General features: G+C 74.2%; 53 protein-coding genes and 1 pseudogene (1 of these 54 running past the window's edge). 25 read left to right on the top strand and 29 right to left on the bottom strand.

All coding sequences use genetic code 11. The annotated features are described in order from the left end of the window. Positions 1–564: 564 nt before the first annotated feature. Positions 565–2,652 carry a SpoIIE family protein phosphatase gene (locus tag OTB16_RS28455; protein WP_267723660.1) on the top strand — a complete coding sequence of 696 codons (2,088 nt, stop codon included), beginning with the start codon at positions 565–567 and terminating at the stop codon, positions 2,650–2,652. A gap of 43 nt (positions 2,653–2,695) precedes the next feature. On the opposite strand, the gene OTB16_RS28450 is transcribed toward OTB16_RS28455, so the two are convergent. The 10 genes from OTB16_RS28450 to OTB16_RS28405 all read right to left on the bottom strand — a co-directional run bounded on the left by OTB16_RS28450 (position 2,696) and on the right by OTB16_RS28405 (position 12,870). Continuing rightward, complete coding sequence (locus tag OTB16_RS28450) at positions 2,696–3,544, bottom strand: phosphatase PAP2 family protein (RefSeq protein WP_267723659.1); 849 nt, start codon at positions 3,542–3,544, stop codon at positions 2,696–2,698. A gap of 85 nt (positions 3,545–3,629) precedes the next feature. Continuing rightward, positions 3,630–4,583, bottom strand: coding sequence for a YihY/virulence factor BrkB family protein (locus tag OTB16_RS28445; RefSeq protein WP_267723658.1), 954 nt, complete (start codon positions 4,581–4,583; stop codon positions 3,630–3,632). A gap of 81 nt (positions 4,584–4,664) precedes the next feature. Continuing rightward, positions 4,665–6,527, bottom strand: a complete 1,863-nt coding sequence (locus tag OTB16_RS28440) for a bifunctional phosphatase PAP2/diacylglycerol kinase family protein (protein WP_267723657.1) — start codon at positions 6,525–6,527, stop codon at positions 4,665–4,667. A 122-nt stretch (positions 6,528–6,649) separates the two neighbouring features. After that, a complete protein-coding gene (locus tag OTB16_RS28435) occupies positions 6,650–7,105 on the bottom strand; it encodes an ATP-binding protein (protein WP_267723656.1) in 456 nt (151 codons plus the stop codon). 102 nt (positions 7,106–7,207) lie between these two features. Next, positions 7,208–7,585, bottom strand: a complete 378-nt coding sequence (locus OTB16_RS28430; RefSeq protein WP_267723655.1) for an STAS domain-containing protein — start codon at positions 7,583–7,585, stop codon at positions 7,208–7,210. A gap of 28 nt (positions 7,586–7,613) precedes the next feature. Continuing rightward, positions 7,614–8,072, bottom strand: a complete 459-nt coding sequence (locus OTB16_RS28425; RefSeq protein WP_267723654.1) for a response regulator — start codon at positions 8,070–8,072, stop codon at positions 7,614–7,616. Next, entirely contained in the window at positions 8,069–9,718 is a 1,650-nt protein-coding gene (locus tag OTB16_RS28420) for a sensor histidine kinase (RefSeq protein WP_267723653.1), read from the bottom strand. The genes OTB16_RS28425 and OTB16_RS28420 overlap by 4 nt, the downstream gene beginning before the upstream one ends. 80 nt (positions 9,719–9,798) lie before the next feature. Beyond that, complete coding sequence (locus OTB16_RS28415) at positions 9,799–11,082, bottom strand: PP2C family protein-serine/threonine phosphatase (RefSeq protein ID WP_267723652.1); 1,284 nt, start codon at positions 11,080–11,082, stop codon at positions 9,799–9,801. Between the two features lie 288 nt (positions 11,083–11,370). Then, the gene (locus OTB16_RS28410; RefSeq protein ID WP_267723651.1) at positions 11,371–11,613 is read right to left on the bottom strand and encodes a helix-turn-helix domain-containing protein; all 243 of its coding nucleotides are present in this window, start codon (positions 11,611–11,613) and stop codon (positions 11,371–11,373) included. Between the two features lie 75 nt (positions 11,614–11,688). Beyond that, complete coding sequence (locus tag OTB16_RS28405) at positions 11,689–12,870, bottom strand: PP2C family protein-serine/threonine phosphatase (RefSeq protein WP_267723650.1); 1,182 nt, start codon at positions 12,868–12,870, stop codon at positions 11,689–11,691. Positions 12,871–12,971: 101 nt separating this feature from the next. Between OTB16_RS28405 and OTB16_RS28400 the strand changes: the two genes are divergently transcribed. After that, entirely contained in the window at positions 12,972–13,481 is a 510-nt protein-coding gene (locus OTB16_RS28400; protein WP_267723649.1) for a MarR family winged helix-turn-helix transcriptional regulator, read from the top strand. A gap of 69 nt (positions 13,482–13,550) precedes the next feature. Here OTB16_RS28400 and OTB16_RS28395 read toward each other — a convergent pair whose 3' ends face one another. Next, positions 13,551–14,987 carry a cellulose binding domain-containing protein gene (locus tag OTB16_RS28395; protein ID WP_267723648.1) on the bottom strand — a complete coding sequence of 479 codons (1,437 nt, stop codon included), beginning with the start codon at positions 14,985–14,987 and terminating at the stop codon, positions 13,551–13,553. Between the two features lie 26 nt (positions 14,988–15,013). Next, on the bottom strand, positions 15,014–16,537 hold the full coding sequence (locus OTB16_RS28390; RefSeq protein ID WP_267723647.1) for a beta-N-acetylhexosaminidase: 1,524 nt from the start codon (positions 16,535–16,537) through the stop codon (positions 15,014–15,016). Between the two features lie 342 nt (positions 16,538–16,879). Between OTB16_RS28390 and OTB16_RS28385 the strand changes: the two genes are divergently transcribed. The 3 genes from OTB16_RS28385 (at position 16,880) to OTB16_RS28375 (ending at position 19,438) form a co-directional block, all read left to right on the top strand. Next, entirely contained in the window at positions 16,880–17,731 is an 852-nt protein-coding gene (locus tag OTB16_RS28385; protein WP_420717814.1) for a GntR family transcriptional regulator, read from the top strand. Between the two features lie 198 nt (positions 17,732–17,929). Continuing rightward, the gene (locus OTB16_RS28380; protein ID WP_267723646.1) at positions 17,930–18,910 is read left to right on the top strand and encodes an alpha/beta fold hydrolase; all 981 of its coding nucleotides are present in this window, start codon (positions 17,930–17,932) and stop codon (positions 18,908–18,910) included. Positions 18,911–19,096: 186 nt separating this feature from the next. Beyond that, positions 19,097–19,438: an avidin-fold protein gene (locus OTB16_RS28375; protein WP_267723645.1), complete on the top strand. Its 342-nt coding sequence runs from the start codon at positions 19,097–19,099 to the stop codon at positions 19,436–19,438. A 269-nt stretch (positions 19,439–19,707) separates the two neighbouring features. On the opposite strand, the gene OTB16_RS28370 is transcribed toward OTB16_RS28375, so the two are convergent. After that, complete coding sequence (locus OTB16_RS28370; RefSeq protein ID WP_267723644.1) at positions 19,708–21,153, bottom strand: glyceraldehyde-3-phosphate dehydrogenase; 1,446 nt, start codon at positions 21,151–21,153, stop codon at positions 19,708–19,710. Positions 21,154–21,501: 348 nt separating this feature from the next. On the opposite strand from OTB16_RS28370, the gene OTB16_RS28365 reads away from it, so the two are divergent. Together OTB16_RS28365 and OTB16_RS28360 are read left to right on the top strand one after the other, a co-directional pair. After that, positions 21,502–21,774, top strand: a complete 273-nt coding sequence (locus tag OTB16_RS28365) for a hypothetical protein (RefSeq protein WP_267723643.1) — start codon at positions 21,502–21,504, stop codon at positions 21,772–21,774. A gap of 102 nt (positions 21,775–21,876) precedes the next feature. Next, positions 21,877–22,158, top strand: coding sequence for a hypothetical protein (locus OTB16_RS28360; protein WP_267723642.1), 282 nt, complete (start codon positions 21,877–21,879; stop codon positions 22,156–22,158). Positions 22,159–22,173: 15 nt separating this feature from the next. Here the strand turns inward: OTB16_RS28360 and OTB16_RS28355 are convergent, their stop codons facing one another. After that, positions 22,174–23,073: an aminoglycoside phosphotransferase family protein gene (locus tag OTB16_RS28355; protein ID WP_267723641.1), complete on the bottom strand. Its 900-nt coding sequence runs from the start codon at positions 23,071–23,073 to the stop codon at positions 22,174–22,176. A 190-nt stretch (positions 23,074–23,263) separates the two neighbouring features. On the opposite strand from OTB16_RS28355, the gene OTB16_RS28350 reads away from it, so the two are divergent. Beyond that, positions 23,264–23,599, top strand: coding sequence for an ArsR/SmtB family transcription factor (locus OTB16_RS28350; RefSeq protein ID WP_267723698.1), 336 nt, complete (start codon positions 23,264–23,266; stop codon positions 23,597–23,599). A gap of 65 nt (positions 23,600–23,664) precedes the next feature. Here OTB16_RS28350 and OTB16_RS28345 read toward each other — a convergent pair whose 3' ends face one another. From OTB16_RS28345 to OTB16_RS28325, 5 genes and pseudogenes are all read right to left on the bottom strand, one after another. Beyond that, positions 23,665–24,924: a PucR family transcriptional regulator gene (locus tag OTB16_RS28345; protein ID WP_267723640.1), complete on the bottom strand. Its 1,260-nt coding sequence runs from the start codon at positions 24,922–24,924 to the stop codon at positions 23,665–23,667. Positions 24,925–25,191: 267 nt separating this feature from the next. Then, positions 25,192–28,101 carry a helix-turn-helix transcriptional regulator gene (locus OTB16_RS28340; protein ID WP_267723639.1) on the bottom strand — a complete coding sequence of 970 codons (2,910 nt, stop codon included), beginning with the start codon at positions 28,099–28,101 and terminating at the stop codon, positions 25,192–25,194. A gap of 123 nt (positions 28,102–28,224) precedes the next feature. Next, entirely contained in the window at positions 28,225–29,148 is a 924-nt protein-coding gene (gene bdeA / locus OTB16_RS28335) for a bis(hydroxyethyl) terephthalate hydrolase (protein WP_438700372.1), read from the bottom strand. Between the two features lie 470 nt (positions 29,149–29,618). Beyond that, positions 29,619–30,326 (bottom strand): annotated as a pseudogene (locus OTB16_RS28330) (IclR family transcriptional regulator); the annotation flags it as partial. A 926-nt stretch (positions 30,327–31,252) separates the two neighbouring features. Beyond that, positions 31,253–31,840: an RNA polymerase sigma factor gene (locus OTB16_RS28325; RefSeq protein WP_267723638.1), complete on the bottom strand. Its 588-nt coding sequence runs from the start codon at positions 31,838–31,840 to the stop codon at positions 31,253–31,255. 649 nt (positions 31,841–32,489) lie between these two features. On the opposite strand from OTB16_RS28325, the gene OTB16_RS28320 reads away from it, so the two are divergent. After that, a complete protein-coding gene (locus OTB16_RS28320; RefSeq protein WP_267723637.1) occupies positions 32,490–32,846 on the top strand; it encodes an STAS domain-containing protein in 357 nt (118 codons plus the stop codon). A 120-nt stretch (positions 32,847–32,966) separates the two neighbouring features. On the opposite strand, the gene OTB16_RS28315 is transcribed toward OTB16_RS28320, so the two are convergent. Then, a complete protein-coding gene (locus OTB16_RS28315) occupies positions 32,967–33,242 on the bottom strand; it encodes an isoamylase early set domain-containing protein (RefSeq protein WP_267723636.1) in 276 nt (91 codons plus the stop codon). Between the two features lie 469 nt (positions 33,243–33,711). Between OTB16_RS28315 and OTB16_RS28310 the strand changes: the two genes are divergently transcribed. From OTB16_RS28310 to nadE, 4 genes are all read left to right on the top strand, one after another. Next, a complete protein-coding gene (locus OTB16_RS28310) occupies positions 33,712–34,590 on the top strand; it encodes a class I SAM-dependent methyltransferase (protein WP_267723635.1) in 879 nt (292 codons plus the stop codon). A 137-nt stretch (positions 34,591–34,727) separates the two neighbouring features. Then, positions 34,728–35,123: a hypothetical protein gene (locus tag OTB16_RS28305; protein WP_267723634.1), complete on the top strand. Its 396-nt coding sequence runs from the start codon at positions 34,728–34,730 to the stop codon at positions 35,121–35,123. Positions 35,124–35,325: 202 nt separating this feature from the next. Further along, positions 35,326–36,279: a hypothetical protein gene (locus OTB16_RS28300; RefSeq protein WP_267723633.1), complete on the top strand. Its 954-nt coding sequence runs from the start codon at positions 35,326–35,328 to the stop codon at positions 36,277–36,279. A 165-nt stretch (positions 36,280–36,444) separates the two neighbouring features. Continuing rightward, a complete protein-coding gene (nadE, locus tag OTB16_RS28295; RefSeq protein WP_267723632.1) occupies positions 36,445–37,275 on the top strand; it encodes an ammonia-dependent NAD(+) synthetase in 831 nt (276 codons plus the stop codon). A gap of 56 nt (positions 37,276–37,331) precedes the next feature. Here nadE and OTB16_RS28290 read toward each other — a convergent pair whose 3' ends face one another. After that, positions 37,332–37,577 (bottom strand): hypothetical protein, encoded by a 246-nt coding sequence (locus tag OTB16_RS28290; protein WP_267723631.1) that lies wholly within the window; start codon positions 37,575–37,577, stop codon positions 37,332–37,334. A 228-nt stretch (positions 37,578–37,805) separates the two neighbouring features. Here OTB16_RS28290 and OTB16_RS28285 point away from each other — a divergent pair, with 228 nt between their 5' ends. Beyond that, complete coding sequence (locus tag OTB16_RS28285) at positions 37,806–38,510, top strand: DsbA family protein (RefSeq protein ID WP_267723630.1); 705 nt, start codon at positions 37,806–37,808, stop codon at positions 38,508–38,510. A 25-nt stretch (positions 38,511–38,535) separates the two neighbouring features. On the opposite strand, the gene OTB16_RS28280 is transcribed toward OTB16_RS28285, so the two are convergent. The 3 genes from OTB16_RS28280 to OTB16_RS28270 all read right to left on the bottom strand — a co-directional run bounded on the left by OTB16_RS28280 (position 38,536) and on the right by OTB16_RS28270 (position 40,320). Then, entirely contained in the window at positions 38,536–39,081 is a 546-nt protein-coding gene (locus OTB16_RS28280) for a DoxX family membrane protein (RefSeq protein WP_267723629.1), read from the bottom strand. Positions 39,082–39,202: 121 nt separating this feature from the next. Beyond that, entirely contained in the window at positions 39,203–39,424 is a 222-nt protein-coding gene (locus OTB16_RS28275; RefSeq protein WP_267723628.1) for a hypothetical protein, read from the bottom strand. Between the two features lie 248 nt (positions 39,425–39,672). Further along, positions 39,673–40,320: a hypothetical protein gene (locus tag OTB16_RS28270; RefSeq protein WP_267723627.1), complete on the bottom strand. Its 648-nt coding sequence runs from the start codon at positions 40,318–40,320 to the stop codon at positions 39,673–39,675. A gap of 135 nt (positions 40,321–40,455) precedes the next feature. Between OTB16_RS28270 and OTB16_RS28265 the strand changes: the two genes are divergently transcribed. The 7 genes from OTB16_RS28265 (at position 40,456) to OTB16_RS28235 (ending at position 47,406) form a co-directional block, all read left to right on the top strand. Further along, the gene (locus OTB16_RS28265; RefSeq protein ID WP_267723626.1) at positions 40,456–41,133 is read left to right on the top strand and encodes a response regulator transcription factor; all 678 of its coding nucleotides are present in this window, start codon (positions 40,456–40,458) and stop codon (positions 41,131–41,133) included. 124 nt (positions 41,134–41,257) lie between these two features. Continuing rightward, positions 41,258–42,652 carry a sensor histidine kinase gene (locus OTB16_RS28260; RefSeq protein ID WP_267723625.1) on the top strand — a complete coding sequence of 465 codons (1,395 nt, stop codon included), beginning with the start codon at positions 41,258–41,260 and terminating at the stop codon, positions 42,650–42,652. A gap of 462 nt (positions 42,653–43,114) precedes the next feature. Then, positions 43,115–44,632: a sensor histidine kinase gene (locus OTB16_RS28255; RefSeq protein WP_267723624.1), complete on the top strand. Its 1,518-nt coding sequence runs from the start codon at positions 43,115–43,117 to the stop codon at positions 44,630–44,632. 6 nt (positions 44,633–44,638) lie between these two features. Further along, positions 44,639–45,043 carry a roadblock/LC7 domain-containing protein gene (locus tag OTB16_RS28250; protein ID WP_267723623.1) on the top strand — a complete coding sequence of 135 codons (405 nt, stop codon included), beginning with the start codon at positions 44,639–44,641 and terminating at the stop codon, positions 45,041–45,043. Next, positions 45,040–45,399, top strand: coding sequence for a DUF742 domain-containing protein (locus tag OTB16_RS28245; RefSeq protein ID WP_267723622.1), 360 nt, complete (start codon positions 45,040–45,042; stop codon positions 45,397–45,399). Before OTB16_RS28250 ends, OTB16_RS28245 begins: the two co-directional genes overlap by 4 nt. Next, on the top strand, positions 45,380–46,000 hold the full coding sequence (locus tag OTB16_RS28240) for a GTP-binding protein (RefSeq protein ID WP_267723621.1): 621 nt from the start codon (positions 45,380–45,382) through the stop codon (positions 45,998–46,000). The genes OTB16_RS28245 and OTB16_RS28240 overlap by 20 nt, the downstream gene beginning before the upstream one ends. Further along, positions 45,997–47,406, top strand: a complete 1,410-nt coding sequence (locus OTB16_RS28235) for a cytochrome P450 (protein WP_267723620.1) — start codon at positions 45,997–45,999, stop codon at positions 47,404–47,406. Before OTB16_RS28240 ends, OTB16_RS28235 begins: the two co-directional genes overlap by 4 nt. A 69-nt stretch (positions 47,407–47,475) precedes the next feature. On the opposite strand, the gene OTB16_RS28230 is transcribed toward OTB16_RS28235, so the two are convergent. The 3 genes from OTB16_RS28230 to OTB16_RS28220 form a co-directional block, all read right to left on the bottom strand. Continuing rightward, positions 47,476–48,579 (bottom strand): terpene synthase family protein, encoded by a 1,104-nt coding sequence (locus OTB16_RS28230; protein WP_267723619.1) that lies wholly within the window; start codon positions 48,577–48,579, stop codon positions 47,476–47,478. A gap of 3 nt (positions 48,580–48,582) precedes the next feature. Further along, the gene (locus OTB16_RS28225; protein WP_267723618.1) at positions 48,583–49,446 is read right to left on the bottom strand and encodes an SAM-dependent methyltransferase; all 864 of its coding nucleotides are present in this window, start codon (positions 49,444–49,446) and stop codon (positions 48,583–48,585) included. A 295-nt stretch (positions 49,447–49,741) separates the two neighbouring features. Further along, complete coding sequence (locus OTB16_RS28220; RefSeq protein WP_267723617.1) at positions 49,742–50,236, bottom strand: hypothetical protein; 495 nt, start codon at positions 50,234–50,236, stop codon at positions 49,742–49,744. Positions 50,237–50,408: 172 nt separating this feature from the next. Between OTB16_RS28220 and OTB16_RS28215 the strand changes: the two genes are divergently transcribed. Beyond that, positions 50,409–50,606 (top strand): hypothetical protein, encoded by a 198-nt coding sequence (locus OTB16_RS28215; protein WP_267723616.1) that lies wholly within the window; start codon positions 50,409–50,411, stop codon positions 50,604–50,606. Positions 50,607–50,757: 151 nt separating this feature from the next. Here OTB16_RS28215 and OTB16_RS28210 read toward each other — a convergent pair whose 3' ends face one another. After that, positions 50,758–52,185 carry a hypothetical protein gene (locus OTB16_RS28210; protein ID WP_267723615.1) on the bottom strand — a complete coding sequence of 476 codons (1,428 nt, stop codon included), beginning with the start codon at positions 52,183–52,185 and terminating at the stop codon, positions 50,758–50,760. Positions 52,186–52,591: 406 nt separating this feature from the next. Here OTB16_RS28210 and OTB16_RS28205 point away from each other — a divergent pair, with 406 nt between their 5' ends. Together OTB16_RS28205 and OTB16_RS28200 are read left to right on the top strand one after the other, a co-directional pair. After that, positions 52,592–53,059 carry a PPOX class F420-dependent oxidoreductase gene (locus OTB16_RS28205; protein WP_267723614.1) on the top strand — a complete coding sequence of 156 codons (468 nt, stop codon included), beginning with the start codon at positions 52,592–52,594 and terminating at the stop codon, positions 53,057–53,059. 193 nt (positions 53,060–53,252) lie between these two features. Beyond that, positions 53,253–53,573, top strand: coding sequence for an SH3 domain-containing protein (locus OTB16_RS28200; protein ID WP_267723613.1), 321 nt, complete (start codon positions 53,253–53,255; stop codon positions 53,571–53,573). Positions 53,574–53,710: 137 nt separating this feature from the next. On the opposite strand, the gene OTB16_RS28195 is transcribed toward OTB16_RS28200, so the two are convergent. Continuing rightward, positions 53,711–55,123 carry an MFS transporter gene (locus OTB16_RS28195; protein ID WP_267723612.1) on the bottom strand — a complete coding sequence of 471 codons (1,413 nt, stop codon included), beginning with the start codon at positions 55,121–55,123 and terminating at the stop codon, positions 53,711–53,713. A gap of 140 nt (positions 55,124–55,263) precedes the next feature. On the opposite strand from OTB16_RS28195, the gene OTB16_RS28190 reads away from it, so the two are divergent. Then, positions 55,264–55,360 carry the beginning of a helix-turn-helix transcriptional regulator gene (locus tag OTB16_RS28190; RefSeq protein ID WP_267723696.1) on the top strand. Its footprint extends 725 nt past the window's final position, so the window shows 97 of its 822 coding nt (coding positions 1–97); its start codon is at positions 55,264–55,266; its stop codon lies off the right edge, out of view.

Genomic DNA, 55,360 nt, shown 5'->3' with positions numbered 1-55,360 from the left:
CAGCCCCGTCGCCGCCGCCTGATCACCCGGTGACCGCCGCGGCACGCCCCTGATCACCGCGGCGTGCGCGCTTGCGGCTCTCGAACCATGTGGGTGCTGCCCCGTTTGAGCCCCCGGATCCGGGCCACAAGCGTGGATACAGGGAGCCCGCGGCGGTGAGCGGCGCGGGGTCCCGAGCGGGCCCGACCGCGTGGTGGCACCCCCCCCGTCATCACGCGGTCGGCGCTCCGGAGGCACGGTGAGCTGCCGCCCGGATCCGCACGGCAACCGGACGCCCTGCCCGGCACTTCCCCCCGCCTGGGCGCGGCGGAGTCCGGCACTCCCCCGGCACCGGCGCTTCAGCAGCCGGATCCGGGCACGGATCCCGGGCGGCAGCCCCGCCCCCGGCACCACGTACACGCCGGGACACCCACCACGCACACGCCTGGACACACTCGCGGCCGAGCGGGCAGGCCCCGTCCTCCGGCCGCCGCACCCGGGGTGCGGCCCTTCACGGCCGGGGCGACGATGAGGGTGTGGAGGAAGCACAGCTGCCCGCCGTGCCGGGTGAGGGGCGGGTGCGCGATGCATGATGACCTGCCGCTGGAGGATCTGATCAGCGGCGCCGCCCAGGACGCCGGAGGGTGGCTGGGCGCATTGCCCGTGGCGCTGGTGGCCACCAGCGCCGACGGGCAGATCGTGCGCTGGAACCACGGCGCGCAGGATCTTCTGGGCTACGCCCCGCCCCAGGTGCTCGGGCGGCACATCGCCGATCTGCTGCATCCGGGGGCGGACCGCAGTCTGGGCCGGTCGCTCTGGGAGACGGCCGCCACTGGCCGCGGGGTGATGGGTACGGTCACCACCTGGCACCGGGACGGCCATCCGCTGGAGCTGGAGATCTGGGCGTGCCCCGTCACCGACCGCCGGCCGGGCGCCTCGGCGGTGCTGGTGTTCGCCGCCGACGCCCACGCGGCGCGGCGCATCCGGGGCTCTTCGGCGGTGTGGGACGGGCTGTTCGCCCGCTCCCCCGTCGGCATCGCCGTCCTCGATACGCAACTGCGCTTCTTGCAAGTCAACCCGGCGCTCGAGGCGATGAACGGGCTCGCCGAGTCCGCCCACGTGGGGCGGCGCCTGGCCGAGGTGCTGCCCGAGGTGAACGCGGGCGAGATGGAGGCGGCGATGCGCCGGGTCCTGGAGAGCGGCGAACCGGTCCTGGACCGGCGGCGCACCGGCCGCACGCCGGCCGATCCGGATCACGACCGCGTGTGGTCCTGCTCGTACGTACGGGTGCAGGATCCTGGGGGGCGGCCGATCGGCGTCATCGCCTCCCTCCTCGACGTCACCGAGCAGCAGCGCGACCACACCGAGGCCGAGGCGGGACGGCGCAGGCTGGCGCTGCTCAGCGAGGCGAGCGCGCGCATCGGCTCCAGCCTCGACCTGGAGCGCACGGCGCAGGAACTGGCCGACCTCGCCGTCCCGCACCTCGCCGACGCGGTCACCGTCGACGTCCTGGAGACCCTCGCGCACGGCGGCGAGCCGGGCATGGGGCTGACCGGGGGCATCGCCCTGCGGCGCCTGGGCAAGGCCCCGCTGGCCGGCTCCGCCGTCACCCACATCCTGGCCCCCCGCGGCAGGACCCTCACCTTTCCGGCGGCCGCCCCGTACACCCAGGCCCTCTCGGACCGCCAGCCCTTCCTGATCTCCCGCCTCGACGAGCGGTCCGTCGACCCCGCGGCGCGGCACTCCCCCAAGCCCGCCCAGCTGGTGAAGGCGGGGGTGCACTCGTTCCTGATGATCCCGCTCGTCGCCCGGGACGTGGTGCTCGGCATCGCGACCTTCTACCGCACCCGGCCGGTCGGCCCGTTCGGGTCCGACGACGTCACCCTCGCCGGGGAACTCGGCGCGCGCGCCGCCATCAGCATCGACAACGCGCGCCTCTACCACCACGAACACGAGACCGCCGTCGTCCTCCAGCGCAGCATGCTGCCCCAGCACGTCACCCCGCCCGCCGGCATCGAGATCGCCCACCGCTACCTGCCCGCAAGCGACGTCAACGAGGTCGGCGGCGACTGGTACGACGTCCTGCCCCTCAGCGGCGGCAGGGCCGCCCTCCTCATCGGGGACGTGATGGGCCACGGCATCGCGGCGGCCGCGGTCATGGGGCGCCTCTCCGCCACCGTCCGCGCCCTCGCCCGCCTCGACATGCCCCCCACGGCGCTGCTGCACCACCTGGAGGCCACCCTGGCCGACCTGGCCGCGCCGATGCTCGCGACGTTCCTGTACGTGGTCTGCGACCCCGCCACCGGCCGCTGCACCGTCACCCGGGCCGGGCATCCGCCCCCGGCGGTGGCCGAGCCCGACGGCACCGTCCGCCTGATCGAGACCCCACCGGGCGTTCCGCTGGGCGTCGGCGGGGTCGCCTTCACCACCACCGAGTTCGAACTGCCGCCCGGCAGCGTCCTCGTGCTCTACACCGACGGCCTGATCGAAGCCCGCAGCCGCGACATCGACGAACGCCTGACCGAGCTCACCGGCCTGCTCACCGAACCGCACCAGCCGCTGGACCACCTGTGCGACTCGCTGATCGCCCACCTGGTACCGGCGTCCGCCGACGACGACATCGCCCTCCTCGTCGCCCGCATCGGCCCGGACAGCCTCCCCGCCGTGGGGTGACGTGACGCGGCCGTGCGGACGCTGCTCCGCGCCCGCGGAGGGGTCAGCGTACGGGTCGGCCGGCCTCGTCGCGGGGCTGCGACGGCGCCGCGTCCCGTACGTGCACGGGCGGTTCGGGGTCGGCCGTCGAGAGCTCCGGCTCCAGTCCCTCCGTCACCGTCGTGCGGAGCCGGCCGGCGTCGGCCCGCCAGGCCTCGAAGACCAGCGTCGTCGCGGTGACCACGGCGAGGCCGAGCAGTACCCCGCCGACGACGTCGCTGACCCAGTGCACGCCCAGCGCGACGCGGGTGTAGGCGACCCCGGCCACCGACACCAGCGCGAGCACCCAGGGCAGCGGGCGCCACGCACGGGGCACCAGGGGCAGCAGCACCAGCAGCAGCACGGCGCAGGTGGTCGTCGCCGTCATCGCGTGGCCGGAGGGGAAGGAGAAGCCGGGCGCGTGGGAGACCGGATCAGGCAGGTGGGGCCGGGCCCGTTCGACCACCACCTTGGTCAGGAGTCCGGTCAGGCCGCTCGCCACCGCGGTGACGGAGGCCCAGGCGGCCAGCCGCCAGGCGCGGCGGAGCAGGAGCCAGAGCACCAGCAGCGCCACGAGCAGGCGCATCGTCACCGGGTCCCAGACGATGCCGGTGAGGGCCTCGAGGACGCGCACCCATCCCGGATGGTCGAGGGCGGTGGCGTGGAGCCGTTCGGCCGTGTTCCGGTCGAGGCGGTGCAGCGGAGCCCACTGGGACTCGACCAGGACCAGGGCGAGGGCGAAGGGCACGGACACGGCGGCCGTCGCGACCGCGGCCAGCACGAGCCTCCTGCCGAAGGTCACGTCAGGTCCGGAGTGCCGTGAGACCAGGCTCCGGAGAAGACGTCGTCGGGGGTGTTCGGTGCGCTGTGCCATGGTGGCGACGCTCCCTTCGTTCGCGGTGGAGGCGCCCGGTCCGGGACCGGGCGCCGGGGGGCGCCGGGTGGGCGGTCCGGCTGGGTCAGACCCCGGGGTCGGCCTTCACCGGCTCCCGCACTCCCGCCCGTACGGCTTCCAGCTGGGCGGCGAACGCGAGACCGAGGAAGAGGGCCATCGAGGTGAGGTAGGACCAGAGCAGCAGCGACACGATCGCGCTGAGCGGTCCGTAGACGCTGGTGAACGAGCTGCTCGCCCCGACGTACACGCTCAGCCCCCAGGTCGCCAGGTTCCACAGCAGCAGGTAGACGACGGCCCCGAACGCCAGCCAGGTGTAGCCGGGTTGGCGGCGGCGCGGCGAGAGTCGGAAGATCGCGCTCGTGGCGAGCACGGCGAGCAGGACCCCGACGGGCCAGCGAAGGATCTCCCACGCCTGGACGGTGGTCGGGCTGAGCTGGTACACCTCCGCCAGCGCGTGGGTCAGGTGGGAGCCCAGGACCGTGAGGATGAAGCTGAGCCCGAGCGGGAAGCCCGCCAGGGCGGCCATCGTGAGGCCGCGGGCGTACTTGGAGAGGAAGGGCCGGTCGCGTTCGTTCCCGTAGATGCGGTTGGCACCCCGTTCGACCTGGCAGAGGCCCGTGGTGACGTTGGAGAGGGAGAAGAGCAGCCCCAGCCAGAGCGCCGCCTGGCCCCCGTTGCCGGCGTGGCGGCGGCTCTCGCTCAGCGCCTCGTCCACCACGGCCTGGCCCGGGCCGCTGGTGAGCCGGCGGATCGTGAGCTCGGCTATGCGGCCGATGTCCTCGGTGTGCAGGACGCCGGACAGGCCGACGGCCGCGATGGCGAGCGGCACGATGGACAGGACCGTCTGGAGGGCGAGCGCGCGGGCGTGGCTGAACCCGTCGGCGTAGCGGAAGCGGACGAACGAGTCGCGGGCCAGGCTCCAGCTGCCGTAGCGGCGCAGCGCCGTCCACGCCTCGTCGCCGGAGAGTTCCTCGCCCTCCACGTCGTGTCGTTGCGGTACCCGTCGTGCGGTGCCCATCGTTCCCCTGTCCCTCTGTTCCTCGTACGGTTTCCTGCGGCGCGGCGGTACGGCGGTGCGCCGGCCCGCTCGTGGCCGGTGTCAGCGCGGCTGGTGCGCGGGGGCCGCCGGGCGGCGCCCGGTGCGGCCCTCGGCCGCCCGGGGGCCGGCGACCCCGCCAGGGGCCGAGGGCGCCCGGGGCAGGTACATCCGCAGGGCCCCGGGCTCGACCGCCACGGTCAGCCGGGTGCCGTCGGCCACGACATCGCCGTCGATCTCGCGGGGCTGGGGAACCGCGCAGCGGATGTCGACCCGGGTGGCGCTGAAGTACTCCAGCGCGCCGCCGGCTTCGCGGCGCCCGTCCGCCTGAGCCGACGCCGCTTGGCGCAGCGGGGCGCGGCCGCGCAGGATTCGGGCCGCGAGGTGTCCGGCCGCGGTGAACCAGCCGAGGGCGCCGCGGGGGTCGAACAGCACCACCTCCAGCCGTCCGCTGTCCGGTCGCGCGCCCGGCAGGAGCGGCAGGCCGCCCTGCAGGGTGCCGACGTTCCCGATGACGACCATGCGGGCCCGGCGCCGGTGGCGGCGGCCGCCGTCGATCCGGATCGACAGCCGCATGCCGGGGTCGCCGAGGTGCCGCAGGGCGGAGAGTACGTACGCGGCCCAGCCCAGCCGGGACTTGAGCCACGGCGAGGCGTCCCGGACCATCGCGGCGTCGAACCCGGCACCCGTCATGACCGTGAACCGGGTCGGCGCGAGGCCGTCGCCCTCGACCCGGCCGACGTCGATCCCGAAGCTTTCGCCGGCCAGGGCCTCGTCCAGGGCGCCGGCCGGGTCCAGGGGCAGGCCCAGGTTCCGCGCGAGGAGGTTGCCGGTGCCGCAGGGCGCGACGGCCAGCGGGATGCCCGTACCGGCCACGACGTCGGCGCAGGCGCGCAGGGTGCCGTCGCCTCCGCAGACCACCACGAGGGCGGGGGCAGAAGCGGCGATCTCCTCGGCCAGGGCCCCGCAGGGGCGCTCGGCCGAGGTCGGGATCCAGCGCTGGTCGCGGTATCCGCGCGCGGTGAGCACGGCGCGTACCCGGTCGGCCGGTTCGTCCGGGCAGCCGAGCGAATGGCGGACCACGACGACCGTGCGGCCGGCGGGGGCACCGCCGCCGGGGCGGGCGGAACCCGCGGAACCTGCGGGGCCCGGGGAGCCCGCGGTGGCCACGCCGCCCCCGGAGGGGGACTCCTCCGACTCCGATGAACCTGCGGACGCCGCCGACTTCGCCGTCCTCGCCGACTTGGCCGACTTGGCCGACTTCGCCGACTCACGGCCGTACAGGAGCGCGAACCCCATGACGAGGAGCGTCGCCGCGCCGTTGAGCAGGCCGCCCACCACATCGGTGGGGAAGTGCATGCCCCGGTACATCCGGGACATTCCAACGGCGGGCGGGACGAGCAGGAGGGCGCCCGACACGGCGTACCGCCAGGGCCCCCGCATCCGCAGCAGCGCGATGACGGCCAGGCCGCCGTAGAGCGCGACGGAGGCGCCGACGTGCCCGGAGGGGAAACTCGACGTCGGCGGGGCCCCGTCCAGCCGTGGGACGGCGGGGCGCGGCCGCTGCACGAACATCGTCACCACCACGAACACCGCCGACTGCGCGGCGACCGACGCGCCGAGGAACAGTGCCTCGGTGCGCCACGCGACGCGGGGCAGTACCAGCAGCGCCACGATGCACAGCAGGGTCACGCCGATGATCGTCTCCGTGGCGGCCATCGCGGACAGCCATTCGGATACGCCGGTGACCGGCGCGGCGCGCCGCTCGGCCAGGTCCTGGTTGGCGCGGCTCTCCGCCGCGAACGGCCAGTGGCCGGCGGCCGGCCCCGTAACCAGTACCCCGAGACCCACCATCAGGGCGGCCTGGACCGGAAGGAGCAGCACCGGCCAGGTCCCCCGCGCGGGCGCGTCGCATCTTCGCTTCATGGGGCACGTGTTGCCCGTCCCGGCCGAATGATGCGCGGCGACCCGGGGTTGGCGCGGCGGCGGGTACACCGGGATCGGCGGGCCGCTTCGACCGTCCGTGCCGCCCGGGCCGGGCGCACGGGTCAGCGCTGGTCCGGGACCCGTACCGGGGGGCTGTCGGCGCCGTCCAGCGGCACGAGGACCTCGATGCGCTTGCCTACGGGCTGCGCCGGCAGGATCCGTACGCTCCGCGCGAGCCGGCAGATGAGGGGCCAGCCGAATCCGCCCACGGGGAAGGTTCCGGGCGGCCGGACCAGGGTCACCGGGTGGTCGCCGCTGGCGTCGGCGACCGCGAGCAGCAGTCCGTCCGACGACACGGAGGCACTGAACCCGACGATCCCGCCGCCGTGGCGGATCGCGTTCGTCGCCAGTTCCGAGGTCACGAGCAGCGCGTCGCTCAGCACGTCCTCCCCGGGGGGACCGGATGTCTCCGGCAGGATCCCGGACGATTCGATGAGCGACTGCACACGGTCCCTCGCCTGCATGGCGGTCCGTGGGACCGGGTAGGCCGGTCCGGTGTCCACGGGTCGCACGTTCACCTCCTCAGCCGTCTCCTCACGTCCAGACCGTGACCGTTTGCCCCGTACGCGCCCCCGCAATCGCAGAGGCAAACATCACGGTCGCCTCATGACGCTCCGTGTTCAGCGGCGCCTCGGCGGGACGATCAGCACCACGGCCTCGGCCACGGTCGGCGCGACGGCGAAGGCCCGGTCGGCGCCCGTGACTTCGAGCAGCCGCCCCAGTCGGCTCGGGATCTCTCCCGCCAGTACGACCGGCCGGTTCAGTGCGGGCTGCAGCATGATGCTGAGCGCGGTCGAGTCCGCGAAGGTCACTCCGGAGACGTCCAGGACGAACCGGGCGACGCCGTCGGCCTCGGGGTCCAGGGCCGTCCGCAGCTCGTCCGCCCCGTCCATGTCGAACTCGCCCGCCATCACGACGACGCGCACGTCGCCCTCGGTCCGCGTCTCGACGCTGTTGCGCGCGTCGGCGCCGTACGTGCCGGCGTGGTGCGTGTCCATGGTTCCCCACCTCTTTCTTTGCGTGATGTCAGACGGACCGCGGCAGCTTCACCACGGTGACGAAGAAGTCGTCGATCTGCTGGATCGCCCGGATGAACTGGTCCAGGTCCACGGGCTTCGTCACGTACGCGTTGGCGTGCAGCTTGTAGCTCCGCAGGATGTCCTCCTCGGCCGCCGACGTGGTGAGCACGACCACGGGGATGTGGCTCAGCTCGGGGTCGGTCTTGATCTGTTCGAGCACCTGCCTGCCGTCGTACTTGGGCAGGTTCAGGTCGAGGAGGATCAGGTCGGGGCGGGGGGCTCCGGTGTGCTCGCCACGGCGGTAGAGGAAGTCGAGGGCCTCCAGACCGTCCCGCACGACGTGCAGGTTGTTGCCGATCTTGTTGTCCTCGAACGCCTCGCGCGTCATGAGCTCGTCGCCCGCGTCGTCCTCGACGAGGAGCACTTCCGCGGGCTGTGCCTGGAATCCGGGGCTGGGCGTGGTCATGGGGTGTTTCCTTCCGCGGCCGCGGGTTCGGCGGACTGGGACGAGGACGGGGTCCGGGCCGGGACCGGCGCGGAGGGGGATGCGGGTTCGTCGGCCCCGGGGGCCGATGCGGAGGCGGGCTCGTCCGTGCCGCGTACGGGCAGGGTGAAGAGCATCCGCGTGCCCTCCGTGCGGTCGGTCTCGATCCAGATGCGGCCGCCCGCGTGCTCGACGATCTTCTTGCAGAGCGAAAGGCCGATGCCGGTGCCGCCGTAGGCCTCCCGGCCGTGCAGCCGCTGGAAGATCACGAAGACCTTCTCGGCGAACTCGGGGGCGATGCCGATCCCGTTGTCGGTGACGGCGAAGGTGTGGAAGCCGGGGTCGGCCTCGGTTTCGCTCCGGACCTCGATCTCGACGCGCGGGGCCCGTCCCGGCGCCCGGAACTTGACGGCGTTGGCGACGAGGTTCTGCCAGAGCATCGTGAGGAGGGTGGGGTCGCCCTCCACCTCGGGAAGCCCGTCGGGCCGCACGACCTCGGCGCCGCTCTCCTCGACGGCGGCCGTGAGGTTGCGCAGCGCCCGGTCGAGCGTGTCGTCGAGGGCGACGGTCATCCGTGCGTCCTGGACGCGGCCCACCCGGGAGAACGTCAGCAGGTCGTTGATCAGCACCTGCATCCGCTTGGCGCCGTCGACCGCGAATCCGATGTACTGGGCCCCCCGCTCGTCGAGCAGGTCGCCGTAGCGCTTCTCCAGCAGCTGGCAGAACGAGGCGACCTTGCGCAGCGGCTCCTGGAGGTCGTGCGAGGCCACGTACGCGAACTGCTCCAGTTCGGCGTTCGAGCGGCGCAGTTCCACCGCCTGCGCGTCGAGCTCCGCGGCCGAGCGCTTGAGTTCCTCCGCGTTCAGCCGGGAGGCCTCCAGTTCCTCGACGGTACGGCGGCGCATGGCCTCCACCGCCTGGGCGAGCGCGCGCAGGTCGGCCGGGCCGCGCTCGGGGATCTCCTCGTCGAACTTGCCCTCGGCGACCCGGCGGGACGCGGCGCGCACCGCGACGAGCGGCCGTACGACGCCCACGTGGAGCAGGATCGCGAGGCAGACCGCCGTCAGCAGGAAGGTCGCGGCGATGACCAGGAAGATGCGGTCGCGCTCGGAGCGCGCCTCCCCGAAGGTCTCGCGCGCGTCGGCCTGGATCTGGCCCAGCCGGGTCTGCTGTGCTTCGACGCGCCGGCGCACCTCGTCGAAGCGCGCCGTGCCGTCCTGGACGGAGGGCCCGGTGCCCCCGGCCTGGACCGAGGCGGCGGCGGGGGTCGCGAACTCGTCGCGCCAGGTGCGCGCGGCGTCCTCTACGGCCTTCAGGTCGGCCTGCGCCCCGTCCTCGTCGTCGAGCAGCATCGCGAGCCGCTTCGACGCGCCGGACTCGGCCGCCCGGCCGCGCTCGTACGGCTCCAGCAGCGCGGCGTCGCGGGCGAGGAGGTAGCCGCGGACCCCGGTCTCCTGGTCGAGCAGGGCCGCTTCCAACCGGAGGGCGTCCCGCTGGGCCGGAGCGATCCCGTCGATGATCCGGTCTCCCGCCGCGGTGGTGTTCGACAGCAGCGCCGCGCCCACCCCGGCCGTCGTGAGGACCATGGCGGAGAGCAGGGCGAGCGCGGTCATGAACCAGGCCTGCACGCTCAGTCCGCGCCGACCGGACCGGTTCGGGGCGCTGGGGGCGGGCGGGGGGCCTGCTTGTTCCGGTTGTTCCGGGGAGGTCACGGGGAGGAGTTCCATTCGAGGTGGAGTACGGCGACGTCGTCGGCCAGCCCGCCCCAGTCCGCGGCCAGGCTCTGCGCGGTGTGGATCAGGGTGTCGACGAACGCGTCGGCGGGGAGGTCGGTGTGCCGGCGGGCGATGTCGAGCAGGCCGTGCTCGTCGAGGCGCTGGGAACCGGGACCGGTCCGGCCTTCGATCAGCCCGTCGGTGAAGAGCATCACGGCGCCGGACGGCTCGACCGGGATCTCCGTCACGGGCCAGTCCGAGTCCCAGTCCGGCATGATGCCGAGCGCCGGGCCCCCCGCGACCGCTTCCAGTCGTACGCCCGCCGAGGAGCGGACGAGGAAGCCGGGGTGGCCGGCGCGCCGGACGGAGATGTGGGGGTCGCCCGGCCGGCGGGTCACGGCGATGAGGGTGGCGAAGATCTCGGGTCCGGACCGCTCCGCCACCAGGATCTTCTCCAGGAGGTCGAGCAGCTCCTGACCGCGGGCGCCGGCCATGACGAACGCGCGCCACGCCACGCGGAGGCAGACGCCGAGGGCCGCCTCGTCCGGTCCGTGACCGGAGACGTCGCCGACGACGGCGTGCGTGGCCCCGTCGGAGGTCTGCACCACGTCGTAGAAGTCGCCGCCCAGGAGGGCCTGTGCGCGGCCGGGCCGGTAGCGGGCGCACACCGTGACGGAGTCGTCCAGCAGCAGGGGCGTCGGCAGGAGGCCGCGTTCCAGGCGGGCGTTCTCCTCCGCGCGCAGCCGACCGGTCTGGAGGGCGGCCGCGGCGAGCTCGGTCTGCTTTCGCTGCACGGCGTAGCGGATGGCCCGCATGAAGACGTCGGCTTCGAGGCGGCCCTTCACCAGGTAGTCCTGGGCGCCGGCCGCGACGGCCGCGAGGCCGGCCTGTTCCTCGGAGAGGCCGGTGAGGACGACGACGGCGGCCTCGGCGGACTTGGCCAGCACCTTGTTGAGCGCGTCGAGCCCCTGGGCGTCGGGCAGGTGCAGGTCGAGCAGGACGCACTGGGGGCGCTCGGTCTCCAGCTGGTACAGGCCGTGGGCGAGGGAGCGGGCCCGTCCGAGGCGGACGTCGACCCCGCTGTCCTCCACCAGTTCCTCGACCAGGAGCGCGTCGCCCTCGTCGTCCTCGATGAGCAGGACGTGGGGCGGCAGACCGCTCAAGAGCGTCTCGAAGTGGTCGCGCTCTACGGAGGAGGTCTGCCGCGGCGGGTGGGCCGCGGGCGGTCTCGCGTGGTCGGCGGGATACTGCGAGCCCAGACCGAGAGCGCTCCCCATGGCGTTCGTTTCCCTTCTCACAAGAGAGCGCGGACGCCCTGCGGGCGCCTGTTACGTCCGGGGCGAGCTTAGAGTGATCATTTGCCGTTAGGCAATATTTTAACTGGTCAATTATCCTCGCCCTCCCCCAACGGGCGACCCCGTCCCCGACCCCCTCCGCGCGGACACCTCCCCAGGCGCCGTCGGAATCCCCCGCGGGAGCCGCTGTCCGGCCGGATTCCGGGGGCCCGCCCTGCTCCCGGCCCACTCCCTCCGGGGCCGCGGGACCCTGCCCGGCCGTGTCCGGAGTCACCTCCGCGGGGCGGCGAAGACCTCGCCCTCGGCCTCCCGAAAGCCGGTCAGGCCCACGATCAGGGCCTCGACGGCCGCCGCCGGCATCCGGTCCAGCACCGCCGACATCTCGCGCGAGCGGATCGCCCGCTGTTCCTCCAGCAGCGCCCTGCCCCGCGGGGTGAGGCGCAGCCCGACCTCCCGGCGGCTGGTGCGGCTGGGCGCGCGCTCCGCACGGTCCTGTCCGCGGGCCCGGAGCACTTCGAGCAGTTCCGCGGCGGCGCTGACGGCCGCGGAGGGTTGCCGTTCCGCGCCGTGTCGACCACTGCGAAGCGCCTACGGCTCCACGAGCGCCGTGTCCGGGCGGCCGTGCCAGTCGAGGCAGACGACCATGGCGTCGTCCTCCGCGTCGATCTGGCCGCGGTGCCCGGCGAGCTCCTCCAGGATCGCCCGGGGCACCTGGGAAGGCGGGAGCAGCCGGGTGTTCGTGACGGCCCGGGCCAGGGCGTGCAGGCTGTACAGCTCGCCGCCGGGCGAGGCGACGTCGTAGACCCCGTCGCTCAGGAAGAAGAGCCGGTCCCCGGGCAGGACCCGGAAGCGCTGGACGGTGTAGACGGTGTCCTCGAACATGCCCAGCGGGAGCTGGGCCTCCAGCTCGACCGCCTCCACCACGCCCTGCCGGAGCCGCCAGATCCGGGGGGAGCCGGCGTCGATGATCTCGACCTCGCCGGTCGGCAGGCAGAAGCGCATCAGGAGCATGGCGAGGTGCTGCCGGCCCTGGTGCTGGCCGTAGATGGCCTGGTCGGCGAGGCTGGCCTGGTCCACGAGGCCGAGGCCGCCCCGGCGGGCGTTGCGCAGGGCGCTCACGGCGAGGTTGGTCAACAGGGCGGCGTCGATCCCCTCCCCCATGCCGTTGTTCACCGTCAGCGTCAGGTGGCCGGCGGAGGTCGACCAGTCGAAGCAGTCGCCGAAGATGGCGTACGCGGGCTCCAGCTGTCCGCCGAGGTCGTACTCGGGGCGGGAGCAGGACCGGCCGGGGAGCAGTTGCCACTGCATCTCCGCGGCCAGGGTGAGCCGGGTGGCCCGCCTCGCCCGGAGGAAGACGTCGGTGTCGCGCTCGGCGACGAGGATCTCGTGGGCGAGGGCGTCGGCGACGTCCTGCAGCTCGCCCAGGCGGTCCGGGGCGTAGGCGTCCACGGGCAGGCCGATGCTCAGGACGGCGAGGCGGTCGCCCCGGACGCTGACCGGCAGGTGCACGGTCACACCGGCGCGGTCGGTGACGACGTACGCCTCCTGCGCGCCGAAGGCGCGGCCCTGGGCACTCGCGTGCACGGACAGCGGCTCGGCGGTGTCCGGGAGGTCGGTCACCGGCTGGAGCCTGGTCATGGCGTAGTCCGCCATCAGGAGTTCGACGGCGTGGGCTCCGTACCTCTGGGCGAGGACGTCGCGGACCTTGTCGAACAGCGCGTGCGGCGCGGCATTCCGCAGAATGCGCTCCACTCCCTCGGGTCTGGACACCGGCCTGGGTCCTGCCTCTCTCGAAACTGTCACTATGGGGAGCAACGAGGCCGCCGACCGCGACGGCTCGGGCGGCTCGTACGTCCGGTAGGGAGTGTCACATGCGCCAGAGCCCGATCCGCCCCTCCGGGCCGGTCGCGTCCGCGGTCGCGGACGTCGGCGAGCTGATCGAGCTGCTGGAGATCGTCTGGGAGCGGGGCCGGGACACGGTGAGCGCGCCTCCGGTCTCCTCCGCGCAGGCGCGGGTCCTCTTCGTCATCGAGAAGAACGAGGAGATCAACCCGAGCGCGCTGGGCAGGCTGCTCGGCGCGGCTCCCCCCTCCGTCACCCGGTTGTGCGACCGGCTGCAGGCGATCGGCTTCCTGGAACGGAACCCGAACCCCGCCGACCGCCGCGAGCTACAGCTCCGGCTGACCGCGCGGGGCCGGGCCTACCTCGGGGACCTGCGGTCCCGCAGACAGGAGGCCCTGACGGAGGCGATGGCCGCGATGCCCGCCGCCTCCCGGGAAGCGCTCGCCGTGGGCCTGTCGGACTTCCTCGACGCCGTCGCCGGGCCGCTGCGGCTGCCGGTCGCGGGGAGCGCGGAGTCCGCGCGGTCCCGGACCGCCTGAGCCTGCGCCGGGACGCGCGCCGGCGCCCCGGGGCGTCGTACGCCGCGGAGCGCCGGCCGGCCGGGGGCTTCAGCCGTTCGGGACGGTGTCCTGGAAGACGGTGCCCGCGGTGCGGTAGGCGCCGACCCTGGCCGCTACCTGGGCGGGGGTGAGGACCTGGTCCTTGACGTGCAGGACGTAGTCGACCTTCTGGTCGTAGGAGCGGGGAGCGGTGCCGGGCTGCCCGTTGAGGTCGATGAGCCACTGGTTGAAGTTGATCGACATGGGGCGCTCGGGGAGGTAGCGGGCGTCGTGGGTGCCGAAGAGCCGGCCGTCGACGTAGTAGGTGAGGGCGTTGCCGTCGATGGTCAGGACGAGGTCGTGCCAGCCGGCGTGGCTGGTGCGGACCTCGGAGTGCTGGTTGACGGCCTCCCACGGGTCGGGGCGGTAGGTCTCCCACGAGGTGGTGTAGAGGATGTTCGCGGGCTCGCCCCAGCCGCCGTTGGGGAGGTACTCGAAGTCGTACTCGGCGTAGTCGTCGGCCATCGGGGCCTTGAGGTCGTTGATGGTGAAGAAGGTCTGGACGAGGTGGTCACCGTCCGGGCCGTGGGTGGGGGCGTCGGAGAACTTCACCCGGGCCGCGTAGGTGCCGTTCTTGAACTTGGTCGCCTGGGTGAGGACTTCGGTGTGCCGGGTGCTCTCGCCGGTGCCCGCCGTGGAGGTCTTCAGGTTCATGACGGAGTTGCCGGCCTCCACGGCGAAGGTGACGTTCTCGGGCGCCCAGGTGGCGCCGGGGACGCCGGGTCCGCCCGCGTTGGAGCGGACGCTCCAGCCGTGCGCGGCGATGGCCGGGTCGGTGTGGGAGGTGTAGGTGAAGTCGTCGAAGAGGGTGGCTCCGGCCGGTCCCGGATCGGTCGGGGTGGGGGTCGGTCCGGTGGGGGTGGGTTCCGGGTCGGGGGTGTTGCCGCCGGGCGCGGTGCCCCAGACGGTGGCGGTGCCCAGCTTCGCGGTGACCTTGCCGAAGTCCCCGTACGTCGTGCGGGAGGCGTCGAAGGAGTAGTCGTCGGCCTGGTTGAGGGTCTGCCAGTCGGCGCGGTGGAAGCGCAGCTGCATGTCCCCCGTGTCGGCGCCGGGCGCGAGGGAGCCGGCGCCCGCGGTGAAGGAGATCTCCAGGTAGCGGTCGGCGCCGGCGGTGGGCGTGGTGAGGGTTCCGAAGGTGCCGGTGATGTTCGCGCAGCCCTTGACCGCCCAGGAACAGGCATAACGGTACTGGGTGTTCGGGCCGTCGGCCTTGAAGTAGTAGCGCAGCGTCACCTGGTTGAGGGCGACGGCGGAGGTGCCGTTGTTGACCACCTTGAACCAGGGCTCGGCCTGGTCGGCGGTGGCCCCGCCGGCGCTGGTGCGGTACTGGACCTTGACCGAGTCGGCGGCCGCGCCGGCGGGCAGGGCGGTCAGGGCCACCGCGCCGAGGCCTGCGGCCAGGGCCAGGGCCAGGGCGGCGGAGGTGCGTCGGTTCGGGGTTCGCATGGTGCGTTCCTCTCGGGGTGGGGGGATCACGGGGCGGGAGCGGAGTGCGGGGATCGGCCGCGCACGCCGAGGGCGGCGAGCCGGGTACGGTGCCGGTCGAGCCGGTACAGGAAGCCCGGCCAGTCGCGGTGCGCCGACCAGGCGGTCTCGGCGAGGGCGCAGAGGCGGGGGAAGGCCAGGTACTCGAGCTGCGCGGGGGTGCGCGCGTACTCCGTCCACAGCTGCGCCTGCGTGCCGAGGACGCGCCCGACCGCCTCCGGTTCCCAGTGGGCGGGCGCGGGGTCGTTGTCGTAGACGCCGCGCAGGTCGAGGACGCCGTCCTGGCCGCGGGGCTCGCCGGGGTCGGCGGACTGCGGGTAGTCCAGGTAGGTGGAGCGGAACGGAGCCATGATCACGTCGTGGCCGCGCAGGGCGGCCCTGCGGCCGTGCTCGGCGTCGCGCCAGGGCAGCACGGTGAAGGCGGCGGGGAGTTCGGCGCCGGTCTCGGTCCATCCGAGCGGGCGGCGGCCGAGCGACGTGAGGTGGGCGGACACGGTCCGCATGAACCAGCCGTGCAGGACGGCGGGTCCGGCCAGCCCCTCCGCGGCGGCCCGGGCCCTGGCCGTCGCTGACGCCTCCCATTCGGCGCGGGGGCACTCGTCGCCGCCGAGGTGCACGTACGGGGCGGGGAAGACGTCGGTCACCTCGTCCAGCACGGTGCGGCAGAAGGCGAGCACCTCGTCGTGGACACCGAGGACGTTCTCGCAGACGCCCCACCGCGTCCAGGTGTCCAGGCGGGAGCCGGGGCGGTTGCCGAGGTGCGGGTAGGCGGCGAGGGCGGCCCGGGCGTGGCCGGGCATCTCGATCTCGGGGACCACCGCGACTCCGCGCCGGGCGGCGTACGCGACGAGGTCCGCGAGCTCCGCGCGGGAGTACGCCCCCTCGTGGGGGAGGCCGTCCCCCTCGCTCTCGGTACGCCGGCCGCCGACCTCGGTGAGGCGGGGGTAGGCGGACACCGGCATCCGCCAGCCCTGGTCGTCGGTGAGGTGGAGGTGCAGCACGTTCAGCTTGTGCAGGGCGAGCAGGTCCACGAAGCGGCGTACGTACGCGGCGGGCTGGAAGTGGCGCGCGACGTCGAGCATGGCTCCGCGCCACGCGAACCGCGGCCGGTCGGTGATCCGCAGGCAGGGCAGGGTCCATGCCGGGCCGCGGCGCGCGCTCGCGGCGAGGGCCTCGGCGGGCAGCAGCTGGCGCAGGGTCTGCACGCCGCGGAGCAGGCCTTCGGGGCGGGCCGCGCGCAGGACGACGGCCTCGGTGGAGACGGTGAGCCCGTAGCCCTCCGCGCCGAGGCCGCCGAGCGCGGGGTCGAGCAGGAAGACGACGCGGCCGTCGGACCGCGGCGGCAGGGGGAGCCCGGTGGCGGGGCCGAGCGCCTCGCGCAGCAGGTCGGCGGCGGCCTCGGCGCCCGGACCGGCCCGCACGCCGGTGAGGTCGTCGAGGGTGAAGCGGCCGGGCAGGGCGGTGACGGAGTCGGGGCGGGGGACGAGCGCGATGGCGGTGTGGCGGGACATGCGGCGCGGGGCTCCTCACCTGGTCGGGCGCCCGGCGGAACGGGGCGCAGGGGGCGGCGAGTTGACCAATTGGCAAGGTGGTCAGCTGGGTGGCTAGAAGGTGGCATGCCCCAGTCATCACGTCAACCCTCCTTGCCGACAGGATCTTTGACCCAAACCTCGCGAGGTGGAGGACCCGAATGGTTAGATGCATATGACCAGTTGGACAGATGACCAGATAGCGAGGGGTGAACCGTGCGAGAGAACTCCCCCGGAGGGGTCCCAGGACCCGGGACGACAGGATCCGGACCGGAACCGGGCCGGGGACCCTCGTCGGGAACGGGCCCGTCGTCGGGAACGGTCTTGGCGTCGGGAACGGCACCCGCACCGGGGTCGGGTGCGGTGCTCAAGCGGGAGCGGGTGCGAGAACACCTGCTGGGCCTGATCGACATCCGGCGCCCCGGGGACGCGATCCCGTCCGAGCGCACCCTGTGCGCGACCCTGGAGGTTTCCCGCCCGACCCTGCGCGCGGCCGTGGACGAGCTCGTCGCCACCGGCGCCCTCGTACGGGAGCACGGGCGCGGCATGTTCGTGGCACCGGCCAAGATCACGCAGGAACTCTCCTCCGGCGAGACGCCGTTCGCCGTACGGCAGGCCTCGGGCCACTGGTCCAGCAGGGTCCTCGAGCACTCGACCATCCAGGCGGGTGCCCGGATCGGGCGCCGGCTGCGGATCTCCCCGGGGGCCGAGCTGCTCTACATCGCCCGGCTCCGCCTCGTGGACGGTGCGCCGATGGCGATCGAGCACCTGCACATCCCGGCCGACCTGATACCGGCGCTGACACCGGCCGAGCTGGAGGCGGGCGACCTCTACGAGCACCTGCGCGACCACCACGGCGTCTACGTGCACGAGGCGCAGCAGTCGATCGAGCCGACCGTGGTCAACGAGGCGGAGGCGGATCTGCTGGACGTGCCGGTGCTCTCCCCCGCCCTCCTGATCGAGCGGCTCACCAGCGACTCCACCGGAAGGCCCGTGGAGTACGTGCACTCGGTCTACCGCGGCGACCGCTACCGGATCGTCTCGCGCCTGGCCCTCGGGGCGACCGTCCCCGGCACCCCCCGTCCCGGCCACCATCCGGGCATCCCCCCGGGCGATCTGGGCCGCCGCGGCATCATCACGTCCACCACCACCGGCGACATCCACACGAGCGCCTGACCGCACGGCGGCGCAACGGCACGGCGGCGCAACGGCACGGAAGGGCGGCGGCGCGCCCGGGGGCGGCGCGGCGGCGGCGCAGGGCAGCCCGCAGCCCCTTTTGCCGAAGCGGCAAACGGACGCGACGTGTTCCGCCGTTCCGCGGATGATCGACATCAGCCTCGCCGGCGAGGCGGACCCCGAACTCCCGGAGGAATCATGTCGCAGCAGTCCACGGCCGCCGTCCACCGCCTGGTCACCGCGCCCGCGGGCCGGATCCACCTCGTGGAGCAGGGCAGCGGGCCGCTGGTGCTGCTCGTGCACGGCTTCCCGGAGTCCTGGTACTCCTGGCGCCACCAGTTGCCGGCGCTGGCCGAGGCGGGCTACCGCGCGGTAGCCGTGGACGTGCGCGGCTACGGCCGTTCCTCCCGGCCGGGCGGCACCGACGCGTACCGGATGCTCGAACTGGTCGAGGACGCCGTCGCGGTGGTGGAGGCGCTGGGCGAGCGCGGCGCTGCGATCGTCGGCCATGACTGGGGTTCGGCCATCGCCTCGAACTCCGCCCTGGTCCGCCCGGACGTCTTCCACGCGGTGGGCCTGCTCTCCGTGCCCTACGTCCCGCGCGGCGGACCGCGGCCGAGCGAGGTCTTCGAGGCGATGGGCGGGGAGGAGGAGTTCTACGTCTCCTACTTCCAGGAGCCCGGCCGCGCCGAGTCCGAGATCGAGCCCGACGTCCGCGGCTGGCTCGCCGGCTTCTACGCCGCCCTGTCCGCGGACACCATGCCCGCGCCGGGCGCGCCGAGCCCGTACTTCGTCGGCCGCGGCGGGACACTGCGCGACCGGTTCCCCGCCGGGCCTCGGCCCGCCTGGCTCGGTGAGGGCGATCTCGACGTCTACGCCGGGGAGTTCGAGCGGACGGGCCTGAGCGGGGCCCTGTCCCGCTACCGGAACATGGACCGGGACTGGGAGGACCTCGCCCGCTTCGACGGCGCCCCGGTCACCCAGCCGTCGCTGTTCGTCGCCGGCGGCTCGGACCTCGCCGTCACGTGGCTGGCCCACGCCGTCGAGGCGTTCGGCACGACCCTCCCGGACCTGCGCGCCTCCCACGTCCTCGAAGGGTGCGGCCACTGGATCCAGCAGGAGCGCCCCGCCGAGACCAACCGGATCCTGACGGACTGGCTCGGTTCCCTGTCCCTCTGAGACCGGCGGTGGCCGGGGCGCCCGCCGACGCGGCGGCGCTCTGCCGATCCTTGGCCGTCTCTCTCGGATCGTGCCGGGCCCGCGACGCCCGGCACGATCCGAGAGAGACGGCCTAGAGTGGCCCGGACCGTACGCGTCGCCGGGCGGGTGTTCCCGTCCCGGCGGGCTTTCCTCCAGGAGTCGCCCATGGCCAGCTCGCTCGACGGCCTCGTCTTCGCCCCCGTGGCCGACCAGGCGCCCGGCCAGGTCGGCCGGCGGACCCGGTTCGAGTACCACGAGCGGGACGGCCGCGTCCGGGCCGAGTACTCCGGCGGGGACGTGGTCACGGGCTACCTGGTCGGCACCCGGACCGCGGACACCCTCGACTTCCGCTACGTGCAGCTCCGCGCGGACGGCACGACCGCGTCCGGGCACTGCGTCTCCTTCGTGACGGAACTCCCCGACGGCCGACTGCGCCTGGAGGAGACGTGGACGTGGGAGTCCCAGGAAGGCAGCGGCACCAGCGCGGTCGAACAGCTCCGCGCCTGAAGCCTCCGCAGCGGCGTCTTCATGGGCATCGCGGTCGGCCCGGGGTCCCACACGTTCAGCATCAACGTGGTCGCCGCCCCCGCTGCCCGGGTCCTGCCGCCCGTCTGACGTCGGCGGAAGGGATCACGACGCGGAAGGCGGCACCACGCGAAAGGGCGGTGACCGGTGCCCCTCGGGCACCGGTCACCGCCCCACTACCGCCTCACCACAGCCTCACGGCCGTCGTCCCCCTGCCGGGACGAACGCCGCCGGGCCGGGGAGTTCCGCGGTCAGACCGCCGGGACCGGGTAGGTCGGGTACTCCACCCCGGACACGTGCTGGACCACGCGGATGACCTGGCAGGAGTAGCCGAACTCGTTGTCGTACCAGAGGTAGAGGATCGCGTCGTCACCCTCGACCTTGAGGGCGCCCGCGTCGATGATCGACGAGTGGCGCGAGCCGATGAAGTCGCTGGAGACCGCGTCGGGGGCGCTGATGAAGTCGATCTGGCGCTTGAGCGGCGAGGCCAGGGAGACGTTGCGCAGGTAGTCGAGGACTTCCTCGCGCGTGGCCTCGCGGGCGAGCCGCAGGTTGAGGATCGCGATCGAGACGTTCGGGACCGGAACGCGGATCGAGCTGCCGGTGATCCTCGCCTTGAGGTCGGGGAGCGCCTTGGCTACGGCGGAGGCGGCACCGGTCTCGGTGATCACCATGTTGAGCGGCGCCGAGCGGCCGCGCCGGTCGGAGCTGTGGTAATTGTCCAGCAGGTTCTGGTCGTTGGTGAACGAGTGGACGGTCTCCACGTGGCCGCGCAGGACGCCGTACTCGTCCGCCATCGCCTTCAGCGGCGGGACGATCGCGTTGGTGGTGCAGGAGGCGCAGGACAGGATCTGCTCGTCCGGCTTGATCGTGTCGTGGTTGACGCCGTGGACGATGTTGGGCACGTCGCCCTTGCCCGGAGCGGTCAGGACGACCTTGTCGATGCCGGGGCGCAGGTGCTTCGAGAGGCCCTCGCGGTCGCGCCACTTGCCCGTGTTGTCGATGAGGATGGCGTTCTTGACACCGTGCGCCGTGTAGTCGACCTCGGACGGGTCGTTGGCGTAGATCACCTTGATCTCGTTGCCGTTGGCGATGATCGTGCTGTTCGCCTCGTCGACGGTGATCGTGCCCTGGAACTGCCCGTGGATGGAGTCGCGGCGCAGCAGCGAGGCGCGCTTGACGATGTCCTGGTCGCCGCCCTGGCGGACGACGATGGCGCGCAGGCGCAGGCCGTTGCCGGAGCCGGCCTTCTCGATGAGCAGGCGGGCGACGAGGCGGCCGATGCGGCCGAAGCCGTAGAGGACGACGTCGCGCGACTCGCGGCGTTCGATCTTGTTGGCGCCCGTGGCGCCGACGACGGCCTCGGCGGTGAACTCCGCCACCGAGAGGTCGCGGTCGTCGGTGCGGTACATCGCGGCCAGCATGCCGATGTCGATCTGCGAGGGACCGAGGTCGAGCGTGGCGAGAGCCTGCAGGAACGGCAGCGTCTCGGTGACCGAGAGCTCCTCACCGGCGATCTGCCGGGCGAACCGGTGGGTCTTGAGAATGCTGACGACCGACTTGTTCACCAGGGAGCGGCTGTGAAGCAGGACCGTGACGTCCCTCTCCCGGTGCAGCTTCCCGATGACAGGGATCATCGACTCCGCGATCTCCTCGCGGTTCTTCCAGTTGGTGAACGAGTCGTCATTGACAGTCACAGGTTTTATCTTTCGAGCTAGGCGGCGCTCATATGCTAACCCGACCCTGCTTTGGTCATTGAAACGGGCCACCCGGTGCGGGCTCCACTACCGGCGGTACGGGACCGGCTACCGGCCGGGGTCGGGCCCCAGCGGGTACGGCCCCCCGCGGGTGCGCCCCAGCGGGTGCGTCCGGCACGGGGCTGTTCTAGCGTCGGAGGAAGGAGGGGAACCTGTCGAGCAGGTCCGGTACGGGGACCCGGGCCCGGCGGCCGCACGACGGCCGCCACGCGCTCGGCGCCGTTCCCCGCGGATCCGGCACGACCAGGTCCCGGGCCGCGCGACGATCCCGGAGAGCAGGTGCGTCCCATGCGCACGTCGACCCGTATCGCAGGTGTCCTCACCGGCCTGACCCTCGCCCTCGGCGGCGCGGCCCTCACGGCCCCCGCCGCCCACGCGGACGTCACGGCCTGCATCAACCAGGTCGAGCGGGAACTACAGGGCGGCGAGGCCCCGGACTCCGTCCGGATGGCGTGTTACGTCGGACTGACCGGTGACCACGCGCAGTGCGTGTCCGGCCTGGCCAAGAACGGTGTGACGGACGGAACCGCGGCGACCGCCTGCCGGGTGTCCGTCAACTAGGCGCTCCGAGCGGCCCCGGGGCATCCGGCGCCGTTCCCGACGCGGGTCTCGGAGCGACCGTGTTCCGGGCCCGCCTCCGATCCGGAGAGCAGGTGCGTCCCGATGCGCACGTGGACTCGCGCGGCCGGTGTCCTCACCGGCCTGACCCTGACCCTCACGCTGGGCGGCGCCGCCCTCGCCGCCCCCACCGCCCGGGCCGACATCCCGGCCTGCACGCACATGGTCGAGCAGGCGGGCGTCACGGTCACCGACGCGGTGCGAACGGCGTGCTACCAGGGTGTCGTCAGCGACCTCCAGGGCTGCAAGAGCGGGCTCGCCGCGGCCGGTGTGCCGGGCGGCGCCGCGACCGGCGCCTGTCTGGCGGCCCCCCACGAACCCCGCTAGGGGTGTCGTCGAGGACTAGTGAGTGTCGTCGAGGACCGCCCGGATCACGTGCCGCGCGTTGCGCGCCATGGCCGGGTTCGTGTTCCGGTAGTGCGGCAGCGCGATCAGCGCCTGTGACAGCGTCCGCGCGCGGCCGCGCCGCCACGCTCCGTCGTCCACGCCCAGTGCCTCGCGGAACACCTCCCGCGCACCGGCCGGCAGCAGGTTCCACGCCGGGAACAGGTCGCAGGACGGATCACCGGCGCCCGCGCATCCGAAGTCGATCACCGCGGTCAGCCTGCCCCCGTCCACCAGCAGGTTGCCCGGCATCAGATCGGCGTGCAGCCACACCGGCGGCCCGTCCCGGCCCGGGGCACGCAGCGCGTCCTCCCACACGGCGGTCACGGCGTCGCAGTCGACGCCCTCCTCCGGGATGCCGCGCAGGGCGCCGATGGCCGCCCGGGTCTCCGCGCCGAGCGAGGCCACCGGCCCTCCGCGGTGGGCCGGTGGCGCCCCCGGCAGGCTGACGCCCCGCATCGCCGCCACGAACGCGGCCAGGTCCCGGGCCAGTGGTACGGGGTCTTCCAGCGCCCCCGCCTCGGGGTTCTCCCCCGCCAGCCACCGGTACACCGACCACGGCCACGGGTAGCCCTCGGCGGGCTCCCCCGCCCCGAGCACCTCCGGTACGGCCACGGGCAGCCGGGGGGCGAGCCGGGGCAGCCACTCCCGCTCGCGCGCGACGTCCCCGGCGCCGCCCCGCGTCAGGGGCAGCCGTACGGCCATGCCGTCGCCCAGCCGGAACATGGCGTTGACCGTGCCGCCGGACGGGAACCGCTCCACCGCCAGCCCCGCCCACCGGGGGAACCGCCCGGCGACCAGCCGCCGTACGAGGTCTTCGTCGACGGGGTACGGGCCGGGACGCGCGGATGTGATCATGGGACGCCATCCGATCGCCGGACCCCGGCGGGCGTCAAGCGCATTTCGCTCACGCCCGGGCGCGAGCTGCGGCGACGCGACCGGGAGCGTTCCCGAACCGAAACTGGCTCGATACCGCCCACCTCACTGGTTCGACACATGTCAACATAAAGGGATGTCGCGTACCGAGGTCCCGCCGAAGCCGAAACCGATGACGGAGTCCGGCCCCGAGGGGTCGTACTGCCCCCCGCTCGGCGAGCGTCCGCTGACCGCCGGGGAGGCCGAGCGAACGGCGAGGATGTTCAAGGCCCTCGGCGACCCGGTGCGGCTGCGGCTGTTCTCCGCCATCGCCTCGCACGAGGACGGCGAGGCGTGCGTCTGCGACATCTCCGACGTCGGCGTCTCCCAGCCGACCGTCTCCCACCACCTGAAGAAGCTCAAGGACGCGGGCCTGCTCACCTCCCAGCGGCGCGGCACCTGGGTGTACTACCGCGTCGAGCCGTCCGTACTGGCGGCCATGGGCCGACTGCTCGCGCCGGCCGGCTGAACCGGCTCCGAAGGACACCGAAGACGCCGAAGGACGCGGAAGGGCGCCCGCCCCGGTCCGTGGCGTCAGGTGATGCGGAGCTGGCGGCGGGCCGTCAGGGCGAGGGAGATCTCCACGACGTCCGCGGGTCGCGACAGGAACCGCCCCGTGAGCTGTTCGCAGCGCCGGAGCCGGTTCAGGACCGTGTTGCGGTGGCAGTACAGGCGGGTACCGGCCCGCCGCGCCGATCCGTCGCAGTCCAGCCAGGCGGCCAGGGTGTCCAGCAGGAGGTCCCGGTCGCCCGGGTCGAGCCGCAGCAGTGGGCCGAGTACGCGTTCGGCGAGCGCCGCGCCGAGCCCCGGCGCGGAGACGAGGAGCGCGGCGGGCAGGTGGTCGTCGAGCAGGACGGTGCCGCCGCTCTCCGGGCACGCCCGCAGGGCGGTTTCCGCGAGCCTGCGGGCGTCCCCTACCGCGGCCAGTCCCTCGACGGCCGAGCTGATACCGATACGGGCGCCGGGCGGGCCGCTCATGTGACGGGCCAGCTCGTCGAGGCCGCTGTCGCCGATCAGGACGATGCCGTGGTCGGCGTCCGCGGCGCTGTGCCACACCACGCGGGTGCCCGCGGGCCCCTGGGGCGGCAGGGCTCCCGCGTACGCCGCCCGGTGGCCGCCGGAGACCAGGACGACGGCGTACCGGCCCTGCTCGGGAAGGTCGACCGCGGAGGCCACTTCGGGCAGGTCTGCGATACGGGTCGTGCCGTCGAGCAGCGCCGCCGTCATCAGCCGCAGCCGGTTCTCGCGGCGCCAGGTCAGCTGCCGTTCCATCTGCCGGTAGCCGTCGGCGACGAGCCCGCAGTGCTCGTCCACGAAGTTCCACACGTCGGCCGCGACATGGACGAGCAGGCGCACGTCATCGGGGTCGTGCCGGGCCGTCTCGTCGATCAGGCCCTGCCAGACCATGCCCCCGCCGAGCCGGAAGGCGTGCAGCAACGCGTCCAGGGGCAGGCCCTGTTCGGCGCGTACGGCCCCGATCTGCCAGGAGCAGCGGCGGGCGGCGTCGCGGGACTCCCTGGGGTGGATCAGGGAGCCGACGTTGTGCCGCAGCGACCGGTGGGCCTCCTGCCAGACCTCGGCGGCGTCCGTCTCGATGGCGGCCCGGTACGCCGGTTCGTGGCGCTTCAGGGCGGCGACCAGCCGGTCGGTGAGGTCCGGCAGGTCGTCCATCAGCGCCCGGGCGGCCCGGTGCAGGACGGTCAGCGCCTCCGCGGTGGCGAGGGAACGGGCGGGCGGCGTGGCGGGCGGCGGTCCGGGCAGGGCCCGGACCCCCGATCGTGCGGCGTGCGGCATCGCGGTCCTCCACCGGAGTCGGCTCGCTCCGGCGCGGGGGCGTCCCGCCCTCCGCGCCGGGACTGCGTGGCCCCCGAAGAATGGCATACCGCCCGGTCGGTCCCCAGTGCTGTGACCGGAAAGGTTTACCGGATCGTGGTGTCCGGCGTGGTGCGGTGCGTCGCGAGGCGGAGGGCCACACCTCGTACTGGACGTACCGGTGTGGTCCGACAACGCGCGAGGTGCGGTGCCGGCTCCGCGGCACGGTGAACCCCTCAGGCCGCAGCTCTATCCCTTCTCGGCGCGGTCGACCAGCCGGGCCAGCTCGGTCCGCGAACGCACGCCCAGGAGGGCGAAGACGTTGCGCAGGTGGTGGTCGACGGTGCGGGGGCTGACGCAGAGGCGCGCCGCCACCTCACGGTTGGTGGCGCCCTCCGCGACGCAGCGCGCGATCCGCAGCTGTTGCGGCGTCAGGCGGGCCACGGGCGAGGCACCCGCCGGTACCGGAGCGGGCGCCTCGCCCGCCGCCCGCAGTTCGGCCCTGGCCTGTTCGGCCCAGGCGGGGGCGCCGCACCGCTCGAAGGCGACGCGGGCGTCCCGCAGCCGGCTCCTGGCCTCGCCCGGCCGGCGCCGGCGGCGCAGCCACATCCCGTACAGCAGCTGGGTGCGGGCCCGTTCGAAGTCGCCGCCCGCCCACTCGTGCCGGACCAGGGCCAGGGCGTAGAGGGCATCGGCCTCCTCCGGTACGGCGATCAGGGCGCGGCACCGCGCCAGCTGTGCCGGCGCCTGCGGGTCGCAGCCCTGGGCCGCCCAGACGGCGAACTCCTCGACGGCGGCGCGCGCGTGGGCCGGCTCGCCCGACAGCGCGGCCGCTTCGACGAAGCACGGCAGGGCGAGCATGCGGACGGCGAAGTGCCCGCGGTGGGGCCCCGGCCGGGTGAGCGGGCCCAGCCGGGCGGCGGCCTCGCCCGCCCGGCCGCGGCACAGGTCGGCGCGTGCCGACGCCCATTCGGCCAGGGTGGCGGCCTGGACGAGGCCGTGCGGGCGGGCGACCGCCAGAGCGGCGCCGGCCTGTGCCGCGACGGCTGCCGCGTCCTCCTCGACCGAGGCGACCATGGCGAGGATCGCGTGCTGGTGCGCGGCGACGTTGCGCTGGCCCGCCCGGTGGGCGGCGCGCAGGCCTTCCTGCGCGTGGGCCCGGGCCCTGGCGTGCTGTCCGGCGCGCAGCTCTGCGTAGGCCAGGTGCTCGAGGACCTGGGGGGTCAGGGCCGCGAGCCCGCGCGAACGGGCGACGGCCAGGGCCCGGGCGTTGGCGTGGCAGGCGGCCCCGGCGTCGCCGAGGACGAGCGCCGCGACCCCGGCCCGCAGCAGGCGCGCCGGATCGTCGTCGTCGCGCGCCCGCTCCAGTACGCGGCGCAGCGGCTCACGGGCGGCGGGCAGGTCGCCGCGGAGGGCGGTGCGCAGTCCCGCCCGGTAGTCGGACAACGGGTCGGGCGGGAACGCGGGTCCGCGTACGGGGAGCGGGTATCCGCGTACGGACCCGGACTCGGGTACGCCCGCTGCCCCGGACTCGGGTACGCGTACGCGTGCGGGGAACGCCGGCCCGGACTCGGGTGCGAGCGCGGCGAGGCAGGCCGCGACGTCGCCCGCCGCCCAGGCCGCCCCCATCGCCTCCGTCCGCGCCGCCAGGGCCCGCTCGCGGTCGTACGGGTCCAGCCGCGCCGCGGCCATCAGCAGTGCCTCGTACGCGTCGCCGACCGGCCCGTCCCGAAGCGCGAGGGCGCCCCGGACGAGTTCCGCCCGGCCGCGCACGGCGTCGTGGGCGGCCGCGTCGCGGGTGCCGGCCAGCAGCTCGCGCGCCCGGCGGGGGCGCCCCGCCTGCCGGGCGTACTCGGCCGCGTCGGTCAGGCGCGTCGTACGGGCGTTGCCGGGGGCGGTGAGTCCGGCGGCCCGGGCGAGGGCCGCGGTGCGTTCGGTGCCGGAGGTGGGGGTGCCGGGGGCCGCCGCCGCCGCGAGTTCGGCGGCGAGCCGGGCGTCGGGGCCGTCGGCCGCCGCGGCGCGGTGGAGCAGGTGGAGCAGGCGGTGCCGTTCGGCGTCGACGGAGGAGGCCAGCAGCGCGTGGGCGGCCCGGCGCCGCGACGACGGCTCGGAGTCGTACGCGGCGCGGCGCAGCAGTGTTCCGCCGAAGGTGATGCGGCCGCCGTCGCTGCGGGCGACGCCCTCCGTCTCGGCCGGATCCAGCGCGGCGGGGTCCAGGCCGGCCCGCCGGGCGGCACCGAGGACCTGCGCGGCGTCGGCGCCCACGGCGTCGGGGTCGGGGTCGGCCGCGTGCGCGGCGGCGGCCAGCAGCAACAGCAGGCGCGTGTCGGCCGGCAGCGCGGCGAGCCGGTCGCCGACGGTGCCCAGCAGGACGGCGGCGTCCGCGAGCGGCCGGGGCAGCGGGCGGTGACCGCGCAGTTGGTCCGGTGACAGGCGTGCGACGAGCGCGGTCAGGAGCGCCGGGTTCCCCTCGGCCTCGTACAGCAGCTCGTCCCGTACGGACGGATCGGCGTCCTCACCGGTCAGCGCGTCGAGCAGGGCCGTCGCCGGGCCGTCCTCCAGCGGGCCGAGGCGGACCACGGGCACCCCCCGTAATCCGGGGTCGTCCGCGCGGTGTTCCGCGGCCGACAGCAGGAACCCGACCGCCCGCGGATGGCCGGGGGCCCGCCGGGCGGCCACGCCGAGGGCGGCACGCGACGCGGCGTCCCACCGGTGTACGTCGTCGGCGCAGAGCAGCAGCGGCCCTCCGGCGAAGCCGAAGCCGCCCAGCAGCGCCGACGGATCCACGGGGCCCGCACCCGGCCCCGAACCCCCGCCCGGCCCCGCTCCGCCCGGCCTCGCTCCCACCGGTGCGCAGAGGCGGTGGAGGGGGACCGCGTCGATCCGCCCGGCCACCGCGCGGAGCAGCGCGGGCCCCCCGGCGAGCGGGGGGCGGCATTCGGCCGGAGCCGCGGATCCGGGGTGCGGGCCGGGTCCGGCCGCGAAGTCCCGGGCGGCCCGGGCCAGCAGGGCGGTGCGGCCCAGTCCGGGCTCCGCGACGAGCAGCAGCGCTCCCCCGTGCCCGGCCCGGAGCCGGTCGGACAGCGCTGCCACAGCGTCCAGTTCAGCGCTCCGGCCGTATATCCGGAGCGGGAGGTTCACGGTCGTCTTCCCGGTCACGGCCGTCACGCTAGGCCCGTGTCCGCGGCGGCGGAACGCCCGGATCCGCCGGCTGGGCACGCTCCCCGGCGCAACGCCCCAGGTCTGTGCGGGTCCACACCGCCCCGCCGACGACCGGCCGGTTCAGGAGACGTGCGGGCAGTTGCCCCGGTACTCCTCGATGGTCAGGCCCGGGCGCGGCAGCGGGCAGAGGAACTGTTCGTAGCGGGTGTCGTTGTCGATGAACCGCTTCAGCCACGCGACGCTGTACTTCGCGATGGTGGTGTTCGACGTGTTCGGCGTGAAGTGCGTCGCGCCGTTCAGCTCCAGGTACGCCTTGTCGAGCGAGCCGGGCAGGCTCTCGTAGAACGGCTCCGAGTGGGAGGCGACCGGTGCGACCGAGTCGCCGTCGGCGCCGATGACCAGGGTCGGCGTCTTGATCTCGGGCCAGGACTTGTCGAGGTTCCAGCCGGTGAGCGGAATCGCCGCCTGGAGCGACGGCCGGCTCTTGGCGGCCTCCAGGGTGCCGCCGCCGCCCATGGAGTGGCCCATCACGCCGAGGCGGCTGCTGTCGATCCGAGCGCGGACGGCGCTGCGCCCGGTCAGGTAGTCGAGTCCGGCCAGCAGTTGGCGGCCCCTGCTGTCGGGCTGGTCGAGGGTGGTGAGGGTGTCGATGGTGAGGACGACGAAGCCCTGGGAGGCGAGCCGCGGTCCGAGCCAGGCGATCGACGACTGGCTCGCGGTGTAGCCGGGTGAGATCACGACGGCCCCGAAGGTGCCGTCGGCGGTGGACGTCGGGTAGTAGACGGTGCCTCCGCCGAAGCCCGTGACGCTCAGCGAGGAGACGGTGGTCTGCGACACCGCGTACGAGCCGCGGGCGGCCTCGATGCTCGACACGGTCGGTGCGGGGCCCCGCTCGTACGGATTGACCGCGGCCTCGGCACCCGGAGTCATCGCGGTGGTGAACCCGCCGACGGCCAGGAACGCGGCCAGCCCGGCCAGGAGCGGCCGGAACCCGGCCTTCCCGCGGGTGGCGGGACCCGAGGACCGGGCGGCCCCCGCGCTCACCTCGGCGGCGGTGCGGGCGCGGTGGGCCCGGCGGGCGCGGCGGGAGTTCTCGCTGTTCTGCTGCTGCACGACGGAGTCGTCCTCTCGGTCGTGGCGGAGCCGCTCCGGTCGCGGGCGGTCGCCGGCTCCCGAGCCGAGGGCCGTGCCGAACACCGGTGGGGACCGCCGTATTCGCTGGCCGGACCACTGTCACGGCGGATCCCCACGGCGCGCATCGGCGTAATCACCGGCCTCGTCACCACCGGCCCTTCACCATCGGCCCCGTCCCCGTCGGCCGCTGCCGGAGCGGGGCCGCTGCCGCAGCGGGGCCGCGGTCACGGCCCCGAGGGCACGCGCGAACGGTGCCGACCCTCCGCCACCTGTCCGGTGGTGGACAGGAGGCCGCGTCCCTGACCCGCCTCGCCCACCGCGGCCGCCCCTCCCGTCCCGGCCTCCGTGGCCAGCGCGGGCGAGGTGCCGCCGGCGACGATCAGGGCGAGCAGCACGGCCGCCGCCTCGCTCCGGAGGATGCGGGCGGCCTGCTCCAGACGCCCCGGGTCGGGGACCGGGATGGACAGCGCCACGCACTCGGCGTTCGGGCCCGCCGTGATCGGCACCGCCGCGCAGACCGTGCCCAGTGCGTACTCCTCCAGGTCCAGCAGCGGCGCGTCCGGCCGCCGGGTGTCGAGCTGGTGGAAGAGGGCCTCCCGGCTGCCGAGGGTGTGGGGGGTGAAACGGGCCGGCCGGTGGCGGTACAGGTGGTCCGTACGACCGTCGTGGCCGAGCTGGGCCAGCAGTGCCTTGCCGACGGCCGACGCGTGCGCGGCCGCGCGGAAGTCCACCCATTCGTCCACCGCCGGGGTGGCCGGGCCGTCGGCGTACTGGGTGATGGACACCTCGCCGTCGGTGTAGCGGGCCACGTACACGGCGGCGCCGACCGCGTCCCGGAGCCAGGCCAGGGTCTCCCGTACGGATCCGCGCCCGTCGTCCGGTCCGCCGGCCGGCCGCGGGGGGCCGCCGGATACGTAGGCGCCGGGGCCGGCCGGGGTGGCGAGGTTCGCCCGGACCAGCGTCCCGGCCGCCCGGGCGAGGGCCAGTTGGGGGAGCCGGGTCTCACGGGCGATCTGGGCCAGGCTGACGCCCCCCGAGCGGCGGTCGACGGCTTCCAGTACGCGCAGGGCCTGGTGTACGGACTCCAGGGCGGCCGGTACGGGCGCGCTCCCGGACGACGGGCGGACGGCGTGCGGTGAACGGGGGTGTGCGACCGGCTCCGATGCCCGGGCGTCCGCCCCGTCCGACGGGCGGGCGCGCGGGAGCCGTGCTTGATGGGCGATGGCGATGGCGACCTGGAGTGCGGGGAGGAAGACCTCCCCCAGGTCCGGGTCCCCCGTCCAGGTGCGCGCCGTGGCGGCCAGAAGCAGGCGCGGGGGCAGCCGGTAGCCGGTCCGCCGGGACCGGCCCGGCCCGGCGGTGAGGGCGGTCAGGTCCTGCGTCGTGATGGGCGGGGAGGCCCAGATGACCGAGGCGGAGAGCGCTTCCTCGAGGTCGTGCGGTACGGGTGGCAGTTCGGGCAGGCCGACCTCCTCGGGCAGCTGCCGGGACTGGTCGTGCCAGTGGCGTGCCGTGGCGACCTCGGCGCGCGAGAGGTGGTGGAGGTACAGGCAGCGGGCCGCCGTCCGGGAGCCGGCCCCGGCCGCGTACTGGAACCAGAACTGCGCCCCCTCGCTCTTTCCGGCCAGGTGCAGGAGGCCGGCGAACAGCAGCGTCGATTCGGCGCTGTGCGGCCAGGAGTCGGCGCCCAGCGCGAGTTCGGCGTAGTCCCTGCTCTCCACCAGCGCCCGGGCCGTCTCGTCCAGGGCCCGGGCGGCCCGTACGTGGCAGGCGGCGTCCAGCACCAGGTGCCCGCCCACGGCGGACCGCGCCGTTCCCGGTACACCGGTGCCCGGTCCGCACCCCGGACCGGTGCCGGCCGCCGGGCGCGCGCGGTGGGCCACGACACGGCGGGCGATGCGGCGCCGGGCCGCGTACTCGTCGTATCCGGCGTACTCCTCGACCAGGACCGCGGCGTCCTCGAGGACGGCGTCCAGGGCGCACAGCGGCAGGTCGCGGTCGCGTGGCAGATCGCTCACCGGTCCTTGTCCTCTCCGGGGATCCAGTCCACCCCGAGCTCGCGGGACAGGGTCCGGCGGGCGCCGCGGATGTGCGAGCGGACCGTCGCGGGCGAGATGCCCATCATCCGGCCGACCGTGTCGGAGTCGTTGCCCAGGACGAAGGACAGCAGCACCACGTCGTACTGCTTCTCGGAGGGCAGCTCCGCGATGGCCGCGTACAGCCCGAGCTTCGACTCCAGCAGCTCCAGCCGGTCCCGGGAGGACCGGCGCAGGGAGGCGAACCACGCCGTCTCCACCATCGCGACCCGGCGGCCCGGAACGGCCAGGCGCCGTTCGACGTGCTCTCGCAGCGCGGCCCAGGCGAAGGCGTGGAGGCTCGCCTCGCGGAGCGCGTGCGGCCATACCTCCAGCAGGAAGGTGAAGACGTCGTCGACGATCTCCTCGGCGTCCTGCGCGTTGCCCAGTTGCAGGTGCGCGTAGCGCAGGTAGGCGCGGTGCTGCTGGGAGTGGAAGGCGGTGAAGTCCACGGGCAGCACGCCCGCCGACGTGACGGAGACCGCCCGGTTTCCCGCTCCCGACGGTTCGGGCTCACCCTCGCCCATGCACTCCCCCACTCCGGTTCGTCCCGCCTCCGGGGGCGAGGGGTGCGTCGGGCGCGCGGGGTGGGGTGGCGGTTATCGGCGCGAGGGCGGCGAGCTCGGCGAGATCCATGTCGGCGGAACCCCTTCCAGTGGCGTGACACCAGCCAATCGGAGAAAGGGGCCGATCGTGCAAGCCCGTCCCGGGATCAACCCGGGAGAAGGGCGCACCGGCCTTCTCGCGCGCCCCCGTCGTACCCGGACGCGCCCCGGCCGCCCCGCGCTCGGAACCGGCGGGGCGCCCGCGGGGGGACGAGCTGCGCGGCGCCGATCGGGCCGGCCGCTCCGGCCCGTGGCGCCCCGCCCGGCCGCCGGGGAGGGGGACGGCGCCGGCACCCGGCCGGACCTTGCGGCCGCACGAGAACCATTACCGGGCCGACGTGCAATGTCTGCCATGGCTGAGGTAGATTTCCGAGTGTTCCACGATGAGGTAATCGACACCGGGTCAGCGCGTCGATCCAAGTCCGCCGGACCGCACCGCCACCCCACCGCCCTGGTCGCGCCGGTACCGGCGCGACCAGCGGCACCCGCCGCGCCCCCGCCGCGCCCCGGAGCAACGACCGCGACAGCGGGCTGCCGCGGTGCACGCCCGTCGACCAAGGAGTGATCCCGCATGACCGAACGCCCCGCCCCGCAGGCCGGTGGGGAGGACATCGCCGTGGATGTCCTGGACCACGCCGTGATGGTCCGGCCCACGGGAGAGATGGACATCGACTCGGCCCCCTCCCTGGGCCGCGCCCTCACCGCGGCCCTGGCCCACGCGTCACCGGCGAAGGTGGTCGTGGTCGACTGTTCCCGGCTGGTCTTCTGTGACTCCTCGGCGCTCAACACCCTCCTCGGCGCCCGGCGCACCGCGGTGGAGGCGGGCTCCGCCATCCGCCTGGAGTCCCCCAACGACCAGCTCCGCAGCCTGCTGCGGATGACCGGCACCCTGTCCCTGTTCCCCCTCGGGCAGGAATCGTCGGGCTGACCCTCCGGCGGGCCCGTTCCCGGCCGCCGGCGCGCGCGTGGCCCGGATACCCACCGGATCCGGGCCACCCCAGGGGCGTGCTCCCGGGGCCGGCCCGGGACGCCCGCGGTCAGTGCGGGCTCAGGTGTGGAGGCGGCTGTTGGAGCCCTCCCGGTCCCCGGCGCTCTCGTCGTTGAACCAGTAGTCGCCCGCCGCCAGGTACCGGAAGGCATGGGCGGTCTTGCTGGGCAGGGCGACCGTGACGGCACGCTTCCCGTCCTTGCGGGGCACCAGCGTGTGCGCACCGGGCTGCCACCCGTTGAAGTCGCCCACCACGCTCACCGGTCCGGGCGGGGAGTCGGCGGGAAGGACGAAGGTGACCTCGGTGTGGTCCTTGCGCAGCTTGCGTTCCAGCACGTGTCGGCTCCCGCCGGTAGGTATCGGGGTCCACGGCCCGCAGCGCCGCCTCCCGGGCCCTCGGGCCGTATGACGGCGTCATGGAGGGCGGGGAGCCGCCCGCTGTGTCCGCCGTCGGGACGGTCGGGGCCCTGGGTCAGCCCGCCCACTCCACACCAGCCCGCGTTCCGCGCGGCCGCCGAAACGCGGAGCGGGCGTCCGCCGCAACCCGTCCGGCGGACCGCGGGGCCCGCGTCCCGCCGGCCCGGCCCGGCCAAGGACGGCCCGGCCGTGACCCGCCCGGCCACGGACGGCCCGGCCACGGGGCCCCTCCCGCCCCCGTACGGGCAGCGGTCGTCGCCCGGCCGCCTCCCGGCCATACTGAAAGCGCGGGCACCGCGGGCGGTGACCCTGCTCCCCACGACGGCGTAACACCGCGCTTCCACCGCTCGCACCGGTCCGCACAGCCCTGGGAAGCGGTGACCGATCCATGTGCGCACACGCCCCGAACGGCGGCGGAACCCGCCCAGAGACCTCGGCCCCCGGCCACTACGGCACGGCGGTGTTCCCGCCCGGCCAGGCGGGGGAGGACGAGCGGATCGACCTCGGCGCGCTCGCCTACGACGACGTGACGCTCGCCCGGCTGCGCGGCCTGGGCGCCGGCCCCGGCTGGACCTGCCTCGATCTGGGAGCGGGAACCGGGAGCGTCGCCCGGCGGCTGCTGCGCGAGGCGGGCGTCGCGAGCGTGCTGGCCGTCGACCGCGACGTCCGCTTCCTCGCCTCGCGCCCCGAGCCGGGACTCGACGCCCTGGAGGCGGACGTCTGCGACCCGGGGTTCGATCCCGGCCGGTTCCACCTGGTCCACGCCCGCTTCGTCCTGATGCACCTGCCCGCACGGCAGCACCTGATCAACGCCTTCAGCGAGCTCCTCCTGCCCGGCGGAGTGCTCGTCCTCAGTGACGCCATCGACCTGACCAGCGCCATCGCGCCCGCGACCCCGTACACCCGGGCCATGGGGGCGATGTGGCGGGGCCTGCGCGAGACCATCGGCACCGACGTCTCCTGGACACCCCGGTACCCGCAACTGCTGCGCACCGCGGGGCTCGACTCGGTGGCCGCGGAGATCCACGTCCCGCCCCTCACCCCCGGCAGCCCCATCAGCCGGTTCTGGGCCGGGACCTGGAACCGTGCGGCCAAGGCGATGACCTCGACGGGTCTGGTGGACGGCGCGGCGATCGACGAGGCGGTCCGGTACCTCGACTCGCCGGACTGCGCCGACCTGTCACCCGGAATGATCACCGCCTGGGGCCGCCGCCCCGGTACGAGCGGCCCCGCGCCCTCCCGACGCCCGACGCCGGGGTCCGGCTGAATCAATGCCCCTGGGCTCAGGGACAGTTGCGGGTCCGGTGCAGGCGTGATCCACTTCTTCGCGGTCAGATCCCGGCCGTCGGCGGCCGGACGTTCCGCCCATCGACATCGTGACAGTTCGACCGAAAGGCATGACTGATGAAGCTCCGCAGCTCCCTGCGCACCGTCGCGGCCGCCGGCCTGCTCCTCGCCACCCTCGGCGCCGGCGCCGGCTCCGCCTCGGCCGCCGACAAGGACGGCTGGCTCACCAGTGGGGAGTTCGGCTTGTTCTGCTACCAGAACCAGCAGAACTCGGTCCTGGACCTCAACGTCTCGGACAGCAACTTCGCGGACGACTTCTTCAAGGGTTCGCAGAGCTGCGCGTACCAGTTGACGAACGACTGGACGGAGTCCTACTCGAACCGGGACATCTACTCGTGGAACATACACACGGACTGGAAGGGCGGCGGCTACGGCGCCACCATCGCCGCCGGCGCCCGGGGCAACACGAACGCGACCTTCACCAACTCGATATCGTCCGCCTACTTCAACTAGGGGTGTCGTCACACTCGCTCCTGCCGTGCGGCGCCTGGCACGCACGGCCCGCCCCCCAGGCGCACGGAACGACTGCGACGACACCCCCCAGGCCCGTCCACGCGCGTTCACCGAGTCCCCCCACGCGCGTCGGCCGCTCCGTCCGCAAGCGCCGGCCAGAGCGGCCGCGCCCGTGTTCCGGCCGTCCCCGCATCGGAGCCCCATGTTCCCGCCGCGTCCCACACCTCTCGTACTGACCGCTTCCGCGGTCGCGCTGACGCTCCTGCTGACCGGATGCTCCGCGTCAGACGCCGACGACCCCCCGCCCGAACCCGCGATCGGCGCCGTGCCCGCGCTGCTCGAAAGCCGGTCCCTCGCCTTCCCGTTGGCCCCGTACGTACCGGACGCCCGCCAGCTCGGCATGCTCGACGAGGCGCAGGACGTACTCGTCGACCAGTGCATGCGGCGCTACGGCTTCCGCTACCAGCTGCGGCGCAAGGCCGCGTCGGCGGAGAAGCACGGCGAGAGCCGCCGGTACGGCCTCTCCGACGCGGCCGCGGCGGCCCGGCTCGGGTACGAGAACCCCGATACGGCCGGCGCGCCGAAACCGCCGGGGCAGGCCCTCGGCCCCAACGAGCAACTGGTGCTGCACGGACTGGAGGTGGACCCGTCGAAGCCGGTGCCGATGAGCCAGGACGAGGCGGAGAAGTCGGACGCGGCGACCACGGTCGTCGGCGGCCGGAAGGTGCCGGCGGGCGGCTGTCTGCGGGAGAGCGCCCTGAAGCTGTACGCGCCGACCGCGGACACCCTGGACAGCATGGTCCCGCACTCCTTCGGCTTCGACGGGTTCGCCCGCTCCCGCAAGGACAGCCGGGTCGTCAAGGCGATCGGGGCATGGAGCGCGTGCATGGCCGAGCACGGCTACACCGCCGACAACCCGATGGACCCGCCGCCCGGCATCAACGACACCAACCTGAGCGGTGCCCAGGCCATCGCCACCGCCAAGCAGGACGTGGCCTGCAAGCAGCGGACCAACCTGGTGGGCACCTGGTACACGGTCGAGACCGCCTACCAGAAGCAGCTGATCGAGCGGAACGCCGAGACGCTGGACCGGGCGAGGAAGCAGCTCGACGAACGGATGCGGCTGGCCGCCTCGCTGATCGCGGCCGGAGCCTGAGGAGGCACGCGTACCGGGGAGGCCGGCACGGCGTACGCGAAGTGGAGGGACGGAGGGGCGGGCGGGCAGCGACAGCGGACCCGCCCGTCCCGGGCCGGCGGCTTCGACTAGGGTCGACGGGACAGCGCACCACGCACCATCGACGAACGACCACGAGGAGCAGCCGTGAGCCGGCCGGCATCCACCGCCCTGCAGCAGGAGATCGCCCGGGAACTCCAGGTGGCGCAGACCTTCGACGCCGAGCGCGAGATCGAGCGCCGGACGGCCTTCCTGGCCGAGCGGCTGACCTCCACCGGCCTGCGCTCCCTGGTGCTCGGGATCAGCGGCGGTGTGGACTCCACCACCGCCGGACGGCTCTGCCAGCTCGCCGTGGAGCGGGCCCGCGCGGCCGGCCACGACGCGACCTTCTACGCCATGCGGCTGCCCTACGGCGTGCAGGCCGACGAGAAGGACGCCCAGCTCGCCCTCGGCTTCATCGAGGCGGACCGGGTGCTGACGGTCGACGTGAAGCCCGCGAGCGACGCCGCCCTGGACGCCTCCCTGGCCGGCGGCACCGCCTTCCGTGACGCCGCGCACCAGGACTTCGTCCAGGGCAACATCAAGGCCCGCCAGCGCATGATCGCCCAGTACGCGGTGGCCGGCGCGCACGACGGCCTGGTCGTCGGCACCGATCACGCGGCCGAGGCCGTCTCCGGCTTCTTCACGAAGTTCGGCGACGGCGCGGCCGACCTGGTCCCGCTGACCGGACTGACCAAGCGCCGGGTGCGTGCCGTCGCCGACGCGCTGGGCGCGCCCGCGGAGCTGGTGTGGAAGGTCCCCACGGCGGACCTGGAGACCCTCGACCCGGGCAAGGCCGACGAGGACGCGCTCGGTGTCACGTACGACGACATCGACGACTTCCTGGAGGGCAAGCCGATCGCCGAGCAGGCCTTCGACAAGATCGTCCGCCGCTACCGCCTCACCGAGCACAAGCGGCAGCTCCCGATCGCCCCGTAGCGGATCACTGCCCGGCGGCGGGCCCTGCGACGGGCCCGGAGCGGTGGCGTCACCCCCTAGCTCCGTTCCCAGTAGGCGCACACGAGCAGGGCGGGGCCGCTGTTCGTGCCCGGCGTGCTGTTCGTGCCCGGGGTCGCGCTCGGGCAGGATGCGGGGTCGGTCTCCGGCGCGGGAGCGCGCTCCCGCGCCGGGCCGGCGGGCGTCGCGACGCCCGCCCATTCGTGCAGGTAAAGCGTGAACGCGCCGCCCGCCAGCGTGAGCGCCGCCCAGCCCGCCACCACCCGTCGCCACCGTCGCGACATCGTCCTCCCCCGCCGGACCGGGCGCCCGGTCCGGCACGGGCGCAGCCGGATGATCCCACGTATCGCTGCGGGCGCGGGCGGTCCGGCTGCCCGGCGGCCGGATTCCGACGCCGGCCGCCTGAGCCGGCCACCGGGGCCGACCCCCGGGGAGGCGCCGAAAACCCGGTGCGTGGGGCGTCGGCCGACCGCGTAACCTCTTCCCCTGTTGATCCAGGGGAGGGTACATCCATGCAGGTCAGATCCAGACGCGGCTTCCTGGCCGCCGCCGCGGCCATCACGGTGGCGTCGGCCGTCGGCGCGTGTGGCGAACCGGGGGCCGACACCGGTCCGCTGGGCGTGTCGTCCGGCGGCGGCCGACTGCCTTCGGCCGCGGAGTCACTGTCCTCCGACGGCACCACCATCGTGCTCGGCGACCCCAACGCCGCCCTCAGAGTGCGGCTGTACGAGGACCCGAGCTGCCCGGCCTGCGCCGAGTTCGAGACGGAGGGCACCGGGCCCTACCTCAAGCGCGCGGTCCGCAACGGTGGACTGCAGCTCCAGTTCACGCTGGGGTCCTTCCTCGGCCCCGGGTCGAAGCTCGCCGTCAACGCGCTGCGCGCCGCCCTGGACCAGGGCAGGTTCGACGAGTACCACCACCGGCTCTACCGCTACCACGACAAGGTGCGCGGGCCCCGTGGCATCACGCAGGAGGGGCTGCTCACCCTGGCCGGCATGGTCGACGGCCTGCGCGGCCCGGCTTTCGACGCGGCGGTACGGGACACCGCGCACCGGGGGTTCGTCGAGTCCTCCGCCACCGCGCTCGACGGTTCTCCCGTCCGGGGCACGCCGGCCATGGAGATCAACGGGGTGCTGGTCCCGACCGGGTCCGACCTCTACACCGACCGCGACCGCCTCGCACGGCGCCTGAAGCGGGAAGCGGGCGCCGCGGCCTGAGCGCGCGGCCCCCGGCTCCGGACGGTCAGTGCCCCACCTCGGGCTCCGTCCCTTCGGACTCGGACTCGGACTCGGACCGCGCGCGCTTGGTGACCACCGCGGCGGCCGCCAGCGCGCTGCCGGTGAAGGCCAGCGCGAGCATCCAGGACCGGTCGAAGGTGTGCCCGGTGGCATGGTCGACGGAGTACCTGCCCGCGCCGGCGAGGCCGATGGCGGCCGCGGTGAACCCGAGGAACGCGGGGTACTCGAACCCGCCGTCCTGGGCGAAGAACCCGGCGGGGGCGTGCACCGCCACCGCCCCCGCCATGGCCCCGGCCGCCGCGGCTCCGGCGGCCGGGGTGGCCAGGCCGAGCACCAGCAGCGCCCCGCCACCGGCCTCCCCGAGGCCCGCGGCGACGGCGCTGTGCCGCCCGGGGGTGAAGCCCATGTGCTCCATCGCGGCCGCGGTCTTCTCCAGGCCGCCGCCGCCGAACCACCCGAACAGCTTCTGCGTACCGTGCGCCATCAGCACGGCCCCGGTCCCGGCACGCAGCGCCAGCAGCGCGAGGTCACGTCGGTTGATGCGGCTCATCGGATTCTCCCTCGAGGTGGCCGAACGCGGAGCGACACACCATCCGTATCCACTCAGGGCGCCGCGGACCCCGAACCGCCCCCGGATCCGCCGAACGGAGCCTACGGAGCCCCGGGCCGCCTCAGCCGGCGCCGAGGACCCCCGTGAGCACCAGGACGCCCATCAGGGTCATCACGGTGCCCGCGATCAAGGGCATCACCCGGGCGAACACGGGATGCGCGGCGCTGGCCCGGCCGAAGACGTGGTCGGGTTCCGCTGCCTCGCGTGCGAGGAAACCGCTGCCCCCGAGCACCACCAGCCCCATGACGAGCGCCCCTGCCCCTACCGGCACCTGCTTGTCCACGTGCCCTCCCCCATCGCACCGTGCACCGGACGGTCCGGACCGGGGCCGTGACGCTCCGGGGCCCGCTGGATCCGTATGCCTCCGGAGCCGCGGTCGCATCCCGGCCGGGCGGGCGCCGCGGTGATGGTCACCGGGCGGACGGCCCTCCGCGGGCGGACCGGCCGCACGGGCGGACCGGCCGCACGGGTGACCGGCCGCACGGGTGACCGGCCGCACGGGTCACCGTCCCCGCGAGGGCCCGTCCGCCGCTACCGGCCGGGTACGACCGTGTTGCCGGTGACCGTGCCGTCCGTACCCGACACCGTGACGGCGTGCCGGACGCCGTCGGGCCCGAGGACCACCGCCGACCACGCGCTGCCGCCGCCCTTCTGGCCGACCACCCGGAGGCTCTCCACCTTGCCCCCGCTGACCGCTCCCGCCGCCTTCTGCGCCGCCTCCCCGATGCCCAGCGACGGCAGCGGGGCCGGCGCCCCCTTCGGCGACACCGGTCGCGGACCGGCGTCGGCGGACCCCTCGCGCGGCCCCGGCGCCCCCGGCTCCGTCCGTACGAGCCGCTCGCCCGCGCGGAACTCCCGCGCGCGGAACTCCCCCGCACCCGCTCCCCCGCGCCGGCCGCCTTCGCCGCCTTCGCCGCGGGCCCGGAACTCGAACGCGCCGGAGCGGTGCCGGTCGGGATGCCGGTCGGCAGCGGCCACCGCCACCACCGCGATGCCACCGCCGACGATCACCACGGCGGCCGCGGCCGCCGCCCAGCGGGCACCCCGGTGCCGGGGCACCAGGCCGCCCAGCCGCTTACGGCTCCGGGAACCGGTTTCGGGAGCGCTGCCGGGGACGGGCCCGGGAGTGGGCTCGGGAACGCGTTCGGGCTGCTCCGACGACGGCACGGACTCAGACATACCTGTGACTCCTCTGGACACCCGGGCACCGCGCCCGGTTCGTGCAGAGCGTGCGGAGCCTTTCCTGAAGCCCGCCTGAAGCCACCTGAAGACCCCTTCAGCCGGGCCGCGGCCGGGCCTGAGACCCTGTTCGGCATGCGCGTACTGGTGGTGGAGGACGAACGGCGGCTGGCCGTGGCACTGCAACGGGGCCTGCAGTCGGAGGGGTTCTCCGTCGACGTGGCGTTCGACGGCCCGCAGGGGCTGTGGATGGCCACCGAGCACGCCTACGACCTGATCGTGCTCGACATCATGCTGCCGGGCCTGAACGGCTACCGGGTCTGTGCCCGCCTGCGCGCGGCGGGCAACGAGTCGGGGATCCTGATGCTCACGGCGAAGGACGGGGAGTACGACGAGGCGGAGGCCCTGGACACGGGCGCCGACGACTTCCTCTCCAAACCGTTCTCCTACCTGGTCCTCGTCGCCCGGCTCCGTGCGCTCGGCCGCCGTACGGGACGGCGGAGCCCCCAGGTCCTGGAGTTCGGCGACCTCGCGCTCGATCCGGCCCGGCACCTCTGCTCCCGCGCCGGTACGGAGATCAGGCTGACGGCACGGGAGTTCGCCGTCCTGGAGTACCTCGCCCGGCGGCCGGGCGAGGTGGTCCCCAAGCGGGAGATCCTGGAGCAGGTGTGGGACAGCGCCTTCGACGGGGACCCCAACGTCGTGGAGGTCCACGTCAGCGCGGTACGCCGCAAGATAGACGCTCCGTTCGGCCGGTGTGCCCTGGAGACCGTGCGCGGCGCCGGATACCGGCTGGCGGCCGACGGTGGCTGACCCCGCCGGCCCAGTCGGCCCCACCGGCCCTGTCAGCCCTGTCAGCCCTGTCAGCTCCACCGGACCCAACCACCCCACGGCCCGCCGTACGCTCCTCGCCCCGCTCCCGGGGCGGCTCCGCGCGGTGCGCCGCACACTCCCCCGGCCGGCCGGGCGACGCTGGTGGCCCACCACGGTCCGGGCCCGCGCGACCATCGGCGCCACCGCCGTGGTGGCCGCGGCGCTGGCTCTGGCCTCGTTCGTCCTCGTCGGGCTGCTCGAACGGAACCTGCTGCGCAACGCGGAGGACGACGCGCGGCGGCAGGCCGAGTCGGTCGCCGGGTTCGCGGCCGTCGGCAACCTCGGGCGGGTCCGGCCCCCCGCCCCCGGCGTCGACTTCTTCCAGGTGGTGTCCGCGGACGGCCGCGTCCTGCTGTCCAGCGCCAACATGCGCGGGGCTCCTGCGCTCGCCACCGCCGGAGCGGTCCGCCCGGGCACCCGCCTGCGCACGAGGAACGTCTCCCCGCTCGCGGACGGGCACCGTCAACGCGTGGCCCAGGTCGTGGTCGACACCCCCGACGGGCTCGTCATGGTCTACGCGGGAGCCTCGCTGCGCGACGTCGACGCCGCCGACGACACGACCACGGCCGCGCTGGCGTTCGGCCTGCCCCTGCTCGTCGCCACCGTCGCCCTCGTCACCTGGCGCGTCACCGGCCGGGCGCTGCGTCCGGTCGAGGAGATCCGCGCGGAGGTCGCCGCGATCTCGGACCGGGACCTGCACCGCCGGGTTCCGGTGCCGGACACGCGCGACGAGGTCGCCCGCCTGGCCGAGACGATGAACGCCACCCTGGACCGGCTGGAGGCCTCCGGGGTCCGGCAGCGGCGGTTCATCGCCGACGCCTCCCACGAACTGCGCAGCCCCATCACCGTCCTGCGGACGCAGCTGGAGGTGGCTCTCGCCGTCCGGGACCCGGAGCTGTGGCCCGAGCTGATCGGCGGCGCGCTCCAGGACGTCGAACGGCTCCAGCGGCTGGCGGCCGACCTGCTGCTCCTGGCCCGGATCGACGCCGCCCAGCCCGTCCCGGCCGTCCCCCTGGACCTGACCGTCCTGGTCCGGGACACGGTGGCGGCCCGGGCCGGCGACCGGGTGCGCGTCCGCGCGGATCTCGCTCCGGGCGTCCGGGTCACCGGCCACGAACTGTGGCTGGCCCGGATCGTCACCAACCTGCTCGACAACGCGCAGCGGTTCGCCGACGGGCGGGTGGACGTCGTGCTGCGCGCGGCCGGCGGCCCGCGGGGGCGGACCGCCGTTCTGGCCGTCGTCGACGACGGGCCGGGCATCCCCGCCGGCGAACGGGAGCGGGTCTTCGAACGGTTCACCCGTCTCGACGACGCGCGGAGCCGCGACGAGGGCGGGGCCGGGCTGGGACTGGCGATCGCCCGCGACCTGGCCGCCCACCACGGCGGTTCCGTCACCGCCGAGCCGGCGGTCCGGGGCGCCCGCCTCGTCGTACGGCTCCCGTCGGCCGGTACCCCTTAGGACCCGGCGGCGCGCGGCCTGCGGCCGCCCGCCGGGCCGGGCCCGTCGAGGAGCACGGCCGTACCGCCCCCTCCGGGGAGGGCTTCCACGCGTGGGTGAAGACCTGCTCGAAAGGCATGCTGCCGGCCCTCCGGAACCGCCCGCCCGGCCCGGCATGCACACCCGCGGTGCGGGTGCGCACCATCCCGTGCCGGACGGCGGGGCCGCCTTGCGGCCGGAATTGATCGAAGATTACGTTCGAATTAGCTTCTTGCGTTCGAATGGAACGCGGCGGGCCTTTGCTTTCTCCGACCTCACCCACGTGCGTACAGCGGCCGCAATTCGTGCGTGTGTCGACAATGGCCCGTATTCGTTCCTTCGGTCCGATGAACTCCAACGAAAGTCCGGAAAACCCGAGTTGGACGCCGTTATGCTCGCCCACCGGTCATAGGAATCCCCTCTTTCGACGGTTCGAGGAACTTGATGGCGCGAGAAAACTTCCGACGCAAAGCCACCCGCTCGGAGACAGGGATAAGCCGGCTGCTGCCCACGATCGCGGCCGTGGCCGTCGCTTCCCTCGCCGGTGCCCTCGTCACCTCGTCGGGCGCGTCCCGGACCGCCTGGGTCGCCATCGGGGCCGCCTGCACCGTCGTGGCCCTCTGCGAGGCGCTGCGGCGCGGGCGCGCGATGGAGGCGCAGCGCGACCAGGTCGCCGCCCTCCACCACGCCCTGTCCCGGCAGGAAGCCGAGACCGTGCACCTCTCCGAGGTGGTGCTGCCCGAGGCCATCGAGCGGCTGCGCACGGGCGAGTTCCCCGAGGAGGTGCTGAACTCGCTGGGCGGGCGCGGCGGGTACGGCAACCGGTGGGGCAACGACCCGGCCCTGACACCGCAGTTCAGAGCGGCCCTGCAGAGCGTGCTCGCGCGGGTCGTCGACGCGGTCGACGCCGAGGAGAACCTGCGCGACTCGGCGCAGCGGGCCTTCGTGAACATCGCGCGCCGGGTGCAGGCGATCGTCCACCAGCAGGCGCAGGAGATGCGGGAGATGGAGGACCGGCACGGCCAGAATCCGGACGTGTTCGGCGACCTGCTGCGCCTGGACCACGGCACCGCGCTCGTCGGGCGGCTCGCCGACTCCATCTCCGTGCTGGGCGGGGCCCGCCCGGGCCGTCAGTGGAGCAGGGCGGTGACCCTGTACAGCGTGCTGCGCGGGGCGATGTCGAGGATCATCGACTATCAGCGGGTGGAGCTCCACTCGGTCTCCGAAGTCGCCGTCGTGGGACCCGTGGTGGAGCCGCTGATCCACGCGCTGGCCGAGCTGCTGGACAACGCCACCCGCTACTCCCCGCCGCACACCCGGGTGCACCTGACGGCCGTCGAGGTCCAGTCCGGCATCGCCGTGGAGATCGAGGACGGCGGGGTGAACATGAGCGAGGAGGCCCGCAAGCGGGCCGAGCAGATGCTCGCCCAGGCCCAGAGCGGCATCGACCTCAACGACCTGGGCGAGACGCCCCGGCTCGGCCTCGCGGTGGTCGGCCGGCTGGCGCAGGCGTACGGCTTCCAGGTCGCCCTGCGCTCCTCCGCGTACGGCGGCGTCCGGGCGGTGCTCATCGTGCCGCAGGACCTGATCACCAGCACCTCGGCCGCGACCGGTCTCGCCCACGGCATCGGTGCCTCCTCGGGTCCGAGGGCGGCGGCCCCCGCACCCCGGGAGCACCCCGCCGACCACCCGGCGGTACGCGCACCGGCCGCGGGGGCGGCCAGGTCCCGGCCGGCCGTCGAGGAAGAGACCGTGCACGTCAGCGAGCGGACGCCGGGCGGCCTGCCGCAGCGACGCCGGAAGGACCGTGCCAGCACCCCCGACATCCCGTACGCCGCGGCGCCGCGGACCGCGCCGGACGAGGCCCCCGGCCTGTGGCTGGAGGCCTTCCACAGCGGTTTGTCCGGGATGCCCGGCCAGGGCGGCGAGGACCCGTCGGGCACAGCGACCAAAGGGACGTAAGCAGTGATGACACAGCGAAGCAGCATGGACTGGATGCTCAAGGACCTGGCCGCCGGAGTGCCGCAGACGCGGCACGTGATCGTGCTCTCCGCCGACGGCCTGTGCGTGGCGCAGTTCGGAGCGGAGACGGACACGGCCGACCGCCTGGCGGCGGCCTGCGCGGGCCTGCAGAGCCTGGCCGGGGCGGTGGCCGCGGAACTGCCCCATTCCAGGGGCCGGATGCGCCTGGTCGTCATCGAGATGGACGGCGGGTTCTTCTACCTCATGGCCGCGGGCGACGGCTCCTACCTGGCCGTCCTCGCCGACGAGGGCGTCGACGCCGGTCTGATGGGGGCGCAGATGCGGGCCCTCGTGAGCCGGATTGGAGAGCACCTGAGCAGCCCGCCCCGACATGACGGGCAACTCGCGTGAGGCAACCGCGGCCCAGCTGGGAGGACGCCAGCCCCGAACGGCTCTACGTCATCACGGGCGGCCGCAGCGGACCGACCACCGCCGCCCGCATCGATCTGGTGACCCTGGTCGTGGCCAAGGCGGCGGCCCGGCCCGAGATGCAGCCGGAGCACGCCGCGATCCTGCGGATGTGCCAGGCACCGCTGTCGGTGGCCGAGATCTCCGCGTACGCGGGCCTCCCCGTGAGCGCGGTCACCGTGCTGGTGAGCGACCTGCTGACCGAGAAGCGGGTGTTCGTGCGCCCGCCCGTGCCCGCCGCCCAACTTCCCGACCTTGCTCTGATCGAGGCAGTGATCGATGGACTACAGAAGCTCTGACGCGCCCGCCGGGCCCCGGAGCGAGGACATACTCCCCCAGTCGGCGGCGGCAGCCGTCAAGGTCGTCGTCGTGGGCGGCTTCGGCGTCGGCAAGACGACCATGGTCGGTGCGGTCAGCGAGATCAAACCGCTGACGACCGAGGAGACCATGACGAAGGCGGGCGTCGGTGTGGACGACACGCGCGGCGTGGCACGCAAGACCACGACGACCGTGGCCATGGACTTCGGCCGCATCAGCATCAACGACGAACTGGTGCTCTACCTCTTCGGCACGCCCGGCCAGGAGCGCTTCTGGTTCCTGTGGCGCGGCCTGTTCGAGGGCGCCCTCGGCGCGGTCGTGCTCCTCGACACCCGCAGGCTCGAGATCAGCTTCGACGTCATCGGGCGGCTCGAGGAGCGGGGCGTGCCCTTCGTCGTGGCCGTCAACTCCTTCCCCGACACCCCCGACCACCCGATCGAGGAGCTGCGCCAGGCCCTCGACCTCCCCGCCGCGGTCCCGATCCTCGTCTGCGACGCCAGGCGACGGGACTCGTCCCGCGACGTCCTGCTGACCCTCATGCGCTACCTGCACTCCCAGGCAGCAACCCCGGAGGCAATGTGAGCACCAACCCCGTCCCCCCGCCCCAGTGCCCGGCCCACGCCCCGGCGGCAGCGGGCGGTCTGCACCGGCTGCACGGGCCGGAGGCGGAGGCCGATCCGATGGGCCTGTACGAGAGGCTGCGGGCCGAGCACGGCCCGGTGGCCCCCGTCCTGGTCAGCGGGGACCTCCCGGCCTGGCTGGTCCTCGGCCACCGCGAGAACCTGGACGTGGCCCGCACCCCCTCGAGGTTCGCCCGCGACCCGCGGGTCTGGCGCGACCTGAAGGAGGGCCGGGTACCCGCCCACACGCCGCTGGGTCCCATGGTCACCTGGGTGCCGGTGTGCAACTTCACCGACGGTCCGGTCCACGAGCGGCTGCGCGGGGCCGTCGTGGAGTCCCTCCAGCGCTTCGACAAGCGCGGCATCCGCCGCTACGTGACCCGGTTCGCCAACCAGCTCGTCGACCGGATCGCCGCCGACGGGCACGCCGACCTGGTGTCCGCCTTCTCCGACCAGCTCCCCATGCTGGTGATGACCCAGCTCGTCGGAGCGCCCGACGAGCACGGGCCCCGGCTGGTCAACGCGGCGCGCGACATGCTCCAGGGAACCGAGACGGCCCTGGAGAGCGACCGCTACGTGACCGCCACCCTGGAGCAGCTGGTCGCCGAGCGGAAGACCCAGCCCGCCCGCGACCTCGCTTCCTGGCTGCTGGATCACCCCGCGAACCTGAGCGACACCGAAGTCCTCATGCACCTGCGGGTGGTGCTGATCGCGGCGTACGAGACCACCGCCAACCTGATCGCCAACACCCTGCGGACCGTGCTGACCGACCGGCGGTTCCGCGCCAGCCTCTCCGGCGGCCATCTGACGCTGCCGGACGCGCTCGAGCAGGTCCTGTGGGACGACCCGCCGATCAACACGATCATCGGGCGCTGGGCCACCGGGGACACCCTGCTCGGCGGACAGCAGGTCAAAGCCGGGGACATGGTCCTGCTGGGCCTGGCCGCGGGCAACGCCGACCCGCAGATCCGCCCCGACCCCGCCGCCTCCGTCCACGGCAACCGCTCGCACCTCGCCTTCAGCAGCGGGCCGCACGAGTGCCCCGGCCAGGACATCGGCCGTGCCATCGCGGACACCGGGATCGAGGTGCTGCTCGACCGCCTGCCCGACCTCCAGCTCGCCGTCGCCGCGGGTGATCTGCGCTGGCGCGGCACTCTGATGTCACGTCACCTGCTGGCCCTGCCGGTGCGGTTCGCCCCCCGGACCGTCCAGGAGGGGGGCGACCATCCGTACCCGTACCCGGAGCGGCCCGCCGGTCATCCCGCGCACGCGCCGGTCCCGCCGCGGCCCCCGGCGGACCCGGTCCACGTGCCGGCCCAGCACCGGCGCCGGGCCGGCTGGTGGCGCCGCCTGCTCGGCCTGGGCTGACCGGCCCTCCGCGGAGGTGACCGGCCCGCGGGCCCCGGGCCGGTGCCGGCCCGGGGCCCGCGGTGTCCCTCAGGCGTGCTCCTGCCGCCACCACCGGGCGAGGGCCGGCAGCGCCGGCGGCTCCGTACCGGCGTGGCTGGGCTCGTCGGCGTACCGGATCGTGAACCGCGCCCCGGGGTCGGGGAGTTCGTGGCGGTTGCGGGGGCTGGCGTACCGGGGTGCCCGGCTCTGCCAGGCGATGCAGCCCGCCACGTAGTGGCCCATCGCCTCCAGGTGCCGGGCGAGGGGGTCGTCGGCCCCGTCCGAGAGCCGGGCCCGCAGTCTGAGGAACAGCGCCATCACCCGGTCGCGCAGGGCCACGGCGAGCGGGACCGCCTCGGCGGGCGGGCAGCGCTCCTGATGGGCGATGACGTTGACGAGGTTCACCTCCCGGGGTTCGAGGTGGTCGTCCTTGTCGTACGAGAACAGGTCGTTGTCGGCGCTGACGACGAAGCCGGCCGCGTCGGTCAGGGCCCGCAGGGCCGGTGCGTAGAGCGTGTCCGCCGGCAGCCGGACCCGGCCGGCGACGTCGGACCAGGTCAGGGAGAAGCGGGTGCCGTTCGCCAGCCCTCCCATGGCGACGAAGTCGTTCAGCCCGGGCATCGTCCCGCGCTCGGCCTGCGCCGCCTGCCAGGCGGCCCCGAGCAGCCAGTCCCGTGTCCCCTCGACGAATCCGCGGAGCTCGAACGGGGTCAGCATCGCGTGCGTCCGCCGCACCAGGTCCGCCAGCGCGCGGGTCACGGGACCGTCCGGCAGCAGGCTCGCTCCGGGGTCCTCCAGGGTCCGCAGAAGCCGCACCCCGTGGTCGGTGACGGCGGCCGTCCGCACGTCCGCGGCCCCGGAGTCCTGCCAGTCGTCGACCGCGTTGGCCCAGTAGTTCCACTCGGTGAACAGCAGTACGGCCTCGACGTCGCCCCGGGGAATGATCCGGCAGGAGAAGTCGGCGCTGTGCGTGGCCAGCCCCCAGGCACGCTCGACCGGGTCGGGGTAGAGGCCGAACGCGTCCAGCCACCCGACCGCCCGGGCCTCCACCTCCTTGGCCGCGGGGTGGATGAGTTCGCGCTCCAAGGGGCAGTAGAACGGGGGCAGTTCCGACCCTATGCGGGACGGGCGGGGGCGTTGCGTGACGTTCATGCCTCAGCCTCCCATCCGGAAGCGCAGCAGCCGCGTCTCCATGGCGTGCTCGCGCCAGATCCGGAACAGCTTGCTGTGGACGATCGTCGACTCCCCCAGCCGCTCCGCCGTCCAGGTCGACGGCGGGGCACCGGCGCGCAGGCGGTCGAGTTCGGCGGTGTTCCACGCCATGGACTGCACCCAGAACTCCGCCACCCGGTCGGTGACGTCCTCGTCCTGCTCCAGCTCGAAGCCGGCAGCCCCGGCGGCGGCCAGGTACTCCTCGCGCGTCCCGAGCCGCGTCCGGTAGTAGCCGTCGATGAACCCGCGGGGCTCGGGACGCACCACGAAGTGCTCCTGGATGCCGAACCACCCGCCGGGCCGGAGCGCCCGGGCGACGACTTCGAAGAGCCGGGTGCGGTCGGTGTAGCCGCTGCTCTCGTTCGCGTAGGCGGCGTCGTACGCGTGCGTATCGTCCAGGTCGTGCACGTCTCTCAGCACGGGGGTGACGCGGTCGCCGACCCCCGCCTGCGCGGCGAAGCGGGTGACGATCGGCACGTGTTCCGCGGCGACGGTGAGGCCGGTGACGGAAGTGCCGTGTTCCTGCGCCCAGTAGAGGGAGGTGCCGCCGAGGCCGCAGCCGATGTCCAGGAGCCGGCGGGGCGGCTTCTCGTACGCGCCCCAGGAGCGGGCGGCGTGCTCGACTATCGCCTCCTGCGACTCGACTATGCGCTGCTTGAGGGCGCCTTGGGCCACGGTGGTGTACGGATGGGCGCCGTCCGCGAACAGCCCTACGTGGAAGTGCACGCGCGGACCCGGACCGTACTTGTACAGGATGTCCTGGGTCTTGCGGCTGTAGTACAGCCGCACCTTGTCGTCATCGCTCACGAACTGACCGCCGCCTAAGGACGATACGAATGGTGAAACGCTCATGTGGTGTCCGCCCCTTCGTGGCGTAGGGCTGCCAGGGCGCGCTGCGCCGCATTCCTCGCGCACCGACCCGGCACTCTGTTGAAGCATGGATCATCGTGGCACTTCTCCTGCCCCGCGTCAGCCCACCCGGACAGCACAAGTCTCAGGTGATGCCGAAGAAGGCATTCTGTTGGCGCCCCGTTGACACTCCGGCGTACGCGGGAGCGCGCTGTACCCGGCCGACGGCCCGCCGTCACCCGGTCGCGGCCGGTCAGCCGCCCTGCGTCCGGCGCTTCAGCGGTGTGCCGCAGCGGCTGCAGAAGCGCGCGTCGGCTTCGATCGCGTGGCGGTGGCACCGTCCGCAGACCAGGTGCAGCGCGCAGGGCGCCGCGGCGTCGGGCCGGGGACGGTGTCCGATGGCCATTCCGGGGCGCCGCCGGTGGGCGGTGAGGTAGACCAGCCCGTCCGGGCCCGCCGAGAAGGCGCGGGAAGCGCCGCGCGGCAGGACGGTGAGGGACCCGGGGCTCACCTCGCGGCCGGTGCCGGCCAGGGTGAGGTGACCGGCGCCCGCGACGACGACGAGCAGGACGTCGAGGTCGGCCTCGGTGTGGGGGGCGACTTCGGCGCCGGGTGGCAGCCGGACCACGTTGGCGTCGAGCTGGCGGCCGGGGTCGCGCAGCCGCCACAGCGCGCCGCGCTGGTCGGCCGGGGCGTTCGCGACGAGCGCGCCGAGGACGGTCCCCCCGGCGTCCGGTGTGGTCGGCATCGGTGTCCTTCCCGTTCCCGCGAGCGTCCCGGCGCCTGAATGATCCCCCATCGGGCGGGCACCCGGGGCGGCCGGCGCGGATCGCCGGTGTGGCGGTCGGTGCGGCGCGGCCGGGTGATGACGAAACGGTCACGTGCCGCCACGTCCCGGGGCGCGGAATCGTTGGGCCGACATGCAGGAGACGATGTTCGCAGCGCGGGAGACGGCCGGGGTACCGCGACCGCTCTGGGTGTCTTGGACCGAGTCCGACTCTCCGATCTACGACCGGCTGGAGCGGGAGTGGGTGCGCGCGGGGAGGACCGTGCCCCGCCCGCCGGGCCCGGTCGGCTGGGACCGGGTCGAGCGCGGGGAACGCTTCGACCGGGCCTGACCTCTGCACCGGGCCGTGTCGCTTCCACCCGGTGGCGACGGCTGTCGAGGGGCCGCGGCGGCGGCTGACGGGTTGCGGCGGCTGCTGAGGGGCCGCGGCGGCTGACGGCGGGCTGAGACGGTTGCCGGCCCTCGCCCTCCGTCGCGCGTACTCAGCCGCTGCTCGACGGCGTACGCCGGTCCGCCCCGGCCGCCCGGGCCGCCGCGTAGGCGTGGACGACGCTCACCAGGGCGCACCCCGCCGCGATTACCCAGACGAACCACCCCGCGTCCGCGACGGCGGCGCGGTAGGCGGTGGCGGCCAGCAGCAGTGACGAGGCGCCGGAGCAGGCGACGGACACGGCCGGGGGCACCGCGCCCAGGGCCTCGGTCTTCGACGCGCGGTCGAACGACGTGCAGACCCACGCGAGGACGACGACGGACGTGACGTACGCCGCGACCTCGGGCGCCACCGGGGACGCGGACGTACTCGCCCCGAACGCCACCACGGCCGCGACCTGGACCTGCGTCACGCCCAGGACCGTGTACACGATCCGGCCCGCGACCGGCGGGTTCGGCAGGGTCGTGCCGAACCACGAGGCGAGCGTCCAGAACGCGGCGGAGAACGCCACGACGTTCAGCAGGCCCGGCCAGGTCACCGCGGAGAAGGACGTCAGCTCGCCCACCGCGGCGGCGAGCGGGAGCGGGGCGGCCGCCGCGTACCCCCAGCGGACCGGGCCGGGGGCGGGGCCGCGGCGGGGGAAGCGCACCCCGTGGACGGTGAAGAGGAGGCCCCCGACGCCCACCCCGAGGGCCGGGAGCCAGCCGGGCGGGCCCGCGGAGTGCGTCCGGAGTGCGGCCCCGAGCAGGCAGGACGCCGCGAACACCACGGTTCCCAGGGCCTGTACGCCGCGTACGACGAACAGTGGATAGTGCGCCGGGAGCGGTTCCGCGATCCGGCGGGCGGCCCAGGGGTCGTCAGTCTCGCCCCGGTCGAAGGCCGCGGACGCCGTTCTCCTCAGGGCCTCGACCCCGTCCCCGGCCGCGCGGAGCGTGCCCCGCCGGGGGGCGCCCCAGACGGTCGCCAGGTAGGCGGACGTCGCGAAGACGACCAGGGCCGCCGTGACGGCCGCCGCGGGGACGCCCAGCAGGCCGACCGGCACGGGTGACGCCGCCTCCACCCGGGCCTGGAGCGGCCACAGGGCCGCGGCGACGGCCAGCATCGGTACCGTGCCGGCGCCGAGGACGAGCCCGGTGCGCAGCGGCTCCCGCAGCCGGCCGGCGGTACCTGCGGTGGCCGCGCCGGCGTACACCAGGCCCGCGCCGACGAACCCGGCCGTCTCCACGGTGTTCCAGGCGTTCGCCTTCGCGTTCGCGGTCCCGCGCCGGACGATCTCCTCGTACGTGCCGCTGTTCGAGCCGGTGCTCACGCACGCGCCGCCCGGGCGCATCGGTTTCCCGTCGCACACCGGCCGTCCCGTGTACGTGGCGGAGGCCGCCTCGTGGGCCGCCGTCAGCGCCCAGGCGATGACGAGCCAGCCGGCCACGAGCAGCATGGCGCCGAGGATCCGGGATCGGGTATCCGTTACGGAGTCGGTCACCGCCGCGCCCCCCTGTTCCGCGCGGCGGGGCTCCTCCCCGGTTCACTGGCGGATCCCGTACCGCTCGCACGTGTGCTTCGGGCCACATCCTGGCACCGGGCTTCCTCCTCGCCGGGGCGGGAGGAGGGGCGTCACCTGAACGAGCGAGCCGCGGTACCGCTCTGACGAGGGGCGATACGGGGGGCGATACAGGGGTCGGGTGCGGCGGGTCCTCGAAGTCCGGGGTGCCGGTGCGCGGGTGGGCGCGGAACCCGGCCGGGTGTGGCGCGGAACCCGCTCCGGGGAACGGAGACCCGGAGCGGGCGGGTGCACCCACCACCTCAACGACCCGGAGCAGAATCGGTTCCGCACAATCGGTTCCCGGTGGACCGGAATACACCGCGCCAGGTCCCGGGTTGAGGCCCACATGGCAGACACGACGAACACGGCGAGCACGGCGCACCCCACCGGCAGCCCCTTCGACCCGCACGAGTTGCTCGCGAACAGCAGGCTCGGCGTGCTCGCGACGATCAAGTCCGACGGCCGCCCCCAGCTGTCCCCCGTCCTCCCGTCGTACGACCGGACCGCCGGCGTCATCCGGGTGTCGACGACCGAGGGGACCGCCAAGACCGCCAATCTGCGCCGCGACCCGCGGGCCGCGCTGGAGGTGACCGGTCCGGACGGCTGGACGTGGGCCACCGCCGAGGGCACGGTGACGCTCGTCGGGCCGGGCACCGACCCGCACGGCCCCGAGGTCCAGGCACTGGTGGACTACTACCGCCTCGCCGCCGGCGAGCACCCGGACTGGGACGAGTACCGGGCCGTCATGGTGTCCGACCGCAGGGTGCTGGTGACGATCGCCGTGGACAACGTGTACGGCGCCTCGCTCCGCTGACGGCCGCCCACCGCACGAGAGGGCGGGAGTGCGCGTCCGGCCCGGGGAGACCCCCGGGCCACCGGCCGGGACGTTCCGCCGTTCGAGGGACCGTGCGGTGTGCCGGACTGCCGTACGGCGAACGGCGGCGCAGGGTCGTTCCACGGCCGCGTTCGGTGCGCGCCGGGTCAGTCGTGAGGTTGGAGAGACGCAGATGCGCATGTTCAGAAGGATCGCTGTGGCGGGTACGGCGGCCGCCGCCTCGGCCGTTCTCTTCGCCGGGGGCGCGCTGGCGGCGGTCCCGTACGCCGACGGACTGGTCGTCAGCTCGGCCGGCGTCAAGGTCCGCGCCAACGCCACCACCAATGCCCGCGTGGTCGGCTCCCTGCGCCCCTGGGAGAAGGTCAGGCTGTCCTGCCAGGTCCAGGCCAAGTGGGTCGAGGGCAACAATGTCTGGTACCGGCTGCACGGTCAGCCGAGCGGTTGGGTGTCGGCCCGGTACGTGCACAACTACACGGTCGTGCCGTGGTGCTGACGTTCCGTCCGGAAGGTCGCGGCACGGCGGCGGAGTCCCTTCGCTGATCGTGCCGCCGCGGAAACGCCCTACGCCGTCGGCGGCGTAGGGCGTTTCCCGTCGGTTCCGGCGGCCGGTCTTCCCCGACCGCCCCGGCCTCAGGCCGTGCGTCGGCGCAGCCCGATCGCCACCAGGAGCGCGGCGGCGAGCACGACGGCCGCGTCGATCGCGAGCACGGTCCGCACGCCGTCGAGGAGCGACGCCCGCGTGGTGGCCAGGACGCCGAGCAGCGGAATGCCGATGGTGATGCCGACCTGCTGGGTGGTGGTGACCAGGCCGGTGGCCAGGCCCTGTTCCGCGTCGGGCACGCCGCTCGTGACGGTGACGCCGTAGGAGATGATCGCTCCGAGGTGGAACATGCTGGCCAGCGATACGGCCACGGTCGCCAGCAGGGCACCGGACTCCGCGCCCACGCCGAGCAGCGCGGCGATGAACACGCCCTGGCCGAGCAGCGAGCCGACGAGGGTGCGGCGGGCGCCGAAGCGGCCGATGAGCGTGGGGGCGTACATACCGGCGACCGCCGACGCGACGCCCTGGATGCCGAAGACCAGGCCGGTCCGGAAGGCTGACAGGTGCAGGGTCTCCTGGAGGTAGAGGGTCAGGACGAAGACGACCGTCGACATCATCGAGAAGGTCACGAGGCCTGCGATGTTGCCCCAGGCGATCGTGCGCCGCTTCAGCATCGGCAGGGAGACCAGCGGGGCCGGGGCCTTCGACTCCACCACCGCGAAGGCGGCGAGGAGTACGAGCCCGGCGGCCAGCGCGCCCCACACGTCCGCCCCGCCGAAGCCTCGCTGGGCGGCCGTCGACAGGGCGTAGATCAGCGCGAGCAGCCCGCCCGTGACGGTCACGGCGCCGGGTACGTCCAGCCGCGGCCGCTGGGGGTTGCGCGATTCGGGCAGCAGTCCGGGGGCGAGGAGAAGCACGATCACGGCGGCGGCGGCGAGCAGCGCCATCGTCGAACGCCAGCCGAGGGTGTCGGTCATGACCCCGCCGAGCAGCATGCCGACGGTGAAGCCGAGGGACAGCAGCGTGCCGGAGATGCCGAGCGCCCGCGCGCGAAGGGGGCCTTCGGGGAACGTCGTCGTCAGCAGGGACATGCCGGTCGGCACGATGATCGCCGCCCCCAGCCCCTGCACGGCGCGCCCGGTCAGGAAGGACGCCGGGTCCCAGGCGAAGGTGGCGAGCAGGGAGGCCGCGCCGAAGACCGCGAGGCCGGTCAGGAACAGCTTCTTGCGGCCGTAGAGGTCGGCGACGCGGCCGAAGAGGAGGAGGAAGCCGCCGGACGGCAGCGCGAACGCGGTGACCGCCCACTGCAGGGCGGACCGGCTTAGGCCCAGGTCCTCGCCGAGGACGGGCAGGGCCACGTTGAGTACGGAGAAGTCGAGCGCCACCATGAACTGGGCGGCGCAGAGCACGAAGAGGACCAGTTTGGCCCGGCCGGAGAGCCTGCTGTCCCCGGGATCCGCCGTGTGCGCAGCGGTGGTCGTCGTCTGTGTGTCAGTCGCCATGGCCCTACCTTCACGGCGCGGGAATGCCCGTGAAGAGTGGGAACTTATCCTGTTGGTGGCACCACCAGGGGGCCGGCAGGGGGAACTTCGTGGCCACACCGATCGACAGGCACCGCCGGGCGGAACTGCGCGAGTTCCTGATGAGCAGGCGGGCCCGGGTCACGCCGGCGGCGGCCGGGCTGCCGGACGGCGGAGCCCGGCGCCGTACGCCCGGTCTGCGGCGGGAAGAGGTCGCCG

The organism is Streptomyces antarcticus (assembly GCF_026627255.1).
GTDB lineage: Bacteria > Actinomycetota > Actinomycetes > Streptomycetales > Streptomycetaceae > Streptomyces > Streptomyces antarcticus.
This window is presented reverse-complemented; position numbering and strand designations above follow the sequence as displayed.

Bases quoted from the DNA above. Each gene is read 5' to 3' on its own strand.
- OTB16_RS28345 (WP_267723640.1), bottom strand. From the start codon at position 24,924: ATGCCGCACGCCGCACGATCGGGGGTCCGGGCCCTGCCCGGACCGCCG.
- OTB16_RS28310 (WP_267723635.1), top strand. From the start codon at position 33,712: ATGTGCGCACACGCCCCGAACGGCGGCGGAACCCGCCCAGAGACCTCG.
- OTB16_RS28390 (WP_267723647.1), bottom strand. From the start codon at position 16,537: ATGTCCCGCCACACCGCCATCGCGCTCGTCCCCCGCCCCGACTCCGTC.
- OTB16_RS28365 (WP_267723643.1), top strand. From the start codon at position 21,502: ATGCGCACGTCGACCCGTATCGCAGGTGTCCTCACCGGCCTGACCCTC.
- OTB16_RS28445 (WP_267723658.1), bottom strand. From the start codon at position 4,583: ATGGGCACCGCACGACGGGTACCGCAACGACACGACGTGGAGGGCGAG.
- OTB16_RS28400 (WP_267723649.1), top strand. From the start codon at position 12,972: ATGCGCCAGAGCCCGATCCGCCCCTCCGGGCCGGTCGCGTCCGCGGTC.
- OTB16_RS28230 (WP_267723619.1), bottom strand. From the start codon at position 48,579: ATGAACGTCACGCAACGCCCCCGCCCGTCCCGCATAGGGTCGGAACTG.
- OTB16_RS28440 (WP_267723657.1), bottom strand. From the start codon at position 6,527: ATGAAGCGAAGATGCGACGCGCCCGCGCGGGGGACCTGGCCGGTGCTG.
- OTB16_RS28415 (WP_267723652.1), bottom strand. From the start codon at position 11,082: ATGGGGAGCGCTCTCGGTCTGGGCTCGCAGTATCCCGCCGACCACGCG.
- OTB16_RS28300 (WP_267723633.1), top strand. From the start codon at position 35,326: ATGTTCCCGCCGCGTCCCACACCTCTCGTACTGACCGCTTCCGCGGTC.
- OTB16_RS28325 (WP_267723638.1), bottom strand. From the start codon at position 31,840: ATGGGCGAGGGTGAGCCCGAACCGTCGGGAGCGGGAAACCGGGCGGTC.
- OTB16_RS28355 (WP_267723641.1), bottom strand. From the start codon at position 23,073: ATGATCACATCCGCGCGTCCCGGCCCGTACCCCGTCGACGAAGACCTC.
- OTB16_RS28360 (WP_267723642.1), top strand. From the start codon at position 21,877: ATGCGCACGTGGACTCGCGCGGCCGGTGTCCTCACCGGCCTGACCCTG.
- OTB16_RS28200 (WP_267723613.1), top strand. From the start codon at position 53,253: ATGCGCATGTTCAGAAGGATCGCTGTGGCGGGTACGGCGGCCGCCGCC.
- OTB16_RS28290 (WP_267723631.1), bottom strand. From the start codon at position 37,577: ATGTCGCGACGGTGGCGACGGGTGGTGGCGGGCTGGGCGGCGCTCACG.
- OTB16_RS28280 (WP_267723629.1), bottom strand. From the start codon at position 39,081: ATGAGCCGCATCAACCGACGTGACCTCGCGCTGCTGGCGCTGCGTGCC.
- OTB16_RS28305 (WP_267723634.1), top strand. From the start codon at position 34,728: ATGAAGCTCCGCAGCTCCCTGCGCACCGTCGCGGCCGCCGGCCTGCTC.
- OTB16_RS28240 (WP_267723621.1), top strand. From the start codon at position 45,380: ATGGACTACAGAAGCTCTGACGCGCCCGCCGGGCCCCGGAGCGAGGAC.
- OTB16_RS28220 (WP_267723617.1), bottom strand. From the start codon at position 50,236: ATGCCGACCACACCGGACGCCGGGGGGACCGTCCTCGGCGCGCTCGTC.
- OTB16_RS28265 (WP_267723626.1), top strand. From the start codon at position 40,456: ATGCGCGTACTGGTGGTGGAGGACGAACGGCGGCTGGCCGTGGCACTG.
- OTB16_RS28350 (WP_267723698.1), top strand. From the start codon at position 23,264: ATGACGGAGTCCGGCCCCGAGGGGTCGTACTGCCCCCCGCTCGGCGAG.
- OTB16_RS28425 (WP_267723654.1), bottom strand. From the start codon at position 8,072: ATGACCACGCCCAGCCCCGGATTCCAGGCACAGCCCGCGGAAGTGCTC.
- OTB16_RS28270 (WP_267723627.1), bottom strand. From the start codon at position 40,320: ATGTCTGAGTCCGTGCCGTCGTCGGAGCAGCCCGAACGCGTTCCCGAG.
- OTB16_RS28455 (WP_267723660.1), top strand. From the start codon at position 565: ATGCATGATGACCTGCCGCTGGAGGATCTGATCAGCGGCGCCGCCCAG.
- OTB16_RS28215 (WP_267723616.1), top strand. From the start codon at position 50,409: ATGCAGGAGACGATGTTCGCAGCGCGGGAGACGGCCGGGGTACCGCGA.
- OTB16_RS28285 (WP_267723630.1), top strand. From the start codon at position 37,806: ATGCAGGTCAGATCCAGACGCGGCTTCCTGGCCGCCGCCGCGGCCATC.
- OTB16_RS28320 (WP_267723637.1), top strand. From the start codon at position 32,490: ATGACCGAACGCCCCGCCCCGCAGGCCGGTGGGGAGGACATCGCCGTG.
- OTB16_RS28250 (WP_267723623.1), top strand. From the start codon at position 44,639: ATGACACAGCGAAGCAGCATGGACTGGATGCTCAAGGACCTGGCCGCC.
- OTB16_RS28450 (WP_267723659.1), bottom strand. From the start codon at position 3,544: ATGGCACAGCGCACCGAACACCCCCGACGACGTCTTCTCCGGAGCCTG.
- OTB16_RS28195 (WP_267723612.1), bottom strand. From the start codon at position 55,123: ATGGCGACTGACACACAGACGACGACCACCGCTGCGCACACGGCGGAT.
- OTB16_RS28205 (WP_267723614.1), top strand. From the start codon at position 52,592: ATGGCAGACACGACGAACACGGCGAGCACGGCGCACCCCACCGGCAGC.
- OTB16_RS28430 (WP_267723655.1), bottom strand. From the start codon at position 7,585: ATGGACACGCACCACGCCGGCACGTACGGCGCCGACGCGCGCAACAGC.
- OTB16_RS28255 (WP_267723624.1), top strand. From the start codon at position 43,115: ATGGCGCGAGAAAACTTCCGACGCAAAGCCACCCGCTCGGAGACAGGG.
- OTB16_RS28380 (WP_267723646.1), top strand. From the start codon at position 17,930: ATGTCGCAGCAGTCCACGGCCGCCGTCCACCGCCTGGTCACCGCGCCC.
- OTB16_RS28395 (WP_267723648.1), bottom strand. From the start codon at position 14,987: ATGCGAACCCCGAACCGACGCACCTCCGCCGCCCTGGCCCTGGCCCTG.
- OTB16_RS28375 (WP_267723645.1), top strand. From the start codon at position 19,097: ATGGCCAGCTCGCTCGACGGCCTCGTCTTCGCCCCCGTGGCCGACCAG.